Source organism: Clostridium sp. AF34-10BH, from assembly GCF_003478095.1.
Classification (GTDB): Bacteria; Bacillota; Clostridia; order Lachnospirales; family Lachnospiraceae; genus Acetatifactor; species Acetatifactor acetigignens.
In genome coordinates, this window is record NZ_QUEC01000030.1 from 1 (window position 1) to 47,973 (window position 47,973).

Annotated in this window: 51 protein-coding genes and 1 tRNA gene; 49 read left to right on the forward strand and 3 right to left on the reverse strand. The window is 45.9% G+C overall.

Annotation, left to right across the window (positions count from 1 at the left end; all coding sequences use genetic code 11):
• Positions 1–217: 217 nt before the first annotated feature.
• From DWZ61_RS19840 to DWZ61_RS16340, 29 genes are all read left to right on the forward strand, one after another.
• Positions 218–309, forward strand: a tRNA-Ile gene (locus DWZ61_RS19840).
• An 850-nt stretch (positions 310–1,159) separates the two neighbouring features.
• Positions 1,160–2,074, forward strand: coding sequence for an RNA polymerase sigma factor RpoD/SigA (locus tag DWZ61_RS16205; RefSeq protein WP_118539679.1), 915 nt, complete (start codon positions 1,160–1,162; stop codon positions 2,072–2,074).
• A gap of 184 nt (positions 2,075–2,258) precedes the next feature.
• Positions 2,259–3,569 carry a WGR domain-containing protein gene (locus tag DWZ61_RS16210; RefSeq protein ID WP_279220513.1) on the forward strand — a complete coding sequence of 437 codons (1,311 nt, stop codon included), beginning with the start codon at positions 2,259–2,261 and terminating at the stop codon, positions 3,567–3,569.
• 9 nt (positions 3,570–3,578) lie between these two features.
• Entirely contained in the window at positions 3,579–3,839 is a 261-nt protein-coding gene (locus DWZ61_RS16215; RefSeq protein ID WP_118539683.1) for a hypothetical protein, read from the forward strand.
• 14 nt (positions 3,840–3,853) lie between these two features.
• Positions 3,854–4,234 (forward strand): hypothetical protein, encoded by a 381-nt coding sequence (locus DWZ61_RS16220; protein ID WP_118539685.1) that lies wholly within the window; start codon positions 3,854–3,856, stop codon positions 4,232–4,234.
• 1 nt (position 4,235) lies between these two features.
• Positions 4,236–4,517, forward strand: coding sequence for a hypothetical protein (locus DWZ61_RS16225; RefSeq protein ID WP_118539687.1), 282 nt, complete (start codon positions 4,236–4,238; stop codon positions 4,515–4,517).
• Between the two features lie 83 nt (positions 4,518–4,600).
• On the forward strand, positions 4,601–5,056 hold the full coding sequence (locus DWZ61_RS16230) for a hypothetical protein (protein ID WP_118539689.1): 456 nt from the start codon (positions 4,601–4,603) through the stop codon (positions 5,054–5,056).
• 12 nt (positions 5,057–5,068) lie between these two features.
• Positions 5,069–5,428 (forward strand): hypothetical protein, encoded by a 360-nt coding sequence (locus tag DWZ61_RS16235; RefSeq protein WP_118539691.1) that lies wholly within the window; start codon positions 5,069–5,071, stop codon positions 5,426–5,428.
• Positions 5,429–5,520: 92 nt separating this feature from the next.
• Entirely contained in the window at positions 5,521–5,718 is a 198-nt protein-coding gene (locus DWZ61_RS16240) for an excisionase (protein WP_118539693.1), read from the forward strand.
• A 76-nt stretch (positions 5,719–5,794) separates the two neighbouring features.
• On the forward strand, positions 5,795–6,919 hold the full coding sequence (locus tag DWZ61_RS16245) for a tyrosine-type recombinase/integrase (protein ID WP_118539695.1): 1,125 nt from the start codon (positions 5,795–5,797) through the stop codon (positions 6,917–6,919).
• Between the two features lie 71 nt (positions 6,920–6,990).
• Positions 6,991–7,506 (forward strand): rRNA maturation RNase YbeY, encoded by a 516-nt coding sequence (ybeY, locus tag DWZ61_RS16250; protein WP_022312801.1) that lies wholly within the window; start codon positions 6,991–6,993, stop codon positions 7,504–7,506.
• 33 nt (positions 7,507–7,539) lie between these two features.
• Complete coding sequence (locus DWZ61_RS16255; RefSeq protein WP_118539697.1) at positions 7,540–9,138, forward strand: hypothetical protein; 1,599 nt, start codon at positions 7,540–7,542, stop codon at positions 9,136–9,138.
• 84 nt (positions 9,139–9,222) lie between these two features.
• Positions 9,223–9,885, forward strand: coding sequence for a TM2 domain-containing protein (locus DWZ61_RS16260; RefSeq protein ID WP_118539699.1), 663 nt, complete (start codon positions 9,223–9,225; stop codon positions 9,883–9,885).
• A 23-nt stretch (positions 9,886–9,908) separates the two neighbouring features.
• Complete coding sequence (locus tag DWZ61_RS16265; protein ID WP_118539731.1) at positions 9,909–11,135, forward strand: NAD(P)/FAD-dependent oxidoreductase; 1,227 nt, start codon at positions 9,909–9,911, stop codon at positions 11,133–11,135.
• Between the two features lie 86 nt (positions 11,136–11,221).
• Complete coding sequence (locus tag DWZ61_RS16270; protein WP_118539701.1) at positions 11,222–12,862, forward strand: FAD-dependent protein; 1,641 nt, start codon at positions 11,222–11,224, stop codon at positions 12,860–12,862.
• Positions 12,863–13,180: 318 nt separating this feature from the next.
• Positions 13,181–14,053, forward strand: a complete 873-nt coding sequence (gene proB / locus DWZ61_RS16275; protein WP_118539703.1) for a glutamate 5-kinase — start codon at positions 13,181–13,183, stop codon at positions 14,051–14,053.
• A gap of 29 nt (positions 14,054–14,082) precedes the next feature.
• Positions 14,083–14,301 carry a DUF896 domain-containing protein gene (locus tag DWZ61_RS16280; protein WP_022312795.1) on the forward strand — a complete coding sequence of 73 codons (219 nt, stop codon included), beginning with the start codon at positions 14,083–14,085 and terminating at the stop codon, positions 14,299–14,301.
• On the forward strand, positions 14,298–14,873 hold the full coding sequence (locus DWZ61_RS16285; protein WP_118539705.1) for a 5-formyltetrahydrofolate cyclo-ligase: 576 nt from the start codon (positions 14,298–14,300) through the stop codon (positions 14,871–14,873). Before DWZ61_RS16280 ends, DWZ61_RS16285 begins: the two co-directional genes overlap by 4 nt.
• A 29-nt stretch (positions 14,874–14,902) precedes the next feature.
• The gene (locus DWZ61_RS16290) at positions 14,903–16,150 is read left to right on the forward strand and encodes a glutamate-5-semialdehyde dehydrogenase (RefSeq protein ID WP_118539707.1); all 1,248 of its coding nucleotides are present in this window, start codon (positions 14,903–14,905) and stop codon (positions 16,148–16,150) included.
• A gap of 111 nt (positions 16,151–16,261) precedes the next feature.
• The gene (locus tag DWZ61_RS16295; RefSeq protein WP_117466331.1) at positions 16,262–16,813 is read left to right on the forward strand and encodes an inorganic diphosphatase; all 552 of its coding nucleotides are present in this window, start codon (positions 16,262–16,264) and stop codon (positions 16,811–16,813) included.
• 205 nt (positions 16,814–17,018) lie between these two features.
• Complete coding sequence (locus DWZ61_RS16300; protein ID WP_022155100.1) at positions 17,019–17,711, forward strand: hypothetical protein; 693 nt, start codon at positions 17,019–17,021, stop codon at positions 17,709–17,711.
• 20 nt (positions 17,712–17,731) lie between these two features.
• Positions 17,732–18,742, forward strand: coding sequence for a GGGtGRT protein (locus DWZ61_RS16305; protein WP_022155099.1), 1,011 nt, complete (start codon positions 17,732–17,734; stop codon positions 18,740–18,742).
• A gap of 136 nt (positions 18,743–18,878) precedes the next feature.
• Positions 18,879–20,429: a DNA methylase gene (locus DWZ61_RS16310; RefSeq protein ID WP_118539709.1), complete on the forward strand. Its 1,551-nt coding sequence runs from the start codon at positions 18,879–18,881 to the stop codon at positions 20,427–20,429.
• 45 nt (positions 20,430–20,474) lie between these two features.
• Positions 20,475–20,876 carry a hypothetical protein gene (locus DWZ61_RS16315; RefSeq protein WP_118539711.1) on the forward strand — a complete coding sequence of 134 codons (402 nt, stop codon included), beginning with the start codon at positions 20,475–20,477 and terminating at the stop codon, positions 20,874–20,876.
• Positions 20,877–20,957: 81 nt separating this feature from the next.
• Positions 20,958–22,595, forward strand: a complete 1,638-nt coding sequence (locus DWZ61_RS16320) for a hypothetical protein (protein WP_118669127.1) — start codon at positions 20,958–20,960, stop codon at positions 22,593–22,595.
• A 139-nt stretch (positions 22,596–22,734) separates the two neighbouring features.
• Complete coding sequence (locus DWZ61_RS16325) at positions 22,735–23,169, forward strand: TM2 domain-containing protein (RefSeq protein ID WP_022312890.1); 435 nt, start codon at positions 22,735–22,737, stop codon at positions 23,167–23,169.
• 34 nt (positions 23,170–23,203) lie between these two features.
• On the forward strand, positions 23,204–23,656 hold the full coding sequence (locus DWZ61_RS16330) for a DUF4190 domain-containing protein (protein WP_118503778.1): 453 nt from the start codon (positions 23,204–23,206) through the stop codon (positions 23,654–23,656).
• Complete coding sequence (locus DWZ61_RS16335; protein ID WP_182427149.1) at positions 23,640–24,068, forward strand: DUF2752 domain-containing protein; 429 nt, start codon at positions 23,640–23,642, stop codon at positions 24,066–24,068. The genes DWZ61_RS16330 and DWZ61_RS16335 overlap by 17 nt, the downstream gene beginning before the upstream one ends.
• A gap of 63 nt (positions 24,069–24,131) precedes the next feature.
• Entirely contained in the window at positions 24,132–24,422 is a 291-nt protein-coding gene (locus DWZ61_RS16340) for a hypothetical protein (RefSeq protein WP_022312893.1), read from the forward strand.
• 110 nt (positions 24,423–24,532) lie between these two features.
• On the opposite strand, the gene DWZ61_RS16345 is transcribed toward DWZ61_RS16340, so the two are convergent.
• Positions 24,533–25,027 carry a hypothetical protein gene (locus DWZ61_RS16345; RefSeq protein WP_022312894.1) on the reverse strand — a complete coding sequence of 165 codons (495 nt, stop codon included), beginning with the start codon at positions 25,025–25,027 and terminating at the stop codon, positions 24,533–24,535.
• Positions 25,028–25,138: 111 nt separating this feature from the next.
• Here DWZ61_RS16345 and DWZ61_RS16350 point away from each other — a divergent pair, with 111 nt between their 5' ends.
• From DWZ61_RS16350 to DWZ61_RS16410, 13 genes are all read left to right on the forward strand, one after another.
• Positions 25,139–27,691, forward strand: coding sequence for a homocysteine S-methyltransferase family protein (locus tag DWZ61_RS16350; protein WP_347475458.1), 2,553 nt, complete (start codon positions 25,139–25,141; stop codon positions 27,689–27,691).
• A 52-nt stretch (positions 27,692–27,743) separates the two neighbouring features.
• Positions 27,744–29,360, forward strand: coding sequence for a biosynthetic-type acetolactate synthase large subunit (gene ilvB, locus DWZ61_RS16355; protein WP_118539719.1), 1,617 nt, complete (start codon positions 27,744–27,746; stop codon positions 29,358–29,360).
• A gap of 21 nt (positions 29,361–29,381) precedes the next feature.
• A complete protein-coding gene (gene ilvN, locus DWZ61_RS16360; RefSeq protein ID WP_022312897.1) occupies positions 29,382–29,870 on the forward strand; it encodes an acetolactate synthase small subunit in 489 nt (162 codons plus the stop codon).
• A 126-nt stretch (positions 29,871–29,996) separates the two neighbouring features.
• The gene (gene ilvN / locus DWZ61_RS16365) at positions 29,997–30,515 is read left to right on the forward strand and encodes an acetolactate synthase small subunit (RefSeq protein WP_022312898.1); all 519 of its coding nucleotides are present in this window, start codon (positions 29,997–29,999) and stop codon (positions 30,513–30,515) included.
• 94 nt (positions 30,516–30,609) lie between these two features.
• The gene (gene ilvC / locus DWZ61_RS16370) at positions 30,610–31,629 is read left to right on the forward strand and encodes a ketol-acid reductoisomerase (RefSeq protein ID WP_118503785.1); all 1,020 of its coding nucleotides are present in this window, start codon (positions 30,610–30,612) and stop codon (positions 31,627–31,629) included.
• Positions 31,630–31,882: 253 nt separating this feature from the next.
• The gene (locus DWZ61_RS16375; protein WP_118539732.1) at positions 31,883–33,688 is read left to right on the forward strand and encodes an ABC transporter ATP-binding protein; all 1,806 of its coding nucleotides are present in this window, start codon (positions 31,883–31,885) and stop codon (positions 33,686–33,688) included.
• A gap of 122 nt (positions 33,689–33,810) precedes the next feature.
• On the forward strand, positions 33,811–34,437 hold the full coding sequence (gene ruvA, locus DWZ61_RS16380) for a Holliday junction branch migration protein RuvA (RefSeq protein WP_118539721.1): 627 nt from the start codon (positions 33,811–33,813) through the stop codon (positions 34,435–34,437).
• A gap of 15 nt (positions 34,438–34,452) precedes the next feature.
• Positions 34,453–35,442 carry a Holliday junction branch migration DNA helicase RuvB gene (gene ruvB, locus DWZ61_RS16385; protein ID WP_022312902.1) on the forward strand — a complete coding sequence of 330 codons (990 nt, stop codon included), beginning with the start codon at positions 34,453–34,455 and terminating at the stop codon, positions 35,440–35,442.
• Positions 35,443–35,567: 125 nt separating this feature from the next.
• Positions 35,568–35,969 (forward strand): cell division protein ZapA, encoded by a 402-nt coding sequence (locus DWZ61_RS16390; protein WP_022312903.1) that lies wholly within the window; start codon positions 35,568–35,570, stop codon positions 35,967–35,969.
• A gap of 72 nt (positions 35,970–36,041) precedes the next feature.
• Positions 36,042–38,267: a U32 family peptidase gene (locus DWZ61_RS16395; protein ID WP_118539723.1), complete on the forward strand. Its 2,226-nt coding sequence runs from the start codon at positions 36,042–36,044 to the stop codon at positions 38,265–38,267.
• A gap of 19 nt (positions 38,268–38,286) precedes the next feature.
• Positions 38,287–39,612 carry an FtsW/RodA/SpoVE family cell cycle protein gene (locus DWZ61_RS16400; RefSeq protein ID WP_118539725.1) on the forward strand — a complete coding sequence of 442 codons (1,326 nt, stop codon included), beginning with the start codon at positions 38,287–38,289 and terminating at the stop codon, positions 39,610–39,612.
• Positions 39,599–41,098, forward strand: coding sequence for a penicillin-binding transpeptidase domain-containing protein (locus tag DWZ61_RS16405; protein WP_337763393.1), 1,500 nt, complete (start codon positions 39,599–39,601; stop codon positions 41,096–41,098). The genes DWZ61_RS16400 and DWZ61_RS16405 overlap by 14 nt, the downstream gene beginning before the upstream one ends.
• A gap of 20 nt (positions 41,099–41,118) precedes the next feature.
• Entirely contained in the window at positions 41,119–41,559 is a 441-nt protein-coding gene (locus tag DWZ61_RS16410; RefSeq protein ID WP_022312907.1) for an NUDIX hydrolase, read from the forward strand.
• 25 nt (positions 41,560–41,584) lie between these two features.
• On the opposite strand, the gene DWZ61_RS16415 is transcribed toward DWZ61_RS16410, so the two are convergent.
• Positions 41,585–42,637: an HD domain-containing phosphohydrolase gene (locus DWZ61_RS16415; RefSeq protein WP_147354729.1), complete on the reverse strand. Its 1,053-nt coding sequence runs from the start codon at positions 42,635–42,637 to the stop codon at positions 41,585–41,587.
• Positions 42,638–42,762: 125 nt separating this feature from the next.
• Between DWZ61_RS16415 and DWZ61_RS16420 the strand changes: the two genes are divergently transcribed.
• The 5 genes from DWZ61_RS16420 to DWZ61_RS16435 are packed head-to-tail and all read left to right on the forward strand — an operon-like array spanning position 42,763 to position 45,265.
• Positions 42,763–43,086: a hypothetical protein gene (locus tag DWZ61_RS16420; protein ID WP_117466318.1), complete on the forward strand. Its 324-nt coding sequence runs from the start codon at positions 42,763–42,765 to the stop codon at positions 43,084–43,086.
• Positions 43,080–44,045, forward strand: a complete 966-nt coding sequence (locus DWZ61_RS16425) for a DUF2953 domain-containing protein (RefSeq protein WP_118539729.1) — start codon at positions 43,080–43,082, stop codon at positions 44,043–44,045. Before DWZ61_RS16420 ends, DWZ61_RS16425 begins: the two co-directional genes overlap by 7 nt.
• 23 nt (positions 44,046–44,068) lie before the next feature.
• Positions 44,069–44,494, forward strand: coding sequence for a GerW family sporulation protein (locus DWZ61_RS16430; RefSeq protein ID WP_022312911.1), 426 nt, complete (start codon positions 44,069–44,071; stop codon positions 44,492–44,494).
• Positions 44,495–44,549: 55 nt separating this feature from the next.
• Positions 44,550–44,693 carry a hypothetical protein gene (locus DWZ61_RS19845; RefSeq protein ID WP_022312912.1) on the forward strand — a complete coding sequence of 48 codons (144 nt, stop codon included), beginning with the start codon at positions 44,550–44,552 and terminating at the stop codon, positions 44,691–44,693.
• Positions 44,694–44,704: 11 nt separating this feature from the next.
• The gene (locus DWZ61_RS16435; RefSeq protein WP_118539730.1) at positions 44,705–45,265 is read left to right on the forward strand and encodes a hypothetical protein; all 561 of its coding nucleotides are present in this window, start codon (positions 44,705–44,707) and stop codon (positions 45,263–45,265) included.
• A gap of 87 nt (positions 45,266–45,352) precedes the next feature.
• On the opposite strand, the gene rpmB is transcribed toward DWZ61_RS16435, so the two are convergent.
• Positions 45,353–45,538 (reverse strand): 50S ribosomal protein L28, encoded by a 186-nt coding sequence (gene rpmB, locus DWZ61_RS16440; RefSeq protein WP_022155072.1) that lies wholly within the window; start codon positions 45,536–45,538, stop codon positions 45,353–45,355.
• Positions 45,539–45,800: 262 nt separating this feature from the next.
• Here rpmB and DWZ61_RS16445 point away from each other — a divergent pair, with 262 nt between their 5' ends.
• Complete coding sequence (locus DWZ61_RS16445; protein ID WP_022312913.1) at positions 45,801–46,160, forward strand: Asp23/Gls24 family envelope stress response protein; 360 nt, start codon at positions 45,801–45,803, stop codon at positions 46,158–46,160.
• Between the two features lie 13 nt (positions 46,161–46,173).
• Positions 46,174–47,856, forward strand: a complete 1,683-nt coding sequence (locus DWZ61_RS16450) for a DAK2 domain-containing protein (protein WP_022312914.1) — start codon at positions 46,174–46,176, stop codon at positions 47,854–47,856.
• The last annotated feature ends 117 nt before the right edge of the window (positions 47,857–47,973 follow it).

The window sequence follows — 47,973 nt, forward strand, 5'->3', positions numbered from 1 at the left end:
AATATTCATAGTAGGGATGGAATAGCCCGAACTCATACGCCTGTGGACATTGTGTAAGACGTTGATCGCGTGCATCGTGATCAATGCAACGGTGGTCGAATCAGGAAGCTCCGACTTCTATAGGTCGGGGTAGTTCACTCATGGTGTCGTCGGTTCGATTCCGGCTGCACGCATCGCCCTTTGGGCGCACATAGAATATGTAGCCAAAAGAATCAAAGCGAAAATTCCGGGTTGGTAACGGGGCGGACTTATCATCCGCTGTGCAGTAGCGACGCAGTTGTATGGCAGGTTCGAATCCTGCTTTTCGCTCTCGTATCTTTTTGATGCGGCGGAATGGTTAAAAATTGGATTTAACGGTCACTGATAGCAATTCCGGGTTGGAAACGGGATAGGCTCATAACTTATCGTCTGATTGACCTCACTATTATATGGAAGGTTCGAATCCTTCTTGCTATCAGACAAAAGCGACGCGTAAAAACGTCGTTTTTTGTTTTATTCAACTTTCTTTCATAATAATAGTAACAGATGTTATTTATTTCGTTATTGTGACAGGAAAGTATGACAGGAAAGCAACATTTAAGTTTCGGAATCATTACAGGTATCGCTTTTTCGGCGTACCTTCATAAATTGAATATATGCCAAAACAACGCCGACATGGTATTTGTTGTATGCGGTTCTGTTCTCGGAAGCCTGCTACCGGATATAGATTCTACGGAATCCATTATTTCGAACATTTTGCCTCCGTTTACGACTCTAACGTCCAAAATCATCAATAACGTATTTGGACACAGAGGTCTTTTACACTACTCTTTATTTTGGATCGTTATGGCATTTTTTACAACAAATTACAATCATTTTACACGAGGGCTGTTTTTTGGTGTCTTTGGACATTTATTTCTTGATGCCTGTACATATAAGGGCATACCTGCATTCTTGTGGATCATTGATAAAAACAAATCATTCTATGTGTTCCCTAAAAAATGGAAAATGTATGTTGGAAAAAGACGAACAAATATTGTTTTTTATATTTTTGTTACATTAGTCACAAGTGGCATTATTTTTCTGACAATGCATTAATTTCTGTGCAGAAAAATTCAAATTGTGTGTTTTCTGTCATATTAATTATGAAATCAGAAACCACTTCATAATGTGAGGATATATGAAATATACAACAGATGAATACGAAAATACAGAATTAGATGAAAAAGCTGATGATATTCAGTGGAATAACTCCGATTCAAGTGTATTAACGGCATATTTAAAAGAAATAAGTAAATATCCTGTTCTTTCCAGAGAACAGGAAACAGCTTTATTTAAACGTCTCTCAGAAGGCAATGAAGTCGCTCGCGAAGCTCTCATCAACAGTAATTTAAAGCTCGTGGTCAGCATTATCAAAAATTACATTCACATTCCGTCCGATATGGATATGATGGATATTATTCAGGAAGGAAATATGGGGCTTATAAAAGCTATCGGTGAATTCGACTACACGCTCGGGAATAAATTTTCCACTTACGCTACATGGTGGATCAGACAGAGCGCAATGCATGGCATTCACGATAAAGGAAACACCATTAGAATTCCTGTTCATTACCAGGAAAGACAGTATCAGATATATAAAGCAAAACTGGATTTGGCAAAAAAATTACACAGGGAACCGACTCTCAAAGAAATCTCTGCTGAAACTTCAATACCGTTGCAGCTGGTAAAGGATTCAGAAGCAAACAATAAGCTCCGCATTGTAGGATCACTAGATATCCCTTTGGATCCCGAAAAAGATGATGGAGGAACACTTGGAGATTTCATCGCTGATAAATCCCAAAATATAGAACAAGAATATGAACAAAAGGAATTAAAAGAGCTGTTGTTTAAATGCATGGATTTTCTGAGCGAAAAAGAGCGGGAAGTACTCAAAATGCGTTTCGGATTTTATGGATATCCGATGACTTTGGAAGCAGTTGGAAATCATTTTGGTGTAACAAAAGAGCGTATACGGCAGATTGAAGGCAGATCCATTAAAAAATTACGTAATTATAAGACACGGATGTTACTTGAAGAATATCATCCTGAATAAAAAGAGTCGTCACAATGACGGCTCTTTTTGTCATTTTTTTATATATCTTTTCTTTCATAATAACGGTATCAAAGAGAAAAATGGAGGAAAAGACATGAAAATTAATTATATTTCATCATTTGCATCTGAAGAAATTGAAACTCCTGATGATGAAAACGGATTTTACAGGCAGCTCGCAAAGAAGATGGCTTCCGAACAGCCGCCGTGTACAGTTAAAATACAGACACCTTACGGAAACGCATCCTATGGTATTTCAAATCGTTCCGGAACCATTCTGATTCAGGAAAGCAGCAATAACATCGTTTTTCCAGATTCTGCGCAGTGCAGCGAATATCCCACGGTATACCTTACCTGCGTAAACGGCGAAAAAAATAACTATAAATTCTATAAGTTGGAAAAACAGGGAGAGAGCGTAATTGCTTCCTACGGACGCATCGGCGCAGCAAAGGGTGAACTTTTCAGTGAAAGGAGCTGCGAATATCCTCTTCGAATGTTCTGGATCAAGTATGAAGAAAAACTTGCGAAAGGATACGAGGATAAAACCCACATCTACATTGACGAAGCCGCGCAGCCGGAAGAAAAGCCGGCAGTGGAAGAAAAGTCTTCAAATCCGGTTTCGGTGGCTTTGTATCAGAAGTTGTTGCGGCATGCAAAACAAATGATTCAAAAATCTTGTGCCAGTCTGATAATTACAGAAGGTATGATTACCGAAAGCAAACGCTTGTTGAATATCCTGTATACTACAAAGAGACTCGATGAATTCAATAATGTTCTGAAAGAATTGCTTGCAGTTTGTCCCCGAAAGGTATGGAAGGTTGATGGCTTGCTTGCTGTAAGCTCTGAGGATATTCCAAAAATCATTCAGCGTGAGGAAGATCTGGTTATGGCTATGCAGGTCGCAACAGGAAAGAATACATTCAATGATACTTCTGATAACTTTCAGAAGAAAAACATCATTGTTACCGAGGCTTCCAAAGAAAAGAGGGAGAGAGTACTCGAACTTCTCACTCCGGATCTCCGCCTGAAAGTACTGAATATTTATCGGGTGATCCCCAAAGAACAGGAGAAGAAGTTTAAGCAATACGTAAAAGACCGGAATATTTCCGAAATCAAATCATTATGGCATGGTTCCAGAAACGAAAACTGGCTGAGTATTGCTGAAAACGGGTTGATGCTTCATCCAAATGCAGCGATCACCGGCAAGATGTTTGGCAACGGAATTTATTTCGCTTCAAGTGCAAAAAAGAGCTGGGGATACACAAGCGGCGGATTCTGGACAAGAGAAATGAGCAGCAGCACAAGATTTATGGGTCTGTATGCGACAGCCTACGGAAATCCACTCAATGTAACCTCCCCTTCGAATTATTCCGAGAAATCGATCGGCAACTTCAACTGCGTTCACGCGCATGCCGGAAATTATTTAAGAAATGATGAAATCATTTTTTACAATGAAGCGGCAATGTTGTTGACCTACCTCGTAGAGTTTTCAGCATAGGAGGTAGACATGATACGAATTGTAGGTTATATGTACCGTGGCAGAGATAGGACGTCGTTTATTGCATACGACGAAATCAGTGACAGAGGAGAGATTATTTCCCTTGTTACTGATGGCAAGCGTATCTGGAAAATAGAGGATTTCTCAAAAGATCCCAACATTATAACAGATTATGCCGCCTGCGATGTTACGGACATATATCAAAAATTAGAACAAAATCACAACGATGCGTTAATAACAAAATATTTGGACAGCATCAAAATAGCATAAAAAGGAGAAACGAAATGAGATACGAAAACAAACACGACGTAGAAAACGTCGCAGAATTAGTTGATATTATCGAAAATGAAGCTTCCGAAGGGTATCAGGTATTCGTTGGATTCAATAACGGTGATTCCTTATATGCCGTAACTGATATTGACGACGGCGAGTTCGATGCTCTGTATGTGGAATCCGAAGAGTCCTACGGCGGCGGTTCCGAAACCTCCAGCGAAGATTTTCTGGAATTGCTCAAGGAAATCGACGGAAATATGCCGATCCGTTGTTATCCGGCAAGACATATTGATGAAGAGCTGGAAGAACAGATGACTATGGAAACCGTTGTGAAGTCTGTAGCCGTTGACAATATTAACGGCGACCTTGTTCTGCTTGCAGAGGTAGCTTAAGATGACAATAAAAGGATACATCAAAGAAAAAGGTTGGTGCACGGAATGCGATGTTCCGGGTACCTGCCGTTGGATGTCGGCTCAGATTACGTTTCAAAATCCAGAGACGGCAGACTATGATGAAACTGAGTTCGATATCAAAGCGTATGACAAAAACGAGCTCTCCGAGTTGTTTGAGACTCTATGCAAAGAAACATTCGGAGAGGAGTGGAAGAAAACATATTCTTCAGTAACTGCGGTTGTTATTGTGCAATTTGCTGATACTTATGAAGAATTAACTTAAGAAACAGGCAGCACAGGCTGCCTTTTCTTATTGCTTTTCTTTCATATTAATAGCACAAGTCAAAGAAAAGTGGAGGAAATGATATGAAAGATAAAGAAACAGCATGGGTGAATTTAGGAGACGTTAACTTCCTAGAATACGGCGGATGTCTCATAAAACCCGATGAACATCATGGAGCATATAATGTAATTAGTCTGACAACACCAGTCTACGACTACGAAGGAAAATATAAAATCCCCTGTATCGTAGCTAATTGTTACATTGCTCTCGATACGTGGCTGGAAGAGGACACACGGAAGGAAGTTAATGATTTTGCTGGATTCCCCAAGGAATATATGCCCGAATCGGAATCGGAACGCATGAGTTATTGCGTTGATTTGATTAATTATTATGGGATTCAGAACTTCGATCCTGAATTTCCGGAAGAAACCGGCTGCGGGCCTTATGCACTGGGGGATGTTTCCAAGTGGATCGTCGGCAAAACGATTGTTAAAAAATTTCTTAAGGAGCATGCTGTTCCTTATGAATTTAGACATTAAGGAGATTTGTCTATGAAAACTATAACATCATTGGATATCTGGATTCCTGCCATTCTTGTGAATAATAAAAAAGATATTCTTTTAACACTGGCGATATGGAACGACGAAGAAAAAGAACCTGTATTTTATGCCGGAAAAGCCGGTCCTTATTTTCTTTCAGATCTTTGCGATAAAAAAAGCGTTCCGCTTGAAAAATATGCAGCAGATGAGCCATATTATTTTTGTGAATGGTGGAGATGCCTGTGTAAAGAACGTCAACGGGAGATAGACGGCAAAATTTATATCACCGAATATTGTTTTACTGAAACCGGTGATGAGTATTGGTATCAAACAGATGATTTTCACAGACATTATACAAAAATTGAAGGCTGATCCTTGAGGGTCAGCTTTTTTATAAAATGTAACAGAATTGTTAATTTCTATCATATTAATATTAAACAACGCTGTTTTAAGGAGGACGCAATATGCCAAAAGAAATACCCATATGGGAAAAAATAACTCTTACGCTTGAAGAAGCTGCCGGATATAGCAATATTGGAATTAATAAATTGAGAGAGCTCTCAAATAACCCTCGCTGTAACTGGGTTATTTACATTGGGAAAAAACGACTTATTAAACGAAAGGAGTTCGAGAAATTTATTTCTGAAAATATAGAATTATAGACTTTCGAAGCCTTATGTGCTATCATCAAAATCGCATAAGGCTTTTCCTGTGTATAGGAAAGGAGTGTAACGGCACATGGGAAAAGATTTAAAGGGGAAAGAATTAGGAACAGGTATATCGCAACGTAAAGACGGTTACTATGTAGGTCGTTTTACAGGACACAACGGGCGGAAACAAAAAATATTTGCAAAATTACAGGAATGCAAAAAATGGGTAGCAGATTCAATATATGAAGACAAACATCGGCTGAAAAATACTAATTGTGAAATCACATTGGACGAATGGTATCAGGAATGGATAACAATAACCAAAAAAACTATTCGAAGCACAACATTCGCTTCTTATGAGATTACGTATATTCAATACATAAAGCCTTATATTGGTGAAAAACAAATACATGATATTTCGGCTTTTGATTGTCAAAAAGTATTAAACGCAATGGGGGATAATGGTTATAAATCATCATCCATCCTAAAAACAAAATCTGTATTAAAACTCATGCTGGAAAGTGCCGTTGATAATGAATTGATTCTTAAAAATCCATGCACCAAAAAAGTCAAAAGCAATGTTGGAATTTCATCAGATCCAAGAAATGCTTTAACACTCGATGAACAAAAGAGATTATTGGAAATTGTTAATGAAACAAACTATGCGAATCAATATCGTTTCATTCTACAAACAGGAATAAGAGCCGGAGAACTAATCGCACTCCAATGGTCAGACGTTGATTTCAAAAATAATATTCTAAACGTTCGTCGTACAGCTCATTATAGGGCTCATCCTGGAGAATGGGATTTTGGTGACCCCAAAACTGATGACGGAAAAAGAACCATACCACTTACGCAAGAAGCCGTTTCCATATTGCAAAAACAAAAAATAATAAATAAAAAATATAATACAGACATTCGCTTTCATGATTTTGTTTTCTTAAGCAAAAAAGGTACGCCTATTTTAAATCAATCTTATGATGTAATCCTCAAAAGATTGTGTAAAAAATATAATCTGCCCCGAATTTCTTTGCATATTCTTAGGCATACCTTTGCCACTCGGTGTATCGAAGCAGGTATGCAGCCTAAAACGCTTCAAAAAATACTCGGTCATTCCAATATCAGCATCACAATGAATCTATACGTGCATGTTATGGAAGATCAAAAGCAAAAAGAAATTAAAGCTATTGAGCAAATGTTATTATTAGGTTAATTATAATAATTGGTACAAATTGGTACATAAAAATCAAAAACCATTGATATTTGTTGAGTTAGGAGGCAATTATGACTTTTTACGTTGAAAATGAAACCGATGAGACATTTTCAAATGGGGAAAACAGTTTCCCCATAGAGGAGACCGTGGAGCAGGTAGCCACGGCGGTTCTGGATATGGAGGGATGTCCCTATGAGATCCAGTTAAATGTACTGTTGACAGACAATGACGGTATTCATGCTTACAATAAGGAATACCGGAAGATTGACCGGGAGACTGATGTATTGTCCTTCCCCAATCTGGATTTCGATGAGCCTGGGGATTTTGAGATCTCTGAGGACAGAGAGGCAGATTATTTTGATCCGGATACAGGAGAACTGATCCTCGGGGATATCATTATTTCTGTGGACCGGGTCAAAGAGCAGGCGGAAAGCTATGGACACAGCCAGAAGAGAGAGTTCGCATTTCTGGTCGCTCACAGTATGCTTCATCTGTGTGGCTATGACCATATGGAAGAAGATGAGGCAAAGGTAATGGAGGCAAAGCAGGAGCAGGTCCTCGCATCCCTTGGAATTACAAGAGATTAAAAAGGGCGTGTCATACACGTAAAGGTAGCTTACATGAATCAGGTGGAAGTAAAAAGAAGACAAATACAGAGTTTTTCCTATGTCCTTGCCTGTATCAATATCTGGGTGTTCGGGAAAAGCATCGGAGATAACGGCCTGGGATATCTGGCAGCGGCTGTTCTGGTATTTGCCCTGTTCTGGGTGCTTACCGGGAAAAATCTGCCGGACAGAATGGGCAGAATGCTTCGGGGCAGAAATGCCAGGGGGCAGTATCGGAATGTCTCCAGAATGCGTAAGAACATGATGCTGTTTCAGATCGCAGAGGGACTTCTTGGGACTGTTTTGTGCATGAGTCTGGGCTGGATCCTTTTGGAAAAAGTCTTTCTGGTGCCTTACGGAAGCATGATCCTGTGGATCTTAAGCCCGGCACTTTTTCTTCGTTGTATCCAGTCGGTATTTTTAGGATATTTTCAGAGTGAAGGTTCGGAAATGCCATCTGCGGTATCTTCGGTGCTGCGGCAGGTATTTTTCCTGGGCCTGGGTCTGGTGTTCCTGGGGATTTTCCGGAACTACGGGGAGAAAGTAAGTCTTTTATTAAAAAGGACAGACTTTACATCCATGTACGGCGCCATGGGTATCGCAGTGGGAATGCTGCTTTCGGAGGTGTTGGTACTGCTATTTGTATTTGTGATCTACCGTGGCAGCATGGCAGGCAGAAGAGAAGTGGAAAGCGGTATGAAGGGAACGGACTCTTTCTCCTCGCAGCTGCGTACATTACTGATTCCTATGGGTGGGGATATTCTCAGAGACATGTTTTTATTACTGCCTTTGTGGATCGGCCTGCTTTTCTTCCAGAAAAGGTCGGCGGATATTTATGCATCCGTTTCTGCGTATGGTATTTTCGTCGGCAGATATCTGATCACGATCCTGATGCCCGTAGCAATTTTAAGTGCGGGAATTCTGCCGGGGGTGGCCAGAACCGGCAGCCATATCCGCAAAAAAGAAGAAAGATATGCCAGAACTGCATTTCAGGCAGGAGTACAGGGGACGGTGGTACACGGATTCTTTTTCACGGCATGGATCGCGGTACTGGCAACACCACTGTCACAGGCTTTGGATAAATCTGCGGAAATGGCACTTACCGGTTTGCTCACTACGGGATCTTCGCTGATTCTGTGGCTTCTGCTTTTGTTTTATTTTTCGGAGATACTGGAGCTTCGGGGGGAAAAGCATCTGCTCCTGGCAGGATACGGCATTCTGGATATCGTGAGCATCGTGGTATTGCTGATTCTTCTGAATACGGGAAATACAACAACGGCATTATCTTTAAGCCTTGTGCTGGGGACGGCAGCGGGAGGAATTGTTCTCGGCATACTTGCCTGCCTTCGAATGAAGACCTGGCCGGATCTGTTGCGGACACTGGCAATTCCCGCCGGAAGCTGCTGTGCCTGCGGATTGCTGGCTTTTGGGCTGGAGAAGATCTGCCTGCCCCATCTGGGGGCAATGGTAACGGTGCTGCTGGAACTGGTGATCACCGGTGCAGTCTACTGGTTTTTGCTTTTGATGTTACGCAGTTTCCGTGGACAGGATCTGAATTATGTTCCCGGCGGTAAAGTGCTGCGTGCTTTCGGAAAAACGCTCCGGCTGCTCTAAAACTGTTTTACGGATGTATATTTTCGATAAAATAACTGATACTGATACAAAGAGTCAATAGAAACATCATGGATGTGAGGCAGTATGAAATTTGTAAAACGTATCAGTTACTTTTTTGTGATTCCGGTTGTGTTTTTAATTCTTGGAATCTTTCTTGGTGTCTGGGGCATTCATTTTTTCTATCCCGGACAATGGCAGGATCTGAATGAGAACCGACTTGCCCTGCCGCTGACGGAAGAGGAGACTGCAGCAGACACAGATCCTTATGAGGCGGCACCCAGTGTGGAGGCGGCAGCCTCCGGGGAGACACTTTGTGCGGATACCGAATATGTGTTGGAAGAGGCAGATATTGTACGGGGTACCACAGTGGAGACCTCATGGAAGATCCCACATAAATATATTGGGATGAACAGGGAAAATTTTCTGGAGACCATGGAACTCTATGCGGCCCATCCGCCATTGTCGGAGATCGAGCGGGGCTTTGTGGGGTTGGAGGTATTGTCTTTTTCCCGGGAAAAAGTAATGGTCCGTATGGATTACCGTTATGTCCAGCCCAGCGCAAGTTTTTATCTGGCGGTGTCGGACAATGAAGTGGTGGTCTATCTGGAAGACAGATCCACGGTATATATCAATACCGGGATCTCGCTGGAAAAATTGCCGGAACAGATACAGCTCCAGATCATGGACATGCTGTTTGTTCCGGATGAAGAAACATTGTATGATTTTCTGGAGACGTATTCGTCCTAGAATTCTGAATAAAGGTGATGCAGATGAAAAAACAGATCGGTGTGATCGGCGGCGGTGCTGCCGGAATGATGGCAGCCATAACCGCGGCAAAAGAAGGTGCACAGGTGACGATCCTGGAGCGTAATGACCGTGTGGGAAAGAAAATATTGCAGACAGGAAACGGGAAATGCAATCTGGGAAATCGTGCGCTTTCCGTGGAGTGTTATCACGGCGGAGATTTGGAATGGATCCGGGATGTGCTGGAACATTTTGATACGGAGGATACGATACGCTTTTTCCAAAGTATTGGTCTGATGGTAAAGGAGAAAAATGGCTATCTCTATCCCGTGTGTGAGCAGGCGGCTGCGGTGCTGGACGTGCTGCGTTATGAATTACAGGCACTCGGTGTGGAGATACAGTATCAGTGCAAGATCACAAAGGTCGAAAGGCTGGCCTCCGGAAAGCTGCAGGTCAGTGACGGAGAAAAGACATGGCAGTTCGATACGGTGATTGTGACCTGTGGTGGAAAAGCCGCACCGGCTACCGGATCGGACGGCAGTGGATTTAAAATTGCAAAAAAAATGGGACACACCTGCATTCCTTCAGTGCCCGCACTGGTGCAGCTGCGCTGTCAGGAGACCGACCTGCTAAAGGGGATTGCCGGTGTCCGGGCGGACAGTGAGATCCGGGTCTTCTGTGACGGCGGGGAAATATGCCGGGAACGGGGAGAACTACAGCTGACGGATTACGGCATCTCAGGCATTCCCATTTTCCAGCTAAGCCGCAGGGTGAACTATCTGCTCAGGGACAGGCGGAACGTGACAGCACAGATTGACTTTTTGCCGGATCTGACGCAGGAAAGCTATGAAGAATTACAGGCAGGGCGGAAACTTTTACAGGGAGACCGGACAGCAGAGGAATTCTTTACCGGAATGTTACATAAAAAACTGACCGCTGCGCTGCTAAAAATGGCAGGGATTCGTCTGGCTACTCCCATGAAGGAGATCCCGGAGGAAAAGATTCATGCTTATTATAATCTCTGCCGTAACCTGAAACTGCATATCACAGAGAGCAATCCTTACGAAAATGCACAGGTATCCGCCGGAGGCGTGGATGTACGGGAAGTAAAGCCTACTATGGAATCAAAGATCTGCCCCGGGGTCTATTTTGCGGGGGAGATTCTGGACGTGGATGGCCGATGCGGGGGCTATAATCTCCAATGGGCCTGGAGCAGTGGTTATCTGGCGGGATACCACGCTACGTTAGCATAAAATGATTTTTTACACGTGACGTATGCCTGCGTAAGGTGCAAAAGCTCCGGAAAGGCGGCAGGTCATTGAAAGATATGAGGATGAAAATGATCAGATTAAATCAGCTGAAGCTTCCGGTAGATCATACCCGGGAGCAGCTTATACATAAGACGGCACAGTACTTACGGATCCCGGCGGCGGATATCCTCGAACTGCAGATCGTAAGGCAGTCTCTGGATGCCAGAAAAAAGCCGGCACTTTTTTACAGTTACAGTGTGAATGTAACGGTGAAAAAGGAAGAAAAAGTATATAAGGATGCCTGCCGCAGACTTGGAAAAGCCAATGTTCTGCTGACCGAAAAAACGGAATATCTTTTTCCTGCAGAAGGCTCAACGCAGCAGAAGCATCCCACTGTGATCATCGGAATGGGTCCTGCTGGACTTTTTTGCGGATATTATCTGGCACAGCACGGCTATGCACCTGTCATTCTGGAACGGGGTGCAGACGTGGATGCCAGACAGGCGGATGTAGAAGCTTTCTGGCAGACGGGCAGATTAAAGCCGGATTCCAATGTGCAGTTTGGAGAAGGCGGTGCCGGAACTTTTTCGGATGGTAAACTGAATACTTTGGTAAAGGACAAATACGGCAGAAATACGGAAGTATTGAAAACTTTCGTAAAGCACGGTGCTGATCCGGCAATTCTTTATCAGGCCAAGCCCCATATTGGTACGGATGTCCTGAGCAAAGTGGTAAAAAGCATGCGGGAAGAAATATTGCGTATGGGTGGGGAAGTCCGATTTCATAGTCAGATGACGGAGATCCTTACTGAGAACGGGCAGGTCACAGGAGTAAAGGTGAATGACACGGAAGTGCTCCCCTGTGAGCAGGTGGTACTGGCACCGGGGCACAGTGCCCGAGATACCTTTTCCATGCTGTACCGGAAGCAGTTTCCCATGTCGGCGAAACCTTTTGCAGTGGGATTCCGTGTGGAGCATCCCCAGAGCCTGATCAATATGAGCCAGTATGGCGCTGAGTCGGTAAAAGGTCTGGGTGCAGCGGCTTATAAGGTGACGGCTAAGACAAGCACCGGCAGAGGAGTGTATTCTTTCTGTATGTGTCCGGGCGGCTATGTGGTCAACGCATCTTCCGAGCCGGGAAGACTGGCGGTGAACGGTATGAGCTACAGCGGCCGTGACGGGAAAAATGCCAACAGCGCCATTATCGTTGCGGTGACTCCTGCGGATTACGGTTCCGATCATCCACTGGCAGGAATCGAATTCCAGCGGGGACTGGAACAGAGAGCTTATGAATTATGCGATGGGAAACTGCCGGTACAGCGGTACGGAGATTTCAGGGAGAAAGTCACCGGAGAGCATCCTGCGGAAACGGACGGAGTACAAAGAAGTGGCCCGGAAGCATTGGAACCACAGTGTAAAGGTGCTTATGAATGGGCGGATCTTACCGGAATTCTTCCGGCAGAGTGTAACCGGGCCTTCGTGGAGGGGATGGACAGCTTTGACAGACAGATCCGCGGCTTTGCCTCTCCGGGAACGATCCTGACCGGTGTGGAAAGCAGGACATCTTCCCCGGTGCGGATCGAACGGGATGAAGAGTTACAGTCTGCCATCCGGGGTTGCTATCCCTGTGGAGAGGGGGCCGGATATGCCGGAGGAATCACTTCCGCCGCCATGGACGGTATCCGCGTAGCAGAACAGATCGCTTCACAGTTTGCTCCGCTACAGCGTTGACGTATGGCAGAAAATGTTATATGATTCAAATATTCAGAGATTGCATCCTGCAGATCGGTTTTTCGGGGGAGGCGCTGAATATATTAACCTAATAATATGATGTCGGGGTCAAAAGCCCCCGACTTTGATGCCTACGGATTGCTCCGTGCTACGCACTCCCACAATCCACCCAATATTCGCATATCGTGGGATTATCATCCCACTTTTATGCTCATATCGGGGCGGGTCAAAAGGTCTTTTACCCAACTATGAGCAAGCTCATGTGGGCTTAGACCTTTTGACCCTGGCATCATAATATGGACTTAGAAAGGCAATCACGTGAATAACATAAGGGAACAAATCAAGGATAAGAAAAGAATCGTCGTTAAGATCGGTTCTTCCTCCTTACAGCATGCCGAGACGGGAGACCTGGATTATATCCGTCTGGAAAAGCTGGTAAGAGAGCTTTGCGATATCAGCAATCAGGGGAAAGAAGTCGTACTTGTGACTTCCGGTGCTATTGCCGCCGGAAAACAGGCAGTGCATTTAAAGACTACGGAGGGGCAGACTCAGGCAGAATCCATGGCGATCAAGCAGGCCTGTTCCGCCATCGGCCAGGCAAGACTGATGATGACCTACCAGAAGCTTTTTGCGGAGTACAATCAGGTGGCAGCACAGATCCTGATGACGAAAAATACCATCGTGGACAATCTGAACCGCTACAATGCCCATAATACCTTCACCCAGCTATTGAAAATGGGAGCAATTCCCGTTGTCAATGAAAATGATACGGTAGCGACCTACGAGATTGAGATCGGTGACAACGATACCCTGTCGGCTATTGTGGCAGCACTGATCGATGCAGATCTGCTGATCCTGTTGTCAGATATCGATGGCCTCTACACCGATGATCCCAGGCAGAATCCCAATGCGGAATTTATCGAACAGGTGGATGAACTCACGGAGGAATTCATGCATATGGGCAAGGCCAGTACCGGCAGTAATGTGGGGACCGGCGGCATGAATACCAAAATGATCGCGGCGAAGATTGCCACCAGTTCGGATGTGGATATGATCATTGCCAACAGCAAGGACATCGGAGTACTTCATCGTCTGTTATCCGGTGAAAACGAAGGTACTTTATTCGTGGCACATAAGGATGAAAGCTTTGATCTGCCGGAATTTGTACAGAATCTGCACAAAAATCAGTGATGATACGTCAACGAAAAGAGGAATACATTATGAATATGGATGAAAGAATAAAGCGCATCAATGAGCTTTATCATAAATCTCAGAGCGAGGGACTGACCGACGAAGAAAAGCTGGAACAGTCCATTCTCAGACAGGAATACGTGGACAGCATCAAGCGCAATATGAAGGCGCAGCTGGACAGCATCGAAATCGAAAGGCCGGACGGCACCATTGAAAAATTAAAGCCGTCCTATAAAAAGAAGAAATGAGCACAGAAGAACGCAGAGAAGTGAAAAAGAAACTGCGCAGGGAAGTGCTGGCCCGCAGGGCGGCACTGACGGAGCCGGAACGGGAGAGAGGGAATCTTCTCATTACCGAGCGGATTCTGGGACACCAGTGGTATTACCTCTCGGATACGATTCTGGGCTTTGTCAGCTACGGAAATGAAATCTGCACGACAGAGATTCTGGAGAATGCCCTGCAGGATGGCAAACGTGTCTATGTTCCGAAGGTGGAAGGTCAGGAAATGCGTTTTTACCGGATTCAATCCCTGACGGAATTGAAAGAGGGCTATAAGGGAATCCTGGAGCCGGAAGGCAATACGGAGAGCTATGAATATGCTCCCGAAGAGGCAGCAAACTGTCTGCTTCTGATGCCGGGAAGTGTATTTGATCCCCTGGGCAACCGGATGGGATACGGCGGCGGATTTTATGACCGCTATCTGGCAGACAGGGAAGCCTTAAGACTTCGCAGTATTGCTGTCGGGTTCCGCTGCCAGCAGGTCGAAAGTGTTCCTGTGGAAGAGACAGATGTAAAGCCCTATCAGGTGATTTTGGTATAAATCTTTGGTTTTGGAAAGGCGGGGAAGGAATGTCGGAACTTTTAGAACTGGGAAAAAATGCCTGCGATGCCAAATATGTATTGCAGAAGCTTACTACAGAAGAGAAAAACAAGGCGCTGCAGACAGCGGCAAATGATCTGTGTGAAAGGCAGGAAGAGATCCTTGCAGCCAACGTACTGGATCTGGAAAACGGGAAAAACAACGGAATGAATCCGGGACTGCTGGATCGTCTGAAGCTTACCGGAGAGAGAATCGCGCAGATTGCAGAGGGCCTTCGGCAGATTGCGGCTCTTCCGGATTGCATCGGTGAGACCATGGAACATTTCGAACGTCCCAACGGACTGAAAATCGATAAAGTCAGAGTACCGTTAGGGGTTATCGGCATTATCTATGAGGCTCGTCCCAACGTGACGGCGGATGCCTTCGGATTGTGCTTTAAGACGGGAAATGCAGTGATCTTAAAGGGAGGCAGCGATGCCATTCATTCCAATATCGCTATTGTCAAAGTATTACAGGATGCACTGGAAGCCTGCAGTATGCCCAGGACTGCCGTACAGCTGATCGAAGATACGGATCGTGCGGTCACTGCGCAGTTTATGAAGATGAAGGAATATGTGGATGTGCTGATCCCAAGAGGCGGTGCGGGACTGATCCGCAGCGTGGTGGAGAACAGCACGATCCCCGTCATAGAGACCGGAACCGGCAACTGCCACGTCTATGTGGACAAGGATGCGGATGTGGATATGGCGGTAAAAATACTGATGAATGCCAAGACCCAGCGGATCGGTGTCTGCAATGCCTGTGAGTCTCTGGTGGTGCATCGTGCCGTCCGGGATAAGTTCCTTCCGAAGATGGCGGAAGCCCTGAAGACGAAGAACGTAGAACTGCGGGGAGACGAAAGCACCCGGGAGATCCTGCCGGACTGCATTCCCGCTACAGAAGAAGATTACGGTACGGAGTATCTGGATTATATTCTGTCTGTCAAGACTGTGGACAGCGTGGAAGAGGCCATTGCCCATGTCAACCGTTACAATACGAAGCATTCCGAATGTATCGTGACGGAAAATACGGAGACTGCAGAGAAATTTTTAAACGAAGTGGATGCAGCCTGTGTTTATGTCAATGCCTCCACAAGATTTACAGACGGTTTCGAGTTTGGATTTGGTGCAGAAATCGGTATCAGCACCCAGAAGCTGCATGCCAGAGGCCCCATGGGCCTGAAGGAGCTGACCTCCTATAAATACAAGATACATGGAAACGGTCAGATCCGCAGATAAGCACTTGCGACCCGCTACAGGCGGATAATCTGCGTATTCTCCGGCTGGATATTTTGTCCTGTATGCAAAGACATCTGTCGGAAATAACTATAGAGGAAGAGGAGAAGATTTATGAAAGAAGTAAATGGAAGTATTTGGCACACTATGAGCACCCAGAGAGTCACTCCCACAGATTTTGTCTGTGTCATCGAGATTTCCAAGGGCAGCAAGAACAAGTATGAACTGGACAAGGAGACAGGCCTTCTGATCCTGGATCGTATCCTGCATACCTCCACCCATTATCCTGCGAACTACGGTTTTATTCCCAGAACCTACGGTGATGACGGGGATCCGCTGGATGTACTGTTACTGTGCTCCGAGCCGGTACAGCCCATGACTTTGGTAAGAGCGTATCCTATCGGCGTGATCTCCATGCTGGACAACGGTAAAAATGACGAAAAGATCATTGCGGTTCCTTTCAATGATCCCAATTATAACTGCTACCATGATATTTCCGAACTGCCGGGTCATGTGGTGGATGAAATGGAGCATTTCTTCACGGTATACAAGGCACTGGAGAACAAGACTACCGCAGTCAATGAAAAGGGCAACAGAGAAGAAGCGATTGAAGTCATTAAAAAGTGTCTGGACAACTACATCGATACCTTTATCAAGAGTTGGTAAGCTGTTGATAATTGATTTTCAACAATCACAAAGCACCGTATTTCCCATGCAGTTCATTGGGGATACGGTGTTTATTTCTATAAACTATTGAAAAAAATTGTCAAAACCCCTAGATTTTTTAAAGGAAATATGAGAGAATGAACACGACCATTATGATATTATTTTATCAATAGTATTATAAGTACATATTGAAAGGAGATTTCACATGATTTATTCAAAAGAAGTTGAAGAAATGTGTCCCGTTGCACAGGGCGTACATCATGGTTGTGCTCCCATTCCCGAAGAGGCAAAATGGGTGCAGGCAAAAGAAGTTAAGGATATTTCCGGTCTGACTCACGGTGTGGGCTGGTGTGCACCTCAGCAGGGTGCATGTAAGCTTACCCTGAACGTTAAGGAAGGCATCATCCAGGAGGCTCTGGTTGAGACCGTTGGATGTTCCGGTATGACCCACTCCGCAGCTATGGCTGCTGAGATTCTGCCCGGTCTGACCGTTATGGAAGCTTTAAATACTGACCTTGTATGTGATGCAATCAATACCGCTATGAGAGAGCTGTTCTTACAGATCGTATACGGACGTACCCAGAGTGCATTCTCTGAGGAAGGTCTGCCTGTCGGTGCAGGTCTGGAAGACCTCGGTAAGGGCTTAAGAAGCCAGGTTGGTACTATGTACGGTACTCTGAAGAAGGGTCCCCGTTATCTGGAGATGGCAGAAGGTTATGTAACCGGTATCGCTCTGGACAAGGATGATCAGATCATCGGTTACCAGTTCGTTAACCTTGGCAAGATGACTGACTTCATCAAGAAGGGTGACGATGCTAACACTGCATGGGAAAAGGCTAAGGGCCAGTACGGTCGTGTAGATGATGCAGTTAAGATCATCGATCCCAGAAAACAATAAGATACAGGAGGACAGAAAAAATGGCTTTATTTGAATCATATGAAAGACGTATTGATAAGATCAACGCTGTACTGAACAGCTATGGTATCTCCTCTATCGAAGAAGCAGAGAAGATCACGAAAGATGCTGGTCTGGATGTATACGATCAGGTTAAGAAGATCCAGCCCATCTGTTTTGAAAATGCTTGCTGGGCTTACACTGTAGGCGCTGCAATCGCAATCAAGAAAGGCTGCAGAAAGGCATCTGAAGCAGCAGCAGCAATTGGTGAAGGCTTACAGTCATTCTGTATTCCCGGTTCCGTTGCGGATACCCGTAAGGTAGGTCTTGGTCATGGTAACCTGGGCAAGATGTTACTGGAAGAGGATACCGACTGCTTTTGTTTCCTGGCTGGACATGAGTCCTTCGCAGCAGCAGAAGGTGCGATCGGTATCGCAGAGAAGGCTAACAAAGTTCGTCAGAAGCCTTTACGTGTTATCCTGAACGGTCTTGGTAAGGATGCTGCAAAGATCATTTCCCGTATCAACGGATTTACTTTTGTAGAGACCTCTTATGATCCTTACACCAATACCGTTACCGAGGTAGAGAGAATTGCTTACTCTGAGGGACTTCGTGCTAAGGTTAACTGCTACGGCGCTAACAGCGTTCCCGAAGGTGTAGCTATCATGTGGAAGGAGAACGTAGACGTATCCATCACCGGTAACTCTACCAATCCTACCAGATTCCAGCATCCCGTAGCTGGTACTTACAAGAAGGAGAGACTGGAAGCAGGCAAGAAGTACTTCTCCGTAGCTTCCGGCGGCGGTACCGGACGTACTCTGCATCCCGATAACATGGCTGCAGGTCCCGCTTCTTACGGTTTCACCGATACTCTGGGCCGTATGCACTCTGACGCGCAGTTCGCTGGTTCTTCCTCCGTACCTGCACACGTTGAGATGATGGGTCTGATCGGCATGGGTAACAACCCGATGGTAGGTGCTACCGTAGCTGTTGCTGTATCCATCGAGGAAGCTGCTAAGGCTGGTAAGTTCTAAAACATAAAATCAGATAAATCAAGGATTTCAAGGCTCCCGACATTGTTCGGGAGTCTTTTTTTCCACAAAATTACTTTGTAATCGAACATGCATTCTGCTATAATCATTTATAGAAAGTGTTTGAAAGGAGGCAGCAATGGAATCACAATCCCATACTTATATTGCCATGGATCTGAAGTCTTTTTATGCCTCCGTGGAGTGCGTTGACAGAGGGCTGGATCCTTTGAATACGAATCTGGTGGTGGCGGATGCTTCCCGGACGCAGAAGACCATCTGCCTGGCGGTATCTCCCTCTCTGAAATCCTATGGAATCCCGGGACGGGCAAGACTGTTCGAAGTGATCTCCAAAGTAAGAGAAGTAAATGCCATGCGGAAAGTGCGGTCCCCTGGCGGCAGATTTTTGGGAAAAAGCACCTTTGCGGATGAATTGCAGAGGCATCCGGAACTGGAAGTTGGTTTTGTGACCGCCACGCCCCGGATGGCGAGATATCTGGAATATAGTACCCAGATCTATAATATTTATTTGAAATATATCGCACCGGAAGATATTCATGTCTATTCTATTGATGAAGTGTTTCTGGATGTGACACAATACCTGAAGACCTATGGTATGACAGCGAGAGAACTAGCATCCAGAATTGCAACAGAGATTCTGGAGAAAAAAGGGCTGACCGCCACAGCAGGAATCGGAACCAATCTGTACCTGTGCAAGATTGCCATGGATATTGTAGCAAAGCATATGGAACCGGATGATAACGGAGTCCGGATCGCCGAATTGGATGAGATCAGCTATCGGGAACTTTTGTGGGATCACAGGCCGTTGACGGATTTCTGGAGAGTCGGCGCCGGATACCGCAAGAAGCTGGAAGCCGCCGGAATGTTTACCATGGGCGATGTGGCCAGATGCTCTATCGGAGGACCGGGAGATTACTATAACGAAGATTTGCTGTACCGGATGTTCGGCATCAATGCGGAGCTTTTGATCGATCATGCCTGGGGGTATGAGCCGGTGACCATGGACCTGATCAAATCCTATCGACCGGAGACTAACTGTATCAGCTCCGGTCAGGTACTGCATTGCGCCACGGATTTTATGCAGGCCAAGATCGTAGTCCGGGAAATGGCAGAACAGCTGGCAATGGATCTGGTGGAAAAAAAGCTGGTCACAGATCAGATCGTGCTGACTGTTGGCTATGATATTGACAACCTGAAGATTCCGGAGATCGCAGATCATTATCATGGTGAAATCACGGTAGATCGTTATGGCAGAAGCGTGCCGAAGCATGCCCACGGCACTGGAAACCTTGATGCAATGACTGCGTCAGTCAGCAGGATTACAGAGACAACAATGGGATTATATGAACGGATTGTAGATCCCATGCTGCTGACCCGAAGAATCACTCTGGTGGCCAATCATCTAAAGGATGCGGACAGCGTAAAGGAAGAGCCGTTCTACGAACAGCTGGATCTGTTCTCCGGAGGCTTTTTGCAAACGGGGCAGAAGGAAACTTCCCGGGAAACAAAGCAGCTGGAAAAGGAACGGCTGGAAAAAGAAAAACACTTGCAGGAAGCAATGCTAAGCGTAAAATCAAAGTATGGAAAGAATGCGATTCTGAAGGCTGCCGATCTGCAGGAGGGAGCCACAACCATAGACAGGAACCGTCAGATTGGCGGACATAAGGCATAATATTTATCGGACCACAAAATCCGATAACAGGAAAAGAGTAAAAAGATGAATGAAAAATATAAGGACATGCTCCATCTGCCTCACCCGGTGTCAGCCACCCATCCCCGAATGGCTTTACAGGACCGTGCTGCACAGTTTTCACCGTTTGCAGCATTGGCGGGATATGATGACGCTCTGAGAGAAACGGCCCGCCGGACAGACCGTTTTGTGGAACTGGATGAGGACAGGAAGCAGGAGATCGACCGCCAGATTTCTTATTTGCAACAGCATCTGCTGGACACAGTACCGGTGAAAATTATTTATTTTGTGCCGGATGAGAAAAAGGACGGCGGCAGTTATACTGCCGTAGAAGGCTGTGTCCGCAAAATCGATGAGAACACAAAAAGCCTTCGGATACAGGGAACAGAAATTCCGGTAGAGAGGATCTACGGGATCGATTTTCTGTAGTTACATTGTAAATAGTTCAGAGAAATGCTAAAATATTACCAATAGTATTTTGTGAACAAGAATGGAAAGGAATTTCTGACAATGAAGAAAAAATGTATCAGTACAGCAACACTGTCAGTGCTTTTGCTTGTACTGTTTCTTCCTGTTTTCTATTATATAGTATTCTACGGGACCAATATGAACTACAACGAAATGCATAAGATCATTACCGTGGAGGGAAATAAAGTACTATCCCTGTGCGCGGTGATCGGAGTGGCTGTACTGGGGGCAGCGTACTATTTTCTGCGAAAGATTCCTTACACCGGACGCATAGCAGTCTGGTTTACCGGGATCACACTGGCAGTCTGTATTCTGTTCTGTCTTGTGAATATAAAAATATCCAAATGCATTGCATTTTACGGTGGCTGGGATTGCGGCATGGTGGCCAATTCCGCCCGCTGGCTTTATGAGGGCCAGACACTGGGGTATGACGATTACTATACGATCTACAGTAATAATATTCCCGTTACATGGCTTTTGTATCAGTTGTATTCTTTTGCCTCAGGACTTAAGGGGTATCCCTACAATCCGGAATTTATCTGGATCCAGTTCCAGTGCGTCATGCTGTCACTGGCGGTATTCTGTTCAGTACTTCTGGTCCTTCAGGTCAGCAGGAACCTTGGAATTTCCGTGATTGCCCTGGTCTTTCAGAGCATCTTTCTGGGAATCTCTCCCTGGAAGATTATTCCCTATACGGACGGAAGCACCATTGCCATGCCGATCCTGATTCTTCTACTGTATTCATTGTTCCGGAAGAATGGGAGAAAACGGAAATACCTTTTATGGTTTTTGATAATGTTTCTGGGGTGCCTTGGCGGAATCATGAAAGCCACCTGCTATGTCACATTGATTGCGGTAGTACTGGTGGATCTGGTATGGTCCGCCTGGGAAGAGGTGCCAATGCGTAAGCGGCTGCAGAAGATCGGCTTAAAAATCTTGCTTCTGATAGCGGCTTTCGGACTTGGGGCTTTCTGTAAGCATGGAATCTACTGTTCCGTACAGTATGATTATAATGCGGATATGGAGATCGGCTGGAGTAATTATATGTATAACGGCCTCAATGAGGATACTACCGGGGCCTGTTCCGGAGAGGGACTTGAGATCGTACGATCTTTTGCTGGTACGGATAAAAATACCCGGATACAATATGAGATGGAAGGAATCCGCAAAAGAATCGGTGATCGTGGTATTTGGGGTACAATCCGGTTCTGGCTGCGTAAGCAGGTCATGAATTTTAACGACGGGACGTTCAGCTGGTATCAGGAAGGGTATTTTCAGGCGTGGGAATATCCGTTGAACATAGACAGCTCCTGGAAAGAACCTCTGAGGGCTTTTTACTGGCAGGACGGCAGCAATTATATCTGGTTTACGACGATCAGCCAGGGATTATGGCTTTTTGTACTGTTGGGAGTCATAACAGAGGCCGGTATGCTTTTGTGGACGGCGGCGTCAACAATCCGCAGACCCAAATACCGGACAGAAGAGAACCTGTCTGACCGGCTGTGTCTTTCTACTGTGATGATCGTTACATTTATCGGTATGTTTTTATTTGTTATGTTATTCGAGGCAAGAGCCAGATATCTATATAATACCATTCCGGTATTCTCTGTCATGGCAGTTTTTGGATATTACGAATTGTATCGGAAATTATTCATATTTTGTGACAAAAGGCGGAAATAACTTCGTTTTCCGGTAGAAATTGCACGTTATGAGAGCCTATAATGTGAAAATAACACTGGTAAAATATACAAACATCCTGTATAATGTACAGTAATGACTGAGAAATGAGTCAGGAACAAAAAAGAGGGAGGAAGAATAAATGTACTTTTGTAAGAATTGCGGCGAGCCTTATATGACAGACGAAGCTGTGATGTGCGTAAAGTGCGGTGTGGCCAAGGGACAGGGGAATAATTACTGCCATAACTGCGGTAAGCCTTTAGCTCCGGATGCAGCAGTATGTTTAAACTGTGGCGTAGCCAATAAGCAGGCACCGGCACCGGATGCAAAATCCAAACTGGTAGCCGGTCTGTTGGCAATTTTCCTTGGTACGTTCGGCGTACATAATTTCTATCTTGGCTATACCGGTAAGGCAGTTACCCAATTGGTACTTTCCATCGTGGGAATCCTTTTATGCTGTGTGGTAGTCGGCGTATTCATTGTTATGGGTGTAGGTATCTGGGGACTGGTAGAAGGTATCATGATCCTGACCGGCAAGATCGACACAGACGGCAAGGGTAATCCCCTGGCAGATTAATATCAGGCCTTTTCCAGGCCAGAAAGAGGAGAAAATGGACGGACAGAATTTTGAAAATGAAAACAATGTTACAGTAGATACTACTGCAACAGAAGTAAGCTCCGCAGCAGAAACTGTACAGGAGACCCCGGTAACAGAACAGCCTGTGAACAATTATCAGGATTATACCGCAAATGTACAGCCTCAGGCAGCTGCAACAGCTCCTGTACAGCAGCCGGAGAACAAAGAAAACAATGTACTGGCTATTGTCAGCCTGGTACTGGGTATCCTTTCCATCGTACTTGGATGCTGCACCGGATGGATCGGCGCACTGTTTGGAATCGGTGGTATCATTTGCGCAGTATTTGCCAACAAGCAGGGCAAGACCGGCCTGGCAAAGGCTGGACTGATCTGTTCTATCATTGGTATTGTACTGGGAATTATCATTACAATCTTAGCTGCTGTATTTTCTGTAGCATTTATGAGTGAACTTGCAAACTACTACTAAAAACCAGCGGAGCCTGGAAGATCAGCTTTATATTGCAGGATGGATATTTCTGCTGGTCGGAAGCATCGGAAGCTTTCTGTATCTTCATATAATCATTCCGAGACTGCAGGGATATACCTGCGTGGTCTATCGATTATTTGGGATTTACTGTCCCGGCTGTGGTGGAACGAGAGCGGTAAGTGCACTGCTTACTGGACATCCGCTACTGGCCACCTGGTATCATCCACTGGTTACGTATACTGTTGTTATCTTTGGAGGTTTTATGCTAAGTCAGACCCTTGCCAGATTACATATTGGCAGGATCAAAGGCTGGCGCTTTCATGAATGGCATCTGTATGCGGCGGTAGGGATCATGATAGGGAACTTTATTCTGAAGAATATTTTGCTTCTGAAGTTTCACATTACATTATGACTGTATTTGCATTTTTTACATATACAGAATATTTTATCGCACAAAAGTGCAGAGGGAGAAAACATGAATAAAAAAACTACGGGTATCATTGCTTACATTACCTGGATCGGCTGGATCGTTGCTTTTTGCGCAGGTGACAAAGAGGGTGCTAAGTTCCATCTGAATCAGGCTCTGGTTATTCTGATCGGCCAGATCGTTGCAGCAGTAATCAACTACATTCCTTATGTAGGTGGTATTGTTGGCACTATCTTAAGCATCTTTCTGTTTGTATGCTGGATCATGGGTCTGATTTATGCTTGCCAGGAGCAGGAGAAGGAAGTTCCTCTGATCGGCCAGATCAAGATTTTAAAATAATAAAAATGACAATAAGTCATAAAAAGAATCCCCGGTGTTCATTACATCGGGGATTCTTTTTATGGGTGCGCCTGGCAGCGCACGTTTCTGTGATTATTAAAAAATTGTAACTATTCTGCAGCAGAAGCAGCCGCTGTTTCCTCTGCAGTGGTCAGATTTACATCTTCGGGCTGTTCACCGTGCAGGAAAGTGATGATGATCTGGATCCGCTTGTAAGCTCTGGCATAATTTTCCTTTGCATAGTCTGCGGTCAGCTGATTGTAACCACCGTTATCATAGGCATCGTGGTAACTCTCTACCGCAGTGGTCATATATTCGCTTGCTTCATCGGCAAGAGATTCCAGATAATCAAATTCAGTAGGAAAATCCAACGCTGCAAAATCCTGAAAAGCGCTGTCCAGCTGATCCAGATAACCGAGAAGTTCATCGGTGGCATTTTCGGATGTCGCGTCTACGTTGTTGATCTCGGTATCTATATCGGAGATCTCGGTACAAAAAGAATCTATTTCCTCCTTAAACTGTGTCAGCGCAGGATCCTTTCCGCAGGCGGTAAGCGTAAGTGCGGTCAGCAGTCCGGCCGTAAGGGCAAGTATTTTTTTCTTCAAAATTATATCCTCCAAATCATTTGATCCATCTAAAAATTTATCATATTCTGCAGTTTTACGCAACCTTATAATGTTAAAACGTCCCCTTTACGAATAAAAGGACATTGTGGTATGATTAAAAGAATCAAGATACAGGAAAAGAGAACTATGACAAGAGAAGAATTTATTACGTTAAGTAAAGACCATATTTTATATCTGGACGGCGCTACAGGATCCAATCTGGTGAAGGCAGGAATGCCTTCCGGCGTCTGCCCGGAGCAGTGGATCCTGGAGCATCAGGGTGTCATGCTGCAATTACAGAAGGATTACGTGCAGGCGGGAACCAATATCCTGTATGCCCCTACCTTTACCGCCAATCGCGTCAAACTGGCAGAATATCATCTGGAAAAAAATATGACTTCCATGATTCGTGATCTGGTGGCTATTTCGAAGAAAGCGGCAGAGAGTACTCCGGGACATCCGGTTTATGTGGCCGGTGATCTCACAATGACTGGTGAACAGTTAAAGCCCATGGGAAAAATGAATCTGGAAACACTGATCGATATTTATAAAGAGCAGATTCTTTGTCTGGTGGATGCCGGGGCGGATCTTCTGGTGGTGGAGACCATGATGAGCCTGGCGGAGACCAGAGCGGCACTGATCGCGGCGAAAGAAGTCTGTGATTTGCCGGTAATCGCTACACTGACCTTTGAAGCGGATGGAAGAACTTTGTTCGGTACGGATGCGAAAACGGCGGCCATTGTGTTGGAAAGCCTGGGGGCCAGTGCTATCGGTGCCAACTGTTCCACAGGTCCGGCTCAGATGGAGAGCATTATTTCGGAGATGGTATCCCATACCAGAATTCCTGTAATTGCAAAACCCAATGCCGGACTTCCTTTTCTGGATGAAAACGGAACTACCTGCTACAACATGGAAGCAGAAGAGTTTGCAGAAGAGATGGAAGTACTGGTCAATGCCGGAGCTACGATTCTTGGCGGCTGTTGTGGTACCACTCCGGAATTCATAAGACAGATCCATGAACGATTTGGTACAGATGCGAAGGTTGCAGCATCCCGAAGACCGGATGGAATTCGGTATCTGACCTCCGAACGTATTACCCACAGCTTTGGTCTGGATGACGGCTTTTTCGTTGTGGGAGAACGTATCAATCCTACCGGCAAGAAAGCACTTCAGGCACAGCTTCGTGAGGGCAGCTTTGAAAAGGTGATACAGTTTGCCGAAGAACAGGAAGCCTGCGGTGCCAAGGTACTGGATATCAATATGGGCATGAGCGGTATCGACGAGAAAGCCAGCATGCTTCGGGCTCTGGAGGAAGTCAGCGGTGTCACGAACCTGCCTCTTTCCCTGGATTCCAGCTACGTGGAAGTCTTAGAAGCTGCACTGCGTAATTATCCCGGACGTGCTCTGGTCAATTCTGTATCTCTGGAGACGGAAAAATTTGAAAAACTACTTCCCATTGTAGCCAAATACGGTGCTATGTTTATCCTGCTTCCTTTGTCGGATGCGGGACTGCCCAAGGATATAGAAGAGAAGAAAGAGATTATTCACAAGATTTATGACCGGGCACTTTCTCTGGGAATGTGCAAAGAAGATATCGTGGTGGACGGTCTGGTGGCAACGGTAGGTGCCAATCCGAAAGCTGCACTGGAAACGTTGGAGACCATCCGCTATTGCAAAGAGAACGGTTTTGCCACGATCTGCGGTCTGTCCAACATTTCCTTCGCCATGCCGGAGAGAAGTTTTGTTAATACCGCATTCCTGACGCTGGCAATTCAGGCGGGACTGACCATGGCTATTGCCAATCCTTCCCAGGAACTTCTGATGAGCTGTGCTTTGGCTGCGGATCTGCTGTTGAACAAAGAAGAAGCCGCTCTTCGCTATATCGAGTACGCCGGTGGCGTCAGGGAGCGCAGAGAAGAGAAAGAAGCGGAACTGGCAAAAAAACTGGCACTGCTGGAAAATCAGGGAACAACCGCCAAGACAGGCACTGCCGGCAATGCCGCCAAAGAAGCGACTGCTGATAACGGTCCGCAGATCAATGAAATGCAGGACAAGCTGAAGACGGCGGTACTGAAAGGCAACCGTAATGGCATTGTAAAGATCACGAAGGAAGCATTGGAAAGCGGAGAGAAACCTGCGGAGCTATTGAATCAGGTACTGCTTCCTGCTATTAATCAGGTAGGTGAATTCTTTGATCAGGGCAAGTATTTTCTGCCGCAGCTGATTGCCAGTGCGGAAGCCATGAAGAATTCCATCGAGGTGCTGGAACCGTTGCTGCAGACCGGAGGCACCGGAGAAGAAATGCCGGTGGTGGTCATTGCAACGGTGGAAGGAGATATCCATGATATCGGCAAGAATCTGGTGGCACTGATGTTAAAAAACCACGGATTCCATGTGATCGATCTTGGCAAGGATGTGCCGCAGGCGAAAATTCTGGAGTCGGCGAAAGAACATCATGCGGAATTTATTGCCCTGTCAGCACTGATGACCACCACCATGCAGAGAATGCGGGAGATCGTGGCAGCCGCAAAAGAAGAAGGCATCACCGCCAAGATCATCATCGGCGGCGCTGTCATTACGCAGGAATATGCGGATGAGATCGGTGCCGACGGCTATTCCAAGGATGCGGCGGATGCCGTGAAACTGGCCAAAAGCCTGATGTAAAAGAGTCTGAAACAACAGAAATAATGGAGTATAGATAAAGGAGCAAAGCAAAATGATTGGAGCAGATGCAATTATTAAATGTCTGGAAGCAGAGGGGGTAAGTACTGTTTTCGGATATCCCGGTGTTGCCATATGTCCTTTTTTCAACAGCATTCTGGATTCTGACATCAAAACGGTGTTGATCCGTACAGAACAGAACGCGGCCCATGCGGCCAGCGGTGTTGCCCGTATGACCGGAAGACCAGGTGTATGTGCGGTGACCTCCGGCCCCGGTGCCACCAATGTGATCACCGGTATTGCCACGGCATTTGCTGACAGTATCCCCGTGATCTGCATTACCGGTCAGGTCAACAGTGAACTGTTGGGCAGTGATGTGTTCCAGGAGGCGGATATTACCGGCGCCGTGGAATCTTTTGTAAAATACAGCTATCTGGTGAAAAATGTAAATGATATTCCCAGGGTGTTCAAGGAAGCATTTTATATTGCCAATACCGGTAGAAAAGGGCCGGTATTGATCGATATTCCCATTGATATCCAGAATGCAACGATCAAAAATTTCCATTATCCGGAAGAAGTGAATCTACGTACCTACAAGCCTACCGTCAAAGGACATGCCGTGCAGATCAAGAAGGTTATCAAAGAGCTGGAGCGGGCGAAACGTCCCATTATCTGTGCCGGAGGAGGAGTCCTGCTCAGTGAGGCCGAGGAGGAGCTGCGCAGCTTTGCGGAAGAACACGGTATTCCCGTGGTGTCCACCATGATGGGTATCGGTGTTATGCCTACCGAACATCCGCTTTATTATGGAATGGTGGGCAATAACGGTAAGACTTATGCCAACCGTGCCATGAATGAATCGGATCTGCTGATCATGGTGGGAGCCAGAGTGGCAGATCGCGCGGTCAGTCAGCCGGATCTCATCACAAGAAACAAAGTGCTGGTGCACATTGACGTGGATCCTGCGGAGATCGGCAAAAATGCGGGTCCTTCCATTCCACTGGTAGGTGATGCAAAACACATCTTCCAGGATTTTCAGAAAGAAGAATTTGACTGTAACTACGAGGAATGGCTCACTACATTGAATGAATATCGTTCTACCATGGAGAAGAAGAGAACCCCCAATCCCGATTATGTGGATCCTGCAGCATTTATCACAAGACTTTCCGAGAAGATGCAGGAGGACGGTGTCTATGTGGCGGACGTGGGACAGAATCAGATCTGGTCCTGTGGCTATCACATTGTGAAAAAAGGCAAATTCCTGACCTCCGGCGGTATGGGAACCATGGGTTATTCTATTCCGGCAGCCATGGGAGCCAAGACAGCGGCCATGGATAAGCAGGTTATTGCGGTATGCGGTGATGGTTCCTTTCAGATGTCCATGATGGAGCTGGCTACGATCAGACAGCACAATATCCCGGTAAAGATCATCGTGCTAAAGAACAATTATCTGGGTATGGTAAGGGAATACCAGCACTATACCTACAAAGATCATTATTCTGTCGTGGATCTGTCCGGAAGCCCGGATCTGGAGAAATTATCTGCGGCCTATGATATTCCGTATCTGCGATTGAACAACATGGAACACGTGGATGAGATTCTGGACGCTTTTCTGGCGGAAGACAATACCATGCTGTTAGAATGTCTGATCGATCCGATGGATCTGGTAAAATAACGGAAGGGAGCTGTACTTAAAATGAAGAGAATATATTCCGTATTGGTAGAGAACCGTTCCGGTGTTCTGTGCAAGGTAGCCGGTCTGTTCTCCAGAAGATGTTTTAATATTGACAGCCTTGCCGTGGGAGAGACCGATGACCATGCAGTTTCCTGTATGACCATTGTAAGCTCCGGTGATGAGCGTACCCTAGAGCAGATTGAAAAGCAGCTGAATAAGAAACTGGATGTCATCAAAGTGAAGACTTTGTCCCAGGAACAGTGCTATACCCGGGAATTAATGTTATTAAAAGTTAAATATAACAAGAATAATCGTAGGGATATTATAGAAATCTGTGACATTATGAAAACAGAGATCGTAGATATGTCAAAACACTTTATGATGCTGCAGATTTGCGATGCTCCGGAGAAAATCGACACTCTGATCAAGATGCTTCAGACCATCAGTATTGTGGAAGTAGCTCGAACAGGAACCTTGGCATTATCAAAATGCACGGAAAATGATGATTAAAATACATCAATCATAATGTTAAATTCACTAATTGACATTCTGTAGTCATCTTGCTATATTAAGAATACAGTTGCTGCTCCGTCAGGGAGGACGGCTGTAGAAATACGAAAGGTATGGTAGATATTCATGCAGAAAAAAGTATTTCAGCTGTTGGTTGACAACACTTCAGGTGTGTTGAGCCGTATTGCCGGATTGTTTTCCCGTCGCGGTTACAACATCGAAAGTATTACGGCAGGTGTGACCGCCGATCCCCGTTTTACCAGAATCACCATTGTGACATCGGGAGATGACGATATTCTGGAACAGATCGAGAAGCAGGTGGGAAAACTTGTGGATGTCCGGGATATTAAGGAACTGGACCCGGATGACAGCGTGTACCGCGAACTGGTACTGGTCAAGGTGAAAGTAGATCCCGAAAAGCGTCTGGAGATTCGCCAGGGGGTAGAATTCCTTGCCAACAATTTCCGTGCGAAGATCATTGATGTAGGTGCGGAGAATCTGATCGTTGAATTTACCGGTAATCACAGCAAGGTCAATGCGCTGATCCAGCGTTTTACGGAAGAGTACGAAGTGTTGGAGCTTGCCAGAACCGGTATCACAGGTCTGGGAAGAGGTATCGAGAACGTTACCTATATTGAAGATTGAGGACTGACAGGCGTAAGACCTCACACTTTATGTTAGCTCTAGGGAAGATCCCTATCAGTTATAAATTTTATGTCTCATAACGGAGGAGAAGAAAATGGCTAAGATTTTTTATCAGGAAGATTGTAATCTCTCTTTATTAGAGGGTAAGACTATCGCAATTATCGGCTACGGCAGCCAGGGTCATGCACATGCACTGAACCTGAAGGATTCCGGATGTCATGTTATCATCGGTCTGTACGAGGGCTCCAAGTCCTGGGCAAAGGCTGAGGCACAGGGGTTCGAAGTATTCACCGCTGCAGAAGCTGCAAAGCGTGCTGACATCATCATGATCCTGATCAATGATGAGAAGCAGGCTGATCTGTACAAGAACGACATCGAGCCCAACCTGGAAGAGGGCAATATGCTGATGTTCGCTCATGGTTTCAACATTCATTTCGGATGTATCGTACCTCCCAAGAACGTTGATGTTACCATGATCGCTCCCAAGGGACCCGGACATACCGTAAGAAGTGAGTATCAGGCTGGTAAGGGTGTTCCCTGTCTGATCGCTGTAGAGCAGGATGCAACCGGTAAGGCTCAGGATCTGGCACTGGCTTATGCACTGGGTATCGGCGGCGCAAGAGCAGGCGTTCTGGAGACCACTTTCAGAACCGAGACCGAGACCGATCTGTTCGGTGAGCAGGCAGTTCTGTGTGGCGGCGTATGTGCTCTGATGCAGGCTGGTTTCGAGACTCTGGTTGAGGCTGGTTACGATCCCAGAAATGCATACTTCGAGTGTATCCATGAGATGAAGCTGATCGTAGATCTGATCTACCAGAGTGGTTTCGCAGGCATGAGATATTCTATCTCCAACACTGCTGAGTATGGTGACTACATCACCGGCCCCAAGCTGATCACCGAGGAAACCAAGAAGACCATGAAGAAGATCCTGTCCGATATTCAGGATGGTACTTTTGCTAAGGAATTCCTGTTAGATATGTCTCCCGCAGGCAAGCAGGTTCACTTCAAGGCTATGAGAAAGCTTGCTGCTGAGCATCCTTCCGAGAAGGTCGGCGAAGAGATCCGTAAGCTTTACAGCTGGAACAACGAGAGTGATAAGCTGATTAACAACTAATCAACTGTAAAAAATCCAATGCTATGACAAAAGGGCTGTGTAAGAATGTAAAAGTTCTGACACAGCCTTGTTTTGACAAAAAATCAGTTGTTTTCAAAGGAAAACCGCAAAAACAAACTGGAAAATACATATTAATTGCGATAAAATGAATAAGTAAGCCCGAAAAATAGAAACGTGGCATTGAAACATGAAACAGATCTGTGGACAGGAAAAGACATAAATGCGCAGATCACGGAAAGGCATGAAAAGCGGTATGAAAGATTTTGAAGCAAAAACCTCTCCCAGGCAGAAAGTGGATACCGAAAGCTGGTTTATCGAATGTTACCGGAACAATCAGGGGCATCCTCTGCGGACGTTAGTGCATCTGTACAAGGGAAATTATCATAAATTTGTTCTGGCAGTCATCTGCTTTTTTGCAAAGCATGCCTGCGTCTGGGTACTGCCGATCATTACGGCCAATATCATCAATGATGTGACATCCCACAACCCGGATACTTTTCGGAACATTATTTTTTACAGTATTCTGGAAGCAGGGCTGATCCTGCTGAACATTCCGATGAACTATCTGTATACTTCCTACAAGAGTCTGGCCACCCGCTATGCGGAGACGGGACTGAGGAAAGCATTGATCCGAAAGCTTCAGCAGTTATCCATTTCCTATCATGTGGAGACTCAGTCCGGGCGATTGCAGTCCAAGATCATGCGTGACGTGGAAGCGGTAGAGGGGCTTTCCACACAGTTATTTTTAAGCATTCTGAACATTGCGCTGAATATTGGTGTGGCGCTGGTGGTCACCATCAGCAAGAGCCGGATCGTATTTATCTTTTTCCTTTTGACCACACCGGTAGCAGCCATCACCATGGTCACTTTCCGGAATATCATGAAAAAACGGAATACTGAATTCCGTAAGGAAATGGAAGAGACTTCCGCCAGAGTCATGGAAATGGTGGAACTTGTGCCTGTGACCAGAGCACATGCCCTGGAGGACGAAGAAGTGGCAAAAATGAGCGGCCAGCTTTTTGCTGTGGCGGAAAAAGGCTACAAACTGGATCTGATCCAGGCATTGTTTGGCTCGGTGGGCTGGGCAGTATTCCAGATCTTCCAGGTGATCTGTCTGGCATTTACCGGATATCTGGCCATTGGCGGCAAAATTCAGGCAGGCGATATCACATTGTACCAGAGTTATTTTGCCACGGTAGTCAATCAGGTGTCCTCCATCGTCACCCTGCTGCCTACCATTGCCAAGGGTATTGAATCCGTCAATTCCATCGGTGAAGTATTGTTATCTGAAGATATCGAAGATAATGAGGGCAAGGAAAAACTGGAACAGGTGACCGGTACTTTTGATTTTGAGGACGTATGTTTCCATTATAAAAATAACGAGCATAATGTATTGAACCATCTGAATCTTCATGTGAAGTCGGGAGAGACTATTGCACTGGTGGGAGAATCCGGTGCCGGAAAGTCTACGATCCTGAATCTGGTCATCGGTTTTAATCAGGCGGAAAGCGGAAAAGTCCTGATCGATGGCAAGGATATCAGTAAGATCGATCTACGCACCTACCGAAAGCACCTGGCGGTAGTTCCCCAGACCTCGATCCTGTTCTCCGGAACGATCCGTGACAATATCACTTACGGTTGCGAAAATGTGTCGGAGGAAGAACTGCAGAAAGTGATCAAAGCTGCCAATCTGTCGGATCTGATCGCATCACTGCCTAAGGGTCTGGATACCATGGTGGGAGAGCACGGCGGCAAACTGTCTGGCGGTCAGAGACAGCGTATCTCCATTGCCAGAGCACTGATCCGGGATCCGAAGGTGATCGTACTGGATGAAGCCACCTCGGCTCTGGACAGTATTTCAGAAAAGCTGATCCAGCAGGCGCTGAACAATCTGACAGAAGGGCGTACCACCTTTATCGTGGCCCACAGACTGTCCACCATCCGGGATGCCGACAGGATCGCGGTCATTGCAGACGGTCGCTGCGCAGAGTACGGCACTTATGAAGAACTTATGGCTCTGCAGGGAGAATTTTATCAGTTGAAACAGATTCAGAGCTGATGGAAATCAGAAAACGGAAAAGTTGCTTGAAACATATGTTCGGCTATGGTATGATAAACATATCGTAGCCGATTTTTACAGGTTACTATTTGCAGGACAGGAAAGACGAGGACTTAGTATACATGTTTGCATATGTGAATGGCTTTTTGGAAGATGCCACGGTAGATAACGCTGTGATCGATGTCAACGGATTTGGCATCAATGTAAGGATTTCTGCGGATACAGCCTCCAGGCTGCCGGGAATAGGAGAAGAAGTTCGGCTTTACACTTATACCTATGTGAAGGAAGATGCCTTTTTACTATATGGTTTTCTCTCCAGAAGTGATCTGGAAATGTTCAAGTTGTGCATTACAGTCAGCGGAATCGGTCCAAAGGGAGCGCTGGCAATATTATCGGTCATGGATGCTGATTCTCTGCGGTTTGCCATTATGTCCGGGGATGCCAAGGCAATCTCCAGGGCCCCGGGAGTGGGAGCCCGGACGGCGCAGCGCCTGATTCTGGAATTAAAAGATAAGATCTCCATTGATGATACACTGATCTCCAGAGAGATCGTCGCAGGCGGAGCCCAGGGAATCCTGACTGCCGGCAGCCTGCATATTGACAGTGAGAAGAAAAAGGAAGCCGTGGAAGCACTGGTGGCACTGGGATACGGACAGGCAGAGAGCCTCAAGGCTGTCAATGCCCTTGAGGATGTGGAGACCATGGATTCCGGCGCGATTCTGAAAGCTGCCCTGAAAAAATTGTTTTAAGGAACCGGATAAATTATGCCTAGAAGAATGATAGAGACAAATATCACAGAAGAAGATATCAAACTGGAAGGCTCTCTGCGGCCCCAGACACTGGACGACTATATTGGCCAGTCCAAGATCAAAGAGAACCTGAAGGTGTATATTACCGCAGCCAAGCAGCGCGGAGATGCACTGGACCATGTGTTGTTCTATGGACCTCCCGGACTGGGCAAGACCACGCTGGCAGGAATCATAGCCAACGAAATGGGTGTGCATATGAAGGTGACCAGTGGCCCTGCGATTGAAAAGCCCGGTGAAATGGCAGCGATCCTAAACAATCTGGAGGAGGGAGATCTGTTATTCGTGGATGAAATCCATCGGCTGAACCGTCAGGTGGAAGAGGTACTGTACCCGGCCATGGAGGATTACTGCATCGATATTATGATCGGAAAGGGTTCCAGTGCCAGATCTGTGCGTCTGGAGCTACCGAAATTCACTCTGGTGGGAGCGACCACCCGTGCCGGACTTCTGACTGCACCTCTGCGGGATCGTTTCGGCATGATCCATCATCTGGAATTTTATACCATAGAGGAATTACAGCAGATCATCATGCATTCCGCCCGGATCCTGGACGTGGAGATCGAACCGGCCGGAGCAAAGGAAATGGCCAGAAGAAGCCGCGGTACACCGAGACTGGCGAACCGGATCTTAAAACGTGTCCGTGACTTTGCGCAGGTCAAATACGACGGGATCATTACCGAGGAGGTAGCCAGAACGGCATTGGATCTGATGGATGTCGATAAGATGGGACTGGACCATATCGACCGCAATATTCTGGTCACGATCATTGAGAAATTCGACGGAGGTCCCGTGGGTCTGGATACCCTGGCAGCTGCCATCGGTGAAGATGCCGGTACGATAGAGGATGTCTACGAACCCTATCTGATCAAGAACGGATTTCTGAACAGAACACCCAAAGGCCGTGTAGTCACAGATCTTACCTATCATCATCTGGGACTGAATTGATACGTGCAGCTTACGAAATTTTACTTGCCACCCTATACATTCTGATATATAATAAATCTTGTATTATATTTTTGCGTAAATGGCATATATTGTGTTTTCAAAAGAGTGTTAAGAGGGGTGTTGAGATGTCACCTAAGACAGATACAGAAGTGATCATAGGCGGAAAAGTATTTACTTTAAGCGGCTATGAAAGTGAAGATTATATGCAGAAAATTGCTTCCTACATCAACGGAAAGATTACCGAATACGGGAAGCTGGACGGCTTTCGCAGACAACCTCTGGATAAGCAGAACATTCTGCTCCAGTTGAATATTGCAGATGATTATTTTAAAGCCAAGAAGCAGATCTCCATTCTGGAGGAAGAACTGCAGGGCAAGGAAAAAGAGCTTTATGATCTGAAGCATGAACTGATTTCAGCACAGATCAAACTGGAAAATGCAGAAAAGCAGGGGAAGGAACTGCAAAAGCAGTTAAATGAAGACGCCAAGAAGATTGTACGTCTGGAGACAGAATTAAAAGACAAATAAATTGATAGCTGTCCGTTTTCGGGCAGCTATTTGCTTATATGAATCGAATGCAATAGAGGAAATCTGAAATCTATGAAAGCAGCAAAAAAAGTAGAATTACTGGCACCTGCCGGAAATGCGGAAGCCTTTTACGGGGCTATCCATGCCGGTGCGGATGCTATATATCTGGGTGGCAGCCGTTTCGGGGCCAGAGCTTATGCGGAAAATTTTTCGGAAGAAGAACTGGTTGCCTGCATCCGGTATGCTCATCTTTTTCAGCGAAAAGTATATCTGACGGTAAACACACTGGTAAAAGAATCGGAATTTTCCGGACTGTATGAATATGTATTGCCCTATTACCGGGCCGGACTGGATGGGGTGATTGTCCAGGACATGGGAGTGTTTGCATATCTCAGAGAACATTTTCCCAGGATGGAACTCCATGGAAGCACTCAGATGACCATTACAGGGGAGTATGGGGCAGCTTTTCTGAAGGAACAGGGGGCCTGTCGTGTAGTTCCCGCCAGAGAGCTGAGCCTTGCGGAGATCCGCAGGATCAAGGAAGTCACAGGGCTTGAGATCGAATGCTTTATCCATGGAGCCATGTGTTATTGCTATTCCGGACAGTGCCTGTTCAGCAGTATTCTGGGGGGCAGAAGTGGCAACAGAGGACGTTGCGCCCAGCCCTGTCGCCTGCCCTATACCACTGGAAAACATCCGAAGGAATGTTATCCTTTAAGCCTGAAAGATATGTGTACCATTGAATATATTCCGGAACTTCTGGAGGCAGGGATCGACTCCTTTAAGATCGAAGGCCGTATGAAGAAGCCGGAATATGCCGCCGGAGTTGCGGCAATTTATCGCAAATATATTGACCGGTATTATGCGGATTCCAAAGCTCCTCAGAAGATTTCTGCGGCAGATATGCATACGCTTTCCTGCCTCTATATCCGCAGTGAGAGACAGGATGGTTATTATCACAAGCACAACGGCGGGGAGATGGTGACTCTGGACAGCCCGGCTTACAGCGGTAGTGATGAGACTTTGCTTCAGAATATCCGGAAGGAGCATCTGGAACACAGGCTGACCCTTCCGGTATCCATGCAGGCTGAATTCCTGACCGGGGAGACCGCAAAATTGTATTTGTGGACCGGAGAGAGTGCAGTCACCGTAGAAGGGAATGTGGTAGAAGAAGCTTCCCGACAGCCCATCACACAGGAAAATATAGCAAAACAGCTGGGGAAACTTGGCGACAGTCACTTCCACCTGGAGGACTCCCTCGGAATCCGGGTAAGTGACAATGCTTTCTACCCGTTAAAAGCTATCAACGAGTTACGCCGAAAGGGACTTGCCCTGCTGGAGGAGCAAGTGATCCTTGCAAACGGCTTCCCTTATGAGAGAACTTCCGAAAAAGCTCCGACACTGGCTGACGATGGTGATTTTCGGAAAAACGATAGTATAAAGTCTCAAAAATCCGATGAAAAATGGGCTATCACGATACGGACCCCGGAACAATGCCAGGGCTTTTGCGGTTCATCCTTCTGGAAAGATCCAGTCAGAACCGCCGGACAACTCAGACTCTATCTGGATGCGGATTTCCTGTTACAGGATCCGTCCGCTGCGGAGAAGATTTTGAGAAGCCTTACTGAAAAAGAGATCCAATCTGTGATCGCTCTGCCGAAGATCCTGCGCCTGCGGGATGGGCAGTATCTTGAAAAATTACGGAAATTGCTGCTGGAAAATCTGACATATATAAATGGCTTTCAGGCAGCAAACATGGAACATATCGCGTTATTAAAACAATGGAATTTTACCGGAAAAGAAATCTATGGGGATCATAGTCTGTATCTCTGGAACCGGACCAGCCGGGATTTCTGGAAGGCATTCTTAGACGGCTATTGTCTGCCGTTGGAGCTGAATGCCGCAGAGCAGAGGGACATTCTGGATCCTGCGTTTCCTGCGGAAAAAGTAATATACGGCAGGATCCCTATGATGGTCACCGCCAACTGCGTGCAGAAGACCACTGACCGGTGTCAGCCGCAGGAGAATCCGAAGGCATTGGATCTGATCGACCGCTATCATAAAAGATTTCCGGTTCAGCGGAATTGTACCCACTGTTTTAATGTGATCTATAACAGTGTTCCGCTTTCCTTGCACAAGGAATTATGTAAATGGAGCGGCCTGGTGACCGGACGGCTGGATTTTACCACGGAAAATGAGACCGAGACTTTGGAAGTCCTGGAGTATTTTGCCGGTACCCGTAAGGAATTGCCCTATGGGGAATATACCACCGGTCATGAAAAACGTGGAGTAGAATAGACAGAAAGGTTTTGGATCCATGCAGGAATATGTGATTGAATTATCCAAATATTTTATCGCCTTTTTTATGGTGTTATATACGGCAAGCTGTTTTTATACCTTTCGGTATCCGGTGGGAGAGAAGCATCGTGGAGTATTTATTTTACAGGATCTTTTGATGTTTCTGGTGCAGGTCCTCTGTTTTCTGAACCTGTCCCTTGTCAGCGGAGATTTTCAGTATTTGTTTTTCTTTGCATTTATACTGATCTTTCTGTTTGCCACGATCACGATGGTATCGCTGATCTACGAGAATATTAACAGGCTTTTGCTGAATAATATGTGTATGCTTCTGGGAATCGGTCTTTGCATCGTATCGAGATTATCTTTTGACAAGGCCATCCGGCAATATGTGATCGTACTGGTATCTCTGATCTTTTCCCTGCTGGTTCCGTATCTGCTGGGAAAGATCCACTTTTTTAAGAAGATCACCTGGCTGTATGCCACGTTGGGAATTGCGCTGCTCAGTACGGTGCTGATCCTGGGAGAGGTGACCCATGGTTCCAAGATTTCATTTTCCCTGGGAGGAATCACGTTCCAGCCTTCGGAATTCGTCAAGATCCTGTTCCTGTTCTTTCTGGCGGGAGCGTTGTGGGAAAATGTCTCCTTCCAGAGAGTCGTTCTGACGGCGATCATTGCGGGAGCCCATGTGGTGATCCTGGTAGTATCCAAGGACCTGGGAAGTGCTTTGATCTTTTTCGTGGGCTTTGTTTTTGTGGTTTTTGCTGCCACAAGAAATTATCTGTATCTTCTGGCAGGACTTGTCGGCGGAGGTGCGGCTTCTTATCTGGCTTATCAGCTGTTTGATCATGTACGGGTCAGAGTACTGGCCTGGCAGGATCCCTGGAAATATATTGACAATAAAGGCTATCAGATCACCCAGTCATTATTTGCCATCGGCAGTGGAAGCTGGTTCGGCATGGGACTGTTAAAAGGTAATCCCACAGCGATTCCTTATGTGGAAGCGGACTTTATCTTTTCTTCCATCTGCGAGGAACTGGGCGTGATCTTCGGAATATGTCTGATCCTGATCTGTGTCAGCAGTTTTCTGGAAATGATGCGGGTGGCAGTATGCATTCATGACAGATTCTATCAGCTGATCGTATACGGCATCGGTATTATGTATATTTTCCAGATATTCCTGACCATTGGCGGCGGTACCAAGTTCATTCCACTGACCGGAGTGACACTTCCTTTCATCAGCTATGGAGGAAGTTCCGTCATGACGACCATGATCATGTTTTTCATTATACAGGGAATCTATATTCGCCTGCAGAAGGAAGGAGAGCGCAGAGGTGGCAGAAAATAAGGCGCAGAATACGCAGAAAAATACACAGAAAAAAGATGCCGACAGCAAAAAGGACGCCCGGAACAGAAAACGTATGGGCAACCAGCGGGAAATCTGGCTTTCTGCCGGAAGCATCGGTGTCCTGTTCTTGTGCCTGTTGGTCTATCTGTGTCATTTTGTGGCAACCAGCGAACAGGATATGATCAACAACAGTTATAATTCCCGTCAGCAGATTCTGCTGTCCCGCAATTACCGCGGATCCATTTATTCCAGGGATGGGGATGTTCTGGCAGAGACGATACTGGATGCGGATGAAGAGGAGACTCGAAACTATCCGTATAAGAATCTGTTTTCTCATATCGTAGGTTATTCCACCCAGGGACGCATGGGAGTGGAGGCTCTGGCCAATTACTATCTGATCAACACCAATACCTCCCTGAGCAATAAAGTGAAAAACGATACTGCCGGGAAAAAGAATCCCGGAGATAATGTATATACCACACTGGATGTCCATATCCAGCAGGTGGCCAACGACCAGCTGGATATTTACCGTGGTGCCATCATTGTAACGGAAGTGTCTACCGGCAAGATTCTGGCAATGGTGTCTCATCCCGATTTTGATCCGAATACCATTCCGGAGATCTGGGATGATCTGATCGACAATGATTCCAGTACAGTACTGTTGAACCGCGCCACCCAGGGACTATATCCGCCCGGATCCACCTTCAAGATCGTAACGGCATTGGAATATATCCGGGAGAATCCCACCACGTATCAGAATTATTCTTATAACTGTAATGGTTCTTTCCGGGTGGGAGACAGCAAAATCAGTTGTTATCACGGTTCCAGTCACGGACAGGTCAGCTTTCAGAAGTCCTTTGCAAAATCCTGTAACTCGTCCTTTGCCAATATTGGAATGAGCCTGGACAGAGAGGCTTTTCAGGAGACACTGAATGACCTTTTGTTCAATAAAGATCTGCCACTTACGCTGAATTATGCCAAAAGCTCGGCTATCGTCTCCGAAAGTACACCTTCCGCGGAAATGATGCAGACCTCCATCGGTCAGGGTAAGACCCAGATCACACCGATGCATCTGAATATGATCACCTGTGCCATTGCCAACAATGGTGTTCTGATGAAACCCTATGTCATTGATCATGTGGAAAATGATGAAGGTACTGTGGTAAAAAGCTTTAAGGCATCGGAATACGGCCGTCTGATGACAGAGGACGAATCTGCGATTCTGAAACAGTTGATGACCGATGTTGTGGAAGAGGGAACTGCTTCCAAGTTAAGAGGTTTAAACTATACGGCTGCCGGTAAGACAGGTTCTGCGGAATACAATAATATCAAGGGTGACAGCCATGCCTGGTTTACCGGTTTTGCTCCCGCAGAAGCCCCGGAAGTCTGTGTCACCATTATCGTAGAGGGTGCAGGAAGTGGCGGTGATTACGCAGTTCCCATTGCAAGACGTCTGTTTGATGCTTACTTCAACCAGAAAGAGTGATCGGAGGAGTCAAAAGAATCATGATAGAGGCTACCAGTTGCGGTGGCGTTGTGATCTTTCGTGGGAAGATCCTGCTGCTGTATAAGAACATTAAGAATAAATATGAAGGCTGGGTATTGCCGAAGGGTACCGTCGAAGCCGGGGAGACCCATGAGGAGACTGCACTCAGGGAAGTACTGGAGGAAAGCGGTTCCAAGGCATACATTGTAGATTATATCGGCAGAAGCGAGTATTCTTTTACCGTACCGGAAGATGTGGTGGAGAAGGAAGTCCACTGGTATCTGATGGGAACGGACAGCTATTACAGCAAGCCCCAGAGAGAAGAGTATTTTGTGGATTCCGGCTTTTACAAATATCATGAAGCATATCATCTTCTGAAATTTGCCAATGAAAAGCAGATTCTGGAAAAAGCCTATGCGGATTATCAGGAAAGAAAAAGGAATAATCAATGGAAAAATTGATTATTCCTGCTTTTCTGAAATATTTTTAAACATTCTTGACGATTTCCAGATCCGGTCTCTGCAAGAGATCTACAAATTCGTTTTTATCATTTTTTAAAATGGGACGGGAGTATTTGTTGGGATGAATGATCAGTACTTCCCAGATGCTTCCGTCATTCAGTTCCACGCTGGTTCCGATCTGGGCATCTGCAATACGTTTCATGATCGGCATCAATAATTCCACGTCATATTTATCCAGACTCTTTTCGAAATTCCCAAGAATCTGTAACGGTGTCAACGCATTACGGTAGGTTCTGGGAGACGCCATGGCAATATAGGCATCAATAATGGCAATATACCTTGCGAAGACATCAATTCTCTGTCCGGACATATGGTAAGGATAGCCGCTGCCATCGAGTCGTTCGTGATGCATGATCACAGCATTTTTCACATGCTCATTCAGATCCTGATTACGTACGGTGGTATAACCGACTACAGGATGAGTCTTGATAACTTTGAATTCTTCATCCGTCAGTTTGCCGGGCTTCCATAGCAGTTCGTAGGGCAGCTGCAGCTTACCGATATCATAATAGAATCCACAGAGGATCAGCGTATTTTTCTCTTCTTCATTCATTCCCAGCCAGTCGGCAAAGGTTCCGGCCAGAAGAGCAGCGTTCAATCCCTGAGTGTAGGTGAGTTCATCCTCACTGGGCATCAGATTGTACAGATAGTCTAACAGTACCGGGCCGGAAGTAATATAATAATACAATTCGTTGTAAATTGTCAGCAGAATAATATCCGCCGGTTTTCTTCCCATGATCAGCAGTTGTTTCATGGCTAATTTATATTGTCCCAAAAACAACGGATAAGCACGTTCGAATGCTTTGAAATTAGAATCAAAACGAATCTTGGCATAATGTGTAGTGGCGAAATCAACATCTTCCATTATGGTGACACATACCAGATTGTACCGTTTCAATTTCTCAATGATCTGCGGAGTGATGGTGGTTCCTGCAGGGTAGATCACACGATCCTGATCCAGAATGTCCTCCCCCAGGACCATATCCGGCTGTAACTCCATTTTAGTAATAACCTTCAAAGCTGTATCCTCCTCATTTGTACTAATTCAAGTATAAAATATCATGCTAAAAAGTCAAGTAACAAAAATTGTAATATAAAGGAAACTATGCTATACTAGGAGAAAAAGATTTAAGGAACTTGTGTATGGCAGGAAAGCTGAAGTTTGCGCAAAATCTCTATCTTGGAGAGGGCATCGCGCCGGAAAAACTGGATAAACTAAAAAAGAGGCTGAATAAAAAGCCTCTTCTGGCCAATGTATATCTGATCACTCCGGCCAGAAATCCCGCGGATCAGCTGGATATTTTTGATGCCAGACAGTTGGTACAGCCTCATTATAAGGACGAAGAATTTCTCGTTCTCGGTATGGCTTCCGGCTACGAGGATGCGCTGCAGCTGATCGAACGGATCACCGGAGAGTGCCTGAAAGCCAGAGGGGACTGTAATCTGCGGGAGTATTTACTATGTTGACGATTCTTTTTAAAATATTGAGTATTCTTGGGATCGTGCTTCTGATCCTGTTGGGAATCGCACTGGTGGTAATTCTCCTGGTTCTGTTCTTTCCGATTTCTTACAAAGCTGCCGGAAAACGGACGGTAGAGGAATTCTTTATCACCGCGAGAGTAAAATGGCTGTTCGGTCTATTGCGGATGAACTGCGATTATCCTGATCCCGGGAAAATTTGCGTAAAGTTTTTATTCTTTACGCTATATGATTCTTCCATAGAGAAGCCGGAGAAAACAGACCGGACATCTACGGAAACGACAGGGAACGAGAAAACACCCGCTTCTGCGGAGCAGACAACAGAAGAACATACCCCGGAATCTGTCGGGACGCCTAAGCTGATCGAAGCAGAAGATCCCACGGCATTCTCGGCAACGGCCGCAGATGTTGAGTCTGCTGCGGAAAGGGAGAATTCCAGAATCCCGGAACCGGGAACGCCGGAGCCAGCGGGAGAAGCTCCCGGGAAGATTACGGATCGTCTGTACGGATTTTTTACAAGAATCCGGTACACAGTCCGAAAGATTTGTGATAAAATCAAAAATATTCTGGAAAACATTGCATTTTACAAGAACCTATGGAATGACCCGGATACCCAGGGACTTTTGAAACATGCCGGGAAACGTTTCGGACATATCTGGAAGCGGCTGCGCCCGAGAAAGCTTACGGTCAATGCCACGGTCGGCACCGGTTCCCCGGATACTACGGGATATCTGTATGGTATCTACGGAATGGTGCTTCCGAAGCTGGGAAAGGGGATCTGCATTACCCCGGATTTTGAACAGGCGATTCTGGAAGGGGATTTCAAGGCTTCCGGACATTTTACCGCGGCCTGTGTATTATTCCATTCCGTCCGACTGCTTTTAGATCGGCGATTACGGGAATTGTTGCATAAAATCAGACAATATCAGAAGACACAAAAAAAATAACAGTGTAAAACAGGAGGTTTGTTATGGCAGACAAAGAGAATCAGTTTCAGGGCGTTGTAGAATCCCTGTTGAAGGGTATGGATACCGTGTTATCCACTAAAACCGTAGTCGGTGAGGCTACAAAGATCGGCGATACGATCATCCTGCCGCTTGTGGATGTCACCTTTGGTGTCGGTGCCGGAGCCGGCAATAATTCCGAGAAAAAATCCGCATCCGGAGCCGGAGGCTTAGGCGGTAAGATGACCCCCAGTGCGGTTCTGGTCATCAAAAACGGTTCCACCAAGCTGGTAAATATCAAGAATCAGGATACAGTCACCAAGATTCTGGATATGATTCCCGATATCGTAGATAAATTTACCCAGCCGAAGGAAAAAGAAGAAATGTCCGATGCGGAAGTGGTAGATATCGCATTTCCTGAAGAGGAAGAGAAAACTACAGAAGACAAGTAATATTTAAAATACTCTGCATATAATAAAGTGAGAACAGTCTGGATCCGTTTGATAGATGAAGAAGATCATTGGTCTGATACTCTTTTTTGTGGCTGTCGGCATGCTGCTCATGCTTGTGATCCATAACCGTTTTATCGGCTTGATCATGGTAGCACTTTTATTATTTGCAGGGTATTATCTTTTCTGTGGTTGCGAGTAAGAGGGTGCAGTATGATTGATTGGGAAGAGGTCATTAAGGCAGAGAGTACCGAAGAACTGAAAGAAATAAAACTGTGGCTTTTCCAGGAAAATATGCGTCTGAAACAGGAACGCTCAGAGCTGGAGCAGGAGCGTACGGAACTGGAACAGGCCCGGAACAAATTTCTGGATGAGCGGGTGAAACTGCGGGACGAGCTGGATGAATTAAACCGTCGTACAATCATGGAACGGAAACGGCTGAAGGAAGAGAATCTGTTTTTTGAGAAGAAAATGGCCATTTTACAGGAGGGGTTCCGACAGCTGGAAGAAGACCGGAAGAAGTTCGAACAGGAACGGCAGATACTCATAGAGGAAGCCAGAGAACAGCAGGCCACAGGGCAGGCTACCGGAGAAGGCAGTTTTACAGCGGTACAGCTTTTATTCCGGGGAGTCAATAATCCACTGGCTTTACGGAAGAGATACCGGGATCTGATCAAGATCTTTCATCCGGACAACCTGTTCGGTGACGGTGAACTGGCCGGACAGATCAACAAGGAATATCTGAAACGGAAACAGGAAGAGCGGTTCTGGTAACTGCATGGAAAATTACAAGCAAAAAATTAAGCCAGAAATGATGAATTTCATTTCTGGCTTTTTAAAATCCAATATTATCGCAGAAGATTAAGCTCTTTCAACTTTACCAGATTTTAAGCAGCTGGTGCAGACATGCATTCTTCTAGCTCCGCCGTTAACCTTGCACTTAACGCTCTTAACATTAGAGTTCCAAATTGCGTTGCTTCTTCTATGAGAATGGCTTACGTTGTTACCAAAATGAACGCCCTTACCGCAAATATCACATTTAGCCATCTTGACACCTCCTCGATCTAACGCGCATCTTACGCTTACTTTTAAACAAATTTTTTCAATAAAATACGTGTGAAATGCTCACAACATTGATATATTAACAGAAAACCAAAATAAAAGCAAGCAAAAAATATTTATTTTTTTTATTTTCTTGTTTCTTTTTCAAAGGAAAGCTGTTAAAATACATTTATATATGTCTGAACTGTAGATTTTCAGGCAGACATATCGGAAGAAACAAGTGATCCGAATATGAAGGAGGTTCTATATGAAAGGTTCTTCTATGAATACCCATATGGGAAATATTGTCATTGATAATGAAGTCATTGCACAGTATGCCGGCAGCGTGGCGGTAGAGTGCTTTGGTATCGTAGGTATGGCCGGAGTCAGCATGAAGGATGGTCTGGTAAAGCTGCTTAAGATGGACAGCATCACCAGAGGCATCAATGTGTCCCTGGACAACAATAAACTGGTTCTGGACTTCCACGTGATCGTAGCTTACGGCGTCAGCATTCTGGCTGTCACCGACAATCTGATCAGCAACGTAAAATACAAAGTGGAAGAGTTTACCGGTATTGAGATCAAAAAGATCAACATCTTTGTTGAAGGTGTAAGAGTGATTGATTAAGGAGGAAGTAATTGTGGCTTTACAACAAATCGACGCTAAGATGCTTTCCAAGATGTTCTTAGCCGGCGCCAAGAATTTAGAGAATAAAAAGGAATGGATCAACGAACTGAACGTATTCCCCGTTCCTGACGGAGATACCGGAACCAATATGACCATGACGATCATGTCTGCTGCAAGAGAAGTGTCAGCACTGGGCGAGGATGCAGATATGGCTGCCCTGTGCAAGGCTATTTCCAGCGGTTCCCTGCGTGGTGCCAGAGGTAACTCCGGTGTTATCCTGTCCCAGCTGTTCCGTGGCTTTACTAAGAGCATCAAGGAAGAGCAGGTTCTGGATATTCCTGTTCTGACCCGTGCATTTGATAAAGCGGTGGAGACCGCATACAAGGCTGTTATGAAGCCGAAGGAAGGTACGATCCTTACGGTAGCAAGAGGTGCTTCCGATAAGGCAAAGGAGCTGTGTGAAGATGGTGCAGAGGATCTGGAGCAGTTTTTAGGATCTGTGATCGAACATGCCCGTTACGTACTGAGCCAGACGCCTGAGATGCTGCCCGTATTAAAGCAGGCAGGCGTAGTGGATTCCGGCGGACAGGGTCTGGTAGAAGTTTTAAGTGGTGCGTATGACGCATTCTTAGGTAAGGAGATCGATCTGACCGTAGCTCCCGCAGCTACTGCGAAGGCAGAGGATACCAAGAGTTCTCTGGAAGTACAGGCAGAGGCAGAGATCAAGTTCGGTTATTGCACCGAATTCATCATTCTGTTAAATAAGCCTTTCAACGTAAAAGCAGAGATGGATTTCAAGGCATTTTTAGAGTCCATTGGTGATTCTATCGTATGTGTTGCGGATGACGATGTGGTCAAGGTACATGTACATACCAATGATCCCGGTCTGGCTATCCAGAAGGCATTGAAGTATGGTGCATTATCCAACATGAAGATCGACAATATGCGCTTAGAGCATCAGGAGAAGCTGTTCAAGCTCTCCGAAAAAGAAGCAGCGCAGAAGAAAGCGGAAGAAGAGAAGGCTGCACAGCCTCCCAAGGAAGTAGGATTTCTGGCAGTCTCTGTAGGTGACGGCCTGAGTGAACTGTTCAAGAGTCTCGGTGTGGATTATATCATCGAGGGCGGACAGACCATGAACCCCAGTACCGCAGATATTCTGGATGCAGTAGACAAGGTGAATGCGAAGACAATCTTCGTGCTTCCGAACAACAAGAACATCATTCTGGCAGCCAATCAGGCAGCGGAACTGATGACTGACAAGGAGCTTTTAGTCATTCCCACCAAGACCATTCCTCAGGGTATCACTGCTGTGATCAACTTTGTTCCTGAGCTGTCTGTGGAAGAGAATGAAGAGACCATGCTCCGTGAGATCAAGAATGTCAAGACCGGCCAGGTTACCTATGCGGTACGTGATACCGTGATCGATGACAAGGAGATCAAGAAGGATGACTTCATGGGTATCGGTGATCAGGGTATTGTAGCCGTTGGCACCGATATGGTAAAGGTGACCCGTGATATGATCGCCGAGCTGGTAGATGAGGATTCCGAACTGATCAGCGTATACTATGGCTGTGATGTAGCAGAAGATGCTGCTGAAGCACTGCGTGCAGATCTGGAAGAGGCTTATCCTGCATGCGATATTGAACTGCAGTATGGCGGACAACCTATTTATTACTATACTGTTTCTGTAGAGTAAATAGAAAGTTAGTTAAGAAATGCTATCAAATCCCCGTAGCCCTTGGCAGGGTATAAGAAACGCAGCACGCTCGCGCTCTGTCGCAGAGCGTAGCGGTACATAAGCGGTCACAATACG

Excerpts from the sequence above, each read along its gene's own strand:
- ilvC (WP_118503785.1), top strand. The coding sequence starts at position 30,610 with ATGGCTAAGATTTTTTATCAGGAAGATTGTAATCTCTCTTTATTAGAG.
- DWZ61_RS16295 (WP_117466331.1), top strand. The coding sequence starts at position 16,262 with ATGAAAGAAGTAAATGGAAGTATTTGGCACACTATGAGCACCCAGAGA.
- DWZ61_RS16210 (WP_279220513.1), top strand. The coding sequence starts at position 2,259 with ATGGCTTCCGAACAGCCGCCGTGTACAGTTAAAATACAGACACCTTAC.
- DWZ61_RS16390 (WP_022312903.1), top strand. The coding sequence starts at position 35,568 with ATGTCACCTAAGACAGATACAGAAGTGATCATAGGCGGAAAAGTATTT.
- DWZ61_RS16410 (WP_022312907.1), top strand. The coding sequence starts at position 41,119 with ATGATAGAGGCTACCAGTTGCGGTGGCGTTGTGATCTTTCGTGGGAAG.
- ilvN (WP_022312897.1), top strand. The coding sequence starts at position 29,382 with ATGAAGAGAATATATTCCGTATTGGTAGAGAACCGTTCCGGTGTTCTG.
- DWZ61_RS16350 (WP_347475458.1), top strand. The coding sequence starts at position 25,139 with ATGATTAAAAGAATCAAGATACAGGAAAAGAGAACTATGACAAGAGAA.
- DWZ61_RS16260 (WP_118539699.1), top strand. The coding sequence starts at position 9,223 with ATGAAATTTGTAAAACGTATCAGTTACTTTTTTGTGATTCCGGTTGTG.
- DWZ61_RS16280 (WP_022312795.1), top strand. The coding sequence starts at position 14,083 with ATGAATATGGATGAAAGAATAAAGCGCATCAATGAGCTTTATCATAAA.
- DWZ61_RS16225 (WP_118539687.1), top strand. The coding sequence starts at position 4,236 with ATGACAATAAAAGGATACATCAAAGAAAAAGGTTGGTGCACGGAATGC.
- ybeY (WP_022312801.1), top strand. The coding sequence starts at position 6,991 with ATGACTTTTTACGTTGAAAATGAAACCGATGAGACATTTTCAAATGGG.
- DWZ61_RS16215 (WP_118539683.1), top strand. The coding sequence starts at position 3,579 with ATGATACGAATTGTAGGTTATATGTACCGTGGCAGAGATAGGACGTCG.
- ilvN (WP_022312898.1), top strand. The coding sequence starts at position 29,997 with ATGCAGAAAAAAGTATTTCAGCTGTTGGTTGACAACACTTCAGGTGTG.
- DWZ61_RS16395 (WP_118539723.1), top strand. The coding sequence starts at position 36,042 with ATGAAAGCAGCAAAAAAAGTAGAATTACTGGCACCTGCCGGAAATGCG.
- DWZ61_RS16445 (WP_022312913.1), top strand. The coding sequence starts at position 45,801 with ATGAAAGGTTCTTCTATGAATACCCATATGGGAAATATTGTCATTGAT.
- DWZ61_RS16305 (WP_022155099.1), top strand. The coding sequence starts at position 17,732 with ATGGCTTTATTTGAATCATATGAAAGACGTATTGATAAGATCAACGCT.
- DWZ61_RS16310 (WP_118539709.1), top strand. The coding sequence starts at position 18,879 with ATGGAATCACAATCCCATACTTATATTGCCATGGATCTGAAGTCTTTT.
- DWZ61_RS16285 (WP_118539705.1), top strand. The coding sequence starts at position 14,298 with ATGAGCACAGAAGAACGCAGAGAAGTGAAAAAGAAACTGCGCAGGGAA.
- DWZ61_RS16435 (WP_118539730.1), top strand. The coding sequence starts at position 44,705 with ATGATTGATTGGGAAGAGGTCATTAAGGCAGAGAGTACCGAAGAACTG.
- DWZ61_RS16325 (WP_022312890.1), top strand. The coding sequence starts at position 22,735 with ATGTACTTTTGTAAGAATTGCGGCGAGCCTTATATGACAGACGAAGCT.
- DWZ61_RS16270 (WP_118539701.1), top strand. The coding sequence starts at position 11,222 with ATGATCAGATTAAATCAGCTGAAGCTTCCGGTAGATCATACCCGGGAG.
- DWZ61_RS16300 (WP_022155100.1), top strand. The coding sequence starts at position 17,019 with ATGATTTATTCAAAAGAAGTTGAAGAAATGTGTCCCGTTGCACAGGGC.
- DWZ61_RS16255 (WP_118539697.1), top strand. The coding sequence starts at position 7,540 with ATGAATCAGGTGGAAGTAAAAAGAAGACAAATACAGAGTTTTTCCTAT.
- ruvB (WP_022312902.1), top strand. The coding sequence starts at position 34,453 with ATGCCTAGAAGAATGATAGAGACAAATATCACAGAAGAAGATATCAAA.
- DWZ61_RS16375 (WP_118539732.1), top strand. The coding sequence starts at position 31,883 with ATGAAAGATTTTGAAGCAAAAACCTCTCCCAGGCAGAAAGTGGATACC.
- DWZ61_RS16245 (WP_118539695.1), top strand. The coding sequence starts at position 5,795 with ATGGGAAAAGATTTAAAGGGGAAAGAATTAGGAACAGGTATATCGCAA.
- DWZ61_RS16420 (WP_117466318.1), top strand. The coding sequence starts at position 42,763 with ATGGCAGGAAAGCTGAAGTTTGCGCAAAATCTCTATCTTGGAGAGGGC.
- DWZ61_RS16425 (WP_118539729.1), top strand. The coding sequence starts at position 43,080 with ATGTTGACGATTCTTTTTAAAATATTGAGTATTCTTGGGATCGTGCTT.
- DWZ61_RS16430 (WP_022312911.1), top strand. The coding sequence starts at position 44,069 with ATGGCAGACAAAGAGAATCAGTTTCAGGGCGTTGTAGAATCCCTGTTG.
- DWZ61_RS16315 (WP_118539711.1), top strand. The coding sequence starts at position 20,475 with ATGAATGAAAAATATAAGGACATGCTCCATCTGCCTCACCCGGTGTCA.
- DWZ61_RS16340 (WP_022312893.1), top strand. The coding sequence starts at position 24,132 with ATGAATAAAAAAACTACGGGTATCATTGCTTACATTACCTGGATCGGC.
- DWZ61_RS16290 (WP_118539707.1), top strand. The coding sequence starts at position 14,903 with ATGTCGGAACTTTTAGAACTGGGAAAAAATGCCTGCGATGCCAAATAT.
- ilvB (WP_118539719.1), top strand. The coding sequence starts at position 27,744 with ATGATTGGAGCAGATGCAATTATTAAATGTCTGGAAGCAGAGGGGGTA.
- DWZ61_RS16400 (WP_118539725.1), top strand. The coding sequence starts at position 38,287 with ATGCAGGAATATGTGATTGAATTATCCAAATATTTTATCGCCTTTTTT.
- DWZ61_RS16240 (WP_118539693.1), top strand. The coding sequence starts at position 5,521 with ATGCCAAAAGAAATACCCATATGGGAAAAAATAACTCTTACGCTTGAA.
- DWZ61_RS16205 (WP_118539679.1), top strand. The coding sequence starts at position 1,160 with ATGAAATATACAACAGATGAATACGAAAATACAGAATTAGATGAAAAA.
- rpmB (WP_022155072.1), bottom strand. The coding sequence starts at position 45,538 with ATGGCTAAATGTGATATTTGCGGTAAGGGCGTTCATTTTGGTAACAAC.
- DWZ61_RS16220 (WP_118539685.1), top strand. The coding sequence starts at position 3,854 with ATGAGATACGAAAACAAACACGACGTAGAAAACGTCGCAGAATTAGTT.
- ruvA (WP_118539721.1), top strand. The coding sequence starts at position 33,811 with ATGTTTGCATATGTGAATGGCTTTTTGGAAGATGCCACGGTAGATAAC.
- DWZ61_RS16330 (WP_118503778.1), top strand. The coding sequence starts at position 23,204 with ATGGACGGACAGAATTTTGAAAATGAAAACAATGTTACAGTAGATACT.
- DWZ61_RS16230 (WP_118539689.1), top strand. The coding sequence starts at position 4,601 with ATGAAAGATAAAGAAACAGCATGGGTGAATTTAGGAGACGTTAACTTC.
- DWZ61_RS16265 (WP_118539731.1), top strand. The coding sequence starts at position 9,909 with ATGAAAAAACAGATCGGTGTGATCGGCGGCGGTGCTGCCGGAATGATG.
- DWZ61_RS16320 (WP_118669127.1), top strand. The coding sequence starts at position 20,958 with ATGAAGAAAAAATGTATCAGTACAGCAACACTGTCAGTGCTTTTGCTT.
- DWZ61_RS19845 (WP_022312912.1), top strand. The coding sequence starts at position 44,550 with ATGAAGAAGATCATTGGTCTGATACTCTTTTTTGTGGCTGTCGGCATG.
- DWZ61_RS16235 (WP_118539691.1), top strand. The coding sequence starts at position 5,069 with ATGAAAACTATAACATCATTGGATATCTGGATTCCTGCCATTCTTGTG.